Origin of the sequence: Bradyrhizobium sp. SZCCHNR1017 (assembly GCF_032381375.1) — a bacterium.
Classification (GTDB): Bacteria; Pseudomonadota; Alphaproteobacteria; order Rhizobiales; family Xanthobacteraceae; genus Bradyrhizobium.
In genome coordinates this window covers 170,866-227,753 of the sequence record NZ_JAUHIR010000006.1, presented here as the reverse complement: position 1 = coordinate 227,753, position 56,888 = coordinate 170,866, and the positions used below count along the sequence as shown (strand labels likewise).

Annotated in this window: 51 protein-coding genes and 1 pseudogene (2 of these 52 only partly in view); 33 read left to right on the top strand and 19 right to left on the bottom strand. The window is 66.2% G+C overall.

Features of this window, described 5'->3' with window-relative positions:
* Window positions 1-466, top strand: the 3' portion of a protein-coding gene (locus QW863_RS17430) for a nucleotidyl transferase AbiEii/AbiGii toxin family protein (RefSeq protein ID WP_315715130.1). The gene continues 191 nt to the left of window position 1, outside the view; only the last 466 of its 657 coding nucleotides appear in the window; the start codon falls outside the window, past its left edge; the stop codon is at window positions 464-466.
* Between the two features lie 27 nt (window positions 467-493).
* Here QW863_RS17430 and QW863_RS17425 read toward each other — a convergent pair whose 3' ends face one another.
* Window positions 494-2,215, bottom strand: coding sequence for an alpha-amylase family protein (locus QW863_RS17425; protein WP_315715131.1), 1,722 nt, complete (start codon window positions 2,213-2,215; stop codon window positions 494-496).
* 124 nt (window positions 2,216-2,339) lie between these two features.
* Here QW863_RS17425 and QW863_RS17420 point away from each other — a divergent pair, with 124 nt between their 5' ends.
* Window positions 2,340-2,822, top strand: a complete 483-nt coding sequence (locus QW863_RS17420; protein ID WP_315715132.1) for an MmcB family DNA repair protein — start codon at window positions 2,340-2,342, stop codon at window positions 2,820-2,822.
* A gap of 143 nt (window positions 2,823-2,965) precedes the next feature.
* On the opposite strand, the gene QW863_RS17415 is transcribed toward QW863_RS17420, so the two are convergent.
* The 3 genes from QW863_RS17415 to QW863_RS17405 form a co-directional block, all read right to left on the bottom strand.
* Window positions 2,966-3,226 (bottom strand): DUF1488 domain-containing protein, encoded by a 261-nt coding sequence (locus QW863_RS17415; RefSeq protein ID WP_315715133.1) that lies wholly within the window; start codon window positions 3,224-3,226, stop codon window positions 2,966-2,968.
* Window positions 3,227-3,329: 103 nt separating this feature from the next.
* Window positions 3,330-3,572 (bottom strand): hypothetical protein, encoded by a 243-nt coding sequence (locus tag QW863_RS17410; protein ID WP_315715134.1) that lies wholly within the window; start codon window positions 3,570-3,572, stop codon window positions 3,330-3,332.
* A gap of 92 nt (window positions 3,573-3,664) precedes the next feature.
* On the bottom strand, window positions 3,665-3,802 hold the full coding sequence (locus QW863_RS17405) for a hypothetical protein (RefSeq protein WP_172115158.1): 138 nt from the start codon (window positions 3,800-3,802) through the stop codon (window positions 3,665-3,667).
* Window positions 3,803-4,306: 504 nt separating this feature from the next.
* On the opposite strand from QW863_RS17405, the gene QW863_RS17400 reads away from it, so the two are divergent.
* From QW863_RS17400 to QW863_RS17390, 3 genes are all read left to right on the top strand, one after another.
* Entirely contained in the window at window positions 4,307-4,576 is a 270-nt protein-coding gene (locus tag QW863_RS17400) for a hypothetical protein (RefSeq protein ID WP_172115156.1), read from the top strand.
* Complete coding sequence (locus tag QW863_RS17395; RefSeq protein WP_315715135.1) at window positions 4,569-4,865, top strand: hypothetical protein; 297 nt, start codon at window positions 4,569-4,571, stop codon at window positions 4,863-4,865. The genes QW863_RS17400 and QW863_RS17395 overlap by 8 nt, the downstream gene beginning before the upstream one ends.
* A gap of 218 nt (window positions 4,866-5,083) precedes the next feature.
* The gene (locus QW863_RS17390; protein ID WP_315715136.1) at window positions 5,084-5,449 is read left to right on the top strand and encodes a hypothetical protein; all 366 of its coding nucleotides are present in this window, start codon (window positions 5,084-5,086) and stop codon (window positions 5,447-5,449) included.
* Window positions 5,450-5,472: 23 nt separating this feature from the next.
* Here the strand turns inward: QW863_RS17390 and QW863_RS17385 are convergent, their stop codons facing one another.
* A complete protein-coding gene (locus QW863_RS17385; protein WP_315715137.1) occupies window positions 5,473-6,027 on the bottom strand; it encodes an ActR/PrrA/RegA family redox response regulator transcription factor in 555 nt (184 codons plus the stop codon).
* Window positions 6,028-6,202: 175 nt separating this feature from the next.
* Window positions 6,203-7,558, bottom strand: coding sequence for an ActS/PrrB/RegB family redox-sensitive histidine kinase (locus tag QW863_RS17380; RefSeq protein WP_315715138.1), 1,356 nt, complete (start codon window positions 7,556-7,558; stop codon window positions 6,203-6,205).
* A 97-nt stretch (window positions 7,559-7,655) separates the two neighbouring features.
* Here QW863_RS17380 and QW863_RS17375 point away from each other — a divergent pair, with 97 nt between their 5' ends.
* The 5 genes from QW863_RS17375 (at window position 7,656) to QW863_RS17355 (ending at window position 14,737) form a co-directional block, all read left to right on the top strand.
* Complete coding sequence (locus QW863_RS17375) at window positions 7,656-8,447, top strand: ABC transporter ATP-binding protein (protein ID WP_315715139.1); 792 nt, start codon at window positions 7,656-7,658, stop codon at window positions 8,445-8,447.
* Entirely contained in the window at window positions 8,444-9,256 is an 813-nt protein-coding gene (locus QW863_RS17370; RefSeq protein ID WP_315715140.1) for an ABC transporter permease, read from the top strand. Before QW863_RS17375 ends, QW863_RS17370 begins: the two co-directional genes overlap by 4 nt.
* A gap of 123 nt (window positions 9,257-9,379) precedes the next feature.
* Window positions 9,380-10,708, top strand: coding sequence for a polyhydroxyalkanoate depolymerase (locus QW863_RS17365; RefSeq protein ID WP_315715141.1), 1,329 nt, complete (start codon window positions 9,380-9,382; stop codon window positions 10,706-10,708).
* A gap of 208 nt (window positions 10,709-10,916) precedes the next feature.
* Complete coding sequence (locus QW863_RS17360) at window positions 10,917-11,756, top strand: SprT family zinc-dependent metalloprotease (RefSeq protein WP_315715142.1); 840 nt, start codon at window positions 10,917-10,919, stop codon at window positions 11,754-11,756.
* Window positions 11,757-12,073: 317 nt separating this feature from the next.
* Window positions 12,074-14,737 carry an EAL domain-containing protein gene (locus QW863_RS17355; protein ID WP_315715143.1) on the top strand — a complete coding sequence of 888 codons (2,664 nt, stop codon included), beginning with the start codon at window positions 12,074-12,076 and terminating at the stop codon, window positions 14,735-14,737.
* 49 nt (window positions 14,738-14,786) lie between these two features.
* On the opposite strand, the gene QW863_RS17350 is transcribed toward QW863_RS17355, so the two are convergent.
* The gene (locus QW863_RS17350; protein WP_315768096.1) at window positions 14,787-16,985 is read right to left on the bottom strand and encodes a penicillin-binding protein 1A; all 2,199 of its coding nucleotides are present in this window, start codon (window positions 16,983-16,985) and stop codon (window positions 14,787-14,789) included.
* A gap of 154 nt (window positions 16,986-17,139) precedes the next feature.
* Between QW863_RS17350 and QW863_RS17345 the strand changes: the two genes are divergently transcribed.
* From QW863_RS17345 to QW863_RS17330, 4 genes are all read left to right on the top strand, one after another.
* Entirely contained in the window at window positions 17,140-17,568 is a 429-nt protein-coding gene (locus tag QW863_RS17345; protein ID WP_315768059.1) for a DUF1330 domain-containing protein, read from the top strand.
* A 258-nt stretch (window positions 17,569-17,826) separates the two neighbouring features.
* Window positions 17,827-18,141 carry a metalloregulator ArsR/SmtB family transcription factor gene (locus QW863_RS17340; protein WP_315715146.1) on the top strand — a complete coding sequence of 105 codons (315 nt, stop codon included), beginning with the start codon at window positions 17,827-17,829 and terminating at the stop codon, window positions 18,139-18,141.
* Window positions 18,138-18,497, top strand: a complete 360-nt coding sequence (locus QW863_RS17335) for a polyketide cyclase (RefSeq protein WP_315768057.1) — start codon at window positions 18,138-18,140, stop codon at window positions 18,495-18,497. The genes QW863_RS17340 and QW863_RS17335 overlap by 4 nt, the downstream gene beginning before the upstream one ends.
* A gap of 43 nt (window positions 18,498-18,540) precedes the next feature.
* The gene (locus tag QW863_RS17330; RefSeq protein WP_315715148.1) at window positions 18,541-19,158 is read left to right on the top strand and encodes an ATP-dependent Clp protease proteolytic subunit; all 618 of its coding nucleotides are present in this window, start codon (window positions 18,541-18,543) and stop codon (window positions 19,156-19,158) included.
* Between the two features lie 260 nt (window positions 19,159-19,418).
* Here QW863_RS17330 and QW863_RS17325 read toward each other — a convergent pair whose 3' ends face one another.
* The 3 genes from QW863_RS17325 to QW863_RS17315 form a co-directional block, all read right to left on the bottom strand.
* A complete protein-coding gene (locus QW863_RS17325; RefSeq protein ID WP_315768055.1) occupies window positions 19,419-20,645 on the bottom strand; it encodes an ABC transporter substrate-binding protein in 1,227 nt (408 codons plus the stop codon).
* A gap of 379 nt (window positions 20,646-21,024) precedes the next feature.
* On the bottom strand, window positions 21,025-21,390 hold the full coding sequence (locus QW863_RS17320; protein ID WP_315768053.1) for a DUF1304 domain-containing protein: 366 nt from the start codon (window positions 21,388-21,390) through the stop codon (window positions 21,025-21,027).
* Window positions 21,391-21,485: 95 nt separating this feature from the next.
* Window positions 21,486-24,281, bottom strand: coding sequence for a [protein-PII] uridylyltransferase (locus tag QW863_RS17315; RefSeq protein ID WP_315768051.1), 2,796 nt, complete (start codon window positions 24,279-24,281; stop codon window positions 21,486-21,488).
* A gap of 196 nt (window positions 24,282-24,477) precedes the next feature.
* Here QW863_RS17315 and QW863_RS17310 point away from each other — a divergent pair, with 196 nt between their 5' ends.
* Window positions 24,478-25,452, top strand: coding sequence for an aliphatic sulfonate ABC transporter substrate-binding protein (locus tag QW863_RS17310; protein WP_315768049.1), 975 nt, complete (start codon window positions 24,478-24,480; stop codon window positions 25,450-25,452).
* Window positions 25,453-25,582: 130 nt separating this feature from the next.
* Here QW863_RS17310 and QW863_RS17305 read toward each other — a convergent pair whose 3' ends face one another.
* Window positions 25,583-26,524, bottom strand: coding sequence for a transposase (locus tag QW863_RS17305; protein ID WP_315767724.1), 942 nt, complete (start codon window positions 26,522-26,524; stop codon window positions 25,583-25,585).
* 365 nt (window positions 26,525-26,889) lie between these two features.
* On the opposite strand from QW863_RS17305, the gene QW863_RS17300 reads away from it, so the two are divergent.
* The 4 genes from QW863_RS17300 to QW863_RS17285 all read left to right on the top strand — a co-directional run bounded on the left by QW863_RS17300 (window position 26,890) and on the right by QW863_RS17285 (window position 30,113).
* On the top strand, window positions 26,890-27,741 hold the full coding sequence (locus tag QW863_RS17300) for an ABC transporter permease (protein WP_315715153.1): 852 nt from the start codon (window positions 26,890-26,892) through the stop codon (window positions 27,739-27,741).
* The gene (locus QW863_RS17295; RefSeq protein ID WP_315768047.1) at window positions 27,741-28,526 is read left to right on the top strand and encodes an ABC transporter ATP-binding protein; all 786 of its coding nucleotides are present in this window, start codon (window positions 27,741-27,743) and stop codon (window positions 28,524-28,526) included. The genes QW863_RS17300 and QW863_RS17295 overlap by 1 nt, the downstream gene beginning before the upstream one ends.
* Before the next feature lie 57 nt (window positions 28,527-28,583).
* Window positions 28,584-29,093, top strand: a complete 510-nt coding sequence (locus tag QW863_RS17290) for an OsmC family protein (RefSeq protein ID WP_315715155.1) — start codon at window positions 28,584-28,586, stop codon at window positions 29,091-29,093.
* Window positions 29,094-29,312: 219 nt separating this feature from the next.
* Window positions 29,313-30,113: a hypothetical protein gene (locus QW863_RS17285; protein WP_315715156.1), complete on the top strand. Its 801-nt coding sequence runs from the start codon at window positions 29,313-29,315 to the stop codon at window positions 30,111-30,113.
* Between the two features lie 97 nt (window positions 30,114-30,210).
* On the opposite strand, the gene mutS is transcribed toward QW863_RS17285, so the two are convergent.
* Window positions 30,211-32,943, bottom strand: a complete 2,733-nt coding sequence (gene mutS, locus QW863_RS17280; RefSeq protein WP_315715157.1) for a DNA mismatch repair protein MutS — start codon at window positions 32,941-32,943, stop codon at window positions 30,211-30,213.
* Between the two features lie 554 nt (window positions 32,944-33,497).
* Between mutS and pcaF the strand changes: the two genes are divergently transcribed.
* From pcaF to QW863_RS17250, 6 genes and pseudogenes are all read left to right on the top strand, one after another.
* Window positions 33,498-34,706 (top strand): 3-oxoadipyl-CoA thiolase, encoded by a 1,209-nt coding sequence (gene pcaF / locus QW863_RS17275; protein ID WP_315715158.1) that lies wholly within the window; start codon window positions 33,498-33,500, stop codon window positions 34,704-34,706.
* 112 nt (window positions 34,707-34,818) lie between these two features.
* On the top strand, window positions 34,819-35,712 hold the full coding sequence (locus QW863_RS17270; protein WP_315715159.1) for a dioxygenase: 894 nt from the start codon (window positions 34,819-34,821) through the stop codon (window positions 35,710-35,712).
* 59 nt (window positions 35,713-35,771) lie between these two features.
* Window positions 35,772-36,837, top strand: a pseudogene (locus QW863_RS17265) (phosphotransferase).
* 249 nt (window positions 36,838-37,086) lie between these two features.
* A complete protein-coding gene (locus tag QW863_RS17260; protein WP_315715421.1) occupies window positions 37,087-38,259 on the top strand; it encodes a PspA/IM30 family protein in 1,173 nt (390 codons plus the stop codon).
* Window positions 38,260-38,281: 22 nt separating this feature from the next.
* On the top strand, window positions 38,282-38,932 hold the full coding sequence (locus QW863_RS17255; protein WP_315715160.1) for an OB-fold-containig protein: 651 nt from the start codon (window positions 38,282-38,284) through the stop codon (window positions 38,930-38,932).
* A 36-nt stretch (window positions 38,933-38,968) separates the two neighbouring features.
* Window positions 38,969-40,660 (top strand): flotillin family protein, encoded by a 1,692-nt coding sequence (locus QW863_RS17250; RefSeq protein ID WP_315715161.1) that lies wholly within the window; start codon window positions 38,969-38,971, stop codon window positions 40,658-40,660.
* A 265-nt stretch (window positions 40,661-40,925) separates the two neighbouring features.
* On the opposite strand, the gene QW863_RS17245 is transcribed toward QW863_RS17250, so the two are convergent.
* The 3 genes from QW863_RS17245 to QW863_RS17235 are packed head-to-tail and all read right to left on the bottom strand — an operon-like array spanning window position 40,926 to window position 44,116.
* The gene (locus QW863_RS17245; protein ID WP_315715162.1) at window positions 40,926-42,482 is read right to left on the bottom strand and encodes an MDR family MFS transporter; all 1,557 of its coding nucleotides are present in this window, start codon (window positions 42,480-42,482) and stop codon (window positions 40,926-40,928) included.
* A gap of 4 nt (window positions 42,483-42,486) precedes the next feature.
* Window positions 42,487-43,644, bottom strand: coding sequence for an HlyD family secretion protein (locus tag QW863_RS17240; RefSeq protein WP_315715163.1), 1,158 nt, complete (start codon window positions 43,642-43,644; stop codon window positions 42,487-42,489).
* Window positions 43,637-44,116, bottom strand: a complete 480-nt coding sequence (locus QW863_RS17235; RefSeq protein WP_315715164.1) for a MarR family transcriptional regulator — start codon at window positions 44,114-44,116, stop codon at window positions 43,637-43,639. Before QW863_RS17235 ends, QW863_RS17240 begins: the two co-directional genes overlap by 8 nt.
* A 172-nt stretch (window positions 44,117-44,288) precedes the next feature.
* Between QW863_RS17235 and QW863_RS17230 the strand changes: the two genes are divergently transcribed.
* The 4 genes from QW863_RS17230 (at window position 44,289) to QW863_RS17215 (ending at window position 48,217) form a co-directional block, all read left to right on the top strand.
* Window positions 44,289-44,780 carry a Fur family transcriptional regulator gene (locus QW863_RS17230; protein ID WP_315715165.1) on the top strand — a complete coding sequence of 164 codons (492 nt, stop codon included), beginning with the start codon at window positions 44,289-44,291 and terminating at the stop codon, window positions 44,778-44,780.
* 194 nt (window positions 44,781-44,974) lie between these two features.
* Window positions 44,975-45,928, top strand: coding sequence for a DMT family transporter (locus QW863_RS17225; protein ID WP_315715166.1), 954 nt, complete (start codon window positions 44,975-44,977; stop codon window positions 45,926-45,928).
* A gap of 13 nt (window positions 45,929-45,941) precedes the next feature.
* The gene (gene ispG, locus QW863_RS17220; protein WP_315715167.1) at window positions 45,942-47,243 is read left to right on the top strand and encodes a flavodoxin-dependent (E)-4-hydroxy-3-methylbut-2-enyl-diphosphate synthase; all 1,302 of its coding nucleotides are present in this window, start codon (window positions 45,942-45,944) and stop codon (window positions 47,241-47,243) included.
* A gap of 461 nt (window positions 47,244-47,704) precedes the next feature.
* Entirely contained in the window at window positions 47,705-48,217 is a 513-nt protein-coding gene (locus QW863_RS17215) for a GNAT family protein (RefSeq protein ID WP_315715168.1), read from the top strand.
* A 1,115-nt stretch (window positions 48,218-49,332) separates the two neighbouring features.
* Here QW863_RS17215 and QW863_RS17210 read toward each other — a convergent pair.
* Together QW863_RS17210 and QW863_RS17205 are read right to left on the bottom strand one after the other, a co-directional pair.
* Window positions 49,333-50,940, bottom strand: a complete 1,608-nt coding sequence (locus tag QW863_RS17210) for a Na+/H+ antiporter (RefSeq protein ID WP_315715169.1) — start codon at window positions 50,938-50,940, stop codon at window positions 49,333-49,335.
* Window positions 50,941-50,970: 30 nt separating this feature from the next.
* Window positions 50,971-51,345 (bottom strand): nuclear transport factor 2 family protein, encoded by a 375-nt coding sequence (locus tag QW863_RS17205; protein WP_315715170.1) that lies wholly within the window; start codon window positions 51,343-51,345, stop codon window positions 50,971-50,973.
* Between the two features lie 219 nt (window positions 51,346-51,564).
* Between QW863_RS17205 and QW863_RS17200 the strand changes: the two genes are divergently transcribed.
* Window positions 51,565-53,460, top strand: coding sequence for a caspase domain-containing protein (locus QW863_RS17200; protein WP_315715171.1), 1,896 nt, complete (start codon window positions 51,565-51,567; stop codon window positions 53,458-53,460).
* Here the strand turns inward: QW863_RS17200 and QW863_RS17195 are convergent, their stop codons facing one another.
* Together QW863_RS17195 and QW863_RS17190 are read right to left on the bottom strand one after the other, a co-directional pair.
* A complete protein-coding gene (locus QW863_RS17195) occupies window positions 53,461-54,153 on the bottom strand; it encodes a DUF1345 domain-containing protein (RefSeq protein WP_315715172.1) in 693 nt (230 codons plus the stop codon).
* A gap of 9 nt (window positions 54,154-54,162) precedes the next feature.
* Window positions 54,163-55,086 carry a farnesyl diphosphate synthase gene (locus QW863_RS17190; protein ID WP_315715173.1) on the bottom strand — a complete coding sequence of 308 codons (924 nt, stop codon included), beginning with the start codon at window positions 55,084-55,086 and terminating at the stop codon, window positions 54,163-54,165.
* A 185-nt stretch (window positions 55,087-55,271) separates the two neighbouring features.
* Between QW863_RS17190 and QW863_RS17185 the strand changes: the two genes are divergently transcribed.
* The 3 genes from QW863_RS17185 to QW863_RS17175 form a co-directional block, all read left to right on the top strand.
* On the top strand, window positions 55,272-55,943 hold the full coding sequence (locus QW863_RS17185) for a transglycosylase domain-containing protein (protein ID WP_315715422.1): 672 nt from the start codon (window positions 55,272-55,274) through the stop codon (window positions 55,941-55,943).
* A 168-nt stretch (window positions 55,944-56,111) separates the two neighbouring features.
* Window positions 56,112-56,294 carry a 50S ribosomal protein L32 gene (gene rpmF, locus QW863_RS17180; RefSeq protein WP_006610266.1) on the top strand — a complete coding sequence of 61 codons (183 nt, stop codon included), beginning with the start codon at window positions 56,112-56,114 and terminating at the stop codon, window positions 56,292-56,294.
* A 187-nt stretch (window positions 56,295-56,481) separates the two neighbouring features.
* Window positions 56,482-56,888, top strand: partial view of a hypothetical protein gene (locus tag QW863_RS17175; RefSeq protein WP_315715174.1) — the 5' portion only. 319 nt of this gene lie beyond the right edge of the window; the window shows 407 of its 726 coding nt (coding positions 1-407); the start codon lies at window positions 56,482-56,484; its stop codon lies off the right edge, out of view.

Sequence of the window (56,888 nt, the reverse complement as noted above, 5' to 3'; positions counted from 1 at the left end):
TACGTGGCAATGGCCGGGCAAATATCTGAAGCTGATTCTCCGGGACGTAGGTGAGATCGATTTCTTGAATGCGCCCACCTTTACGGATCATCCGACGTATCCGTTGAGCTTCGGCGGCCGGATTATACCGGCGGAGCGACCGGCAGAGATTGCGACGAAAAAGTTGATCTATCGTGCATCGACCTACACGGCGCGCGACACGTTCGACCTTGCCGCGGTCTATCTCTATGATCGACCGGCGCTCGGCGAGATCGCGCAATCTCCGGCAATGACCCGCGATGTCGTATCGGCCGCACACAATCGTTTAAGTCTGGCAAGATATCAGTTCCAGGCGGAAATGCGAGACCTCATCAATTTGACGGCTCGCGGAGAGAAGTTCGTCGACACCTCCTGCGAAATGGCGTTGGAGGCGTTGGTCGAAATTCAGCGCCTCGTTCACGAACGAGATGCGCAGCCGAGCGGCTGAAGCCGTTCTCCTTGAAGACGCCCGTCATCAGTTGGTCGTCGATCGCCGCCGCGTCTTCCGCCGCTTTTTCACCGGGCTCTTCGTCTCGATATCGCTTCGCCGCAGCAGATAGTCCAATCCGCCGACGCGGTACCAGCGGTAGCCGTAGGGCTCGAGCACCAGGGTGTGGCGGCCGCGGTCGTCGGCCTGGCTGTGATCCTCCGACAGCAGATTGATCAGCAGCTTCCCGCCATCGTCCGGCAGTCCGGCATCGAAGCTGATCTCCCGCGGCTTCTCGTCGAGATTGTGCACGAACAGCACCGAGTTGTTGCGCCAGTCGTAGCGCATGATCAGCACGGCCGGATCCCTGGTCGCGATCACCTCGAAATCGCCCCAGCCGACTTCCGGCACCTCCTTGCGCATGCGGATGATGCGTTCGGTCCAGTTCAGCATGGAATTCGGATCACGCCGCTGCCGGGCGGCGTTGATGTGATCATAGCCATAGGGGCCGTGATCGATCACCGGAGACGCCGGCGCGTCGCTCTTGGTGAAGCCGCCATGCGGCTCGGTCGACCATTGCATCGGGGTGCGCGCGCAATTGCGCTCGGCCAGGCTGAGATCGTCGCCCATCGCGAGCTCGTCGCCATAGCGGATCACGGGCGTGCCGGGCAAGGTGAACATCAGGCTGTAGGCGAGCTCGATGCGGCGGCGGTCGCCGCCGAGCATCGGCGCCAGCCGCCGCCGAATGCCGCGATCGTACAACTGCATGTTCTTGTCCGGGCCGAACGCCGCGAACACCGCCGCGCGCTGCGGCTTGGTCAGGCGTCCCAGATCGAGCTCGTCGTGATTGCGCAGGAACAGGCCCCATTGCGCCGAGGCCGGCCGCGCCTTTGTCTGATAAAGCGCCTCGGCCAGCGGCCGCGTGTCGGAGGCCGCCAGCGCGTAGAACAGATGCTGGTTGACGTGGAAGTTGAACATCATGTGCATGCGGTCGCCGTCGTCGCCGAAATACTCCATGTCGGTTTCCGGCAGCACGTTGGCCTCGGCCAGGATGATCGCTTCGCCCTGGCGCCATTGCAGGAATTCGCGGAAGGTCCTGAGCATGTCGTACTGCTCGACCGGCTTCCTGACATCGGCGCCCTTGGCCGCGATCACGAACGGAACCGCGTCCATGCGGAAGCCGGAGACGCCGAGCTGGATCCAGAAGCCCATGATCTTCAGGATCTCTGCCTGCACCTCCGGATTGGAGGTGTTGAGATCGGGCTGAAAGTCGTAGAAGCGGTGGAAGTACCAGCCGCCCGACTCCTTGTCGCGGGTCCAGGTCGACTTCTGCACGCCGGGAAACACCATCCCCTTGTCGGCATTGGCCGGCTTCTTGTCCGACCAGACATACCAGTCGCGATAGCGCGATTGCTTCGAGCTGCGGGCGTCGACGAACCAGGGATGCCGGTCGGAGGTGTGGTTGACGACGAGGTCGATGATCACCCGGATGCCGCGCTGCTTGCAGCCATGCGTGAACTGGACGAAATCACCGAGCGTGCCGTAGCGCGGGTCGACGCCGTAATAGTCGGCGACGTCGTAGCCGTCGTCGTGCTGCGGCGAGGGCTGGAACGGCATCAGCCAGATCGCGGTGATGCCGAGCCCGTGCAGATAGTCGAGCCGGCGCGTCAGCCCCTTGAAATCGCCGATGCCATCGCCGTCGGCGTCCATATAGGTGCCGACCGACAGACAGTAGAACACCGCGTTCTTGTACCAGAGATCGTCGATCATGGACGGCGCCTCGCTGCGCCGCCCGGCCGGCGGCCGGCTTGTTAAGCGGAAGGCCGGCGTCAGGTTCCGGTTCCCGGGTGATCGGCGGGCTTGGGCGACGCCTGGAATCGGTTATGCTGCGGCAATGGAATCGTCCGCCGCCAGGATCAGCCTCGTTCCCACCGACCGCCGCCAGTCGGAGACGGCGCTGGCGATCGCGCGCGGCACCTCGCGCCTGCTGCGCTCGCTCGGCTTTGCCACCATCAGCGAGCTGCCGCTGCCGTCGGGCCGTCGCGCCGACCTGGTGGCGCTGAACGAGCGCGGCGAGATCTGGATCGTCGAGATCAAGTCGTCGGTCGAGGATCTGCGCGCGGATCACAAATGGGAGGACTACCGTGCCCATTGCGACCGGCTGTTCTTCGCCTTCACGCAGGATCTGCCGTGCGATATCTTTCCGCAGGACACCGGCCTGATCGTCGCCGATGCCTATGGCGCCCACCTGCACTGCGAGGCGCCTGAGCACCGATTGCCGGCGCCGACGCGCAAGTTGATGACGGTACGCTTCGGGCTCGCGGCGGCGCAGCGGATCAACCGGCTGATCGACCCGCAGGGCCACGTGGACCTCTAGAGAATCCTCAAATGCGCTCCACTGGACGGGGTTTCCCCGTCTAGGTAGGTGACAGAGGCTCCGTCAGGTCGCGAGTCTCGAGATGAGAGACATCAGCATCGCTGAGAGCCGATCCGCATCACCGCCGGCCTGGCCGATCGCCGTCAGAAATTGGCGGCGACGAGATCGTAGGAGCCCCGGCTGCCGCGGACATAGAGCCGGGCGGCGGCGGCGCAGATCCGCTCGCGGTTGGAATCGAATGCGGTCAGAAAGCCCGACTCGTCGGGGCGGGCGTCGGGCTGCAGGCGTCTCAACGCACCCTCGTCGACGAAGAACGACGCTTCCATCGCGCTGTCATAGCCCCAGAACCGTACGGCACGTCGCGTGCGGTCATAGGAGCGGCTGTGATTTGGAAACTCAATCATGTGTGTGACCGATCAGGTTCGGAGGACACCGCGGTGAGGGCGGACGTCATCCAAGGGGCGTCGTTCGGCAATGGTCGCCGGCGACAAAGGGGTTGCGCGCATCTCAATCGAAAGCCGACGGCAACTCGCCGTGGCGGAAGAAGATCGTCGGCTCATCGTCATAGTCGCCCATGTCGGGATCGCCCGAGGATGAGAACGCGACGACGCCTGCCTTGCTGGACACCAGCCGTTCCGCAGTCCGGCGCGCGCTTGCTTCCGTCTTGCAGGCAATCGGCGTCTCGGCTTTCGCGCGTCCGCCCCGGCCGGCGCTGAACGCCTGAACGACATAGATCGTTTCGCGCGCCATGTTCTGTCCTTTGGACTATCGAGTACGGTCGGCCGCATCGGCACCGCATTGCGCGCGGGAGACCATCCAGACTGATGAGGACCGGAAATCCCCTAGCGCTTCTTCTTGTCACTGGAAAAATCCGGCTGCCATGCTCCGGCCTTTTGGCTCGGCGCTGCGGCAATGCTCTTGGGCTTTTCCTTCTTGGGTTTCTTGGCTTCGCGATTGCCTTTTTGCTGACCTTTGGCCATGTCGGTCTCCTCGACTCGGGTTGGAGCTGGTTCAACGCATCGGACGAGCGCCCCGTCGATCCTGCGTGCGCAGCGTCACTGCCGGTCGGCCGGGCGGCCGTCGTCCACCGGTTGCCGATGCGGGCGCCGCGGTGGTCGGATCTACGAATGCAGTGCGGCAACTGCGAGCGCGAGAAGGATCAGCAGAAGCGGCACGATAATGGGTGGAACGATCCACTCGCTCAGACGAAACTGCGGCATTGGCTACCCCTCGCGTGGTTTGCGGCGGGAGCGCTCGTGACCCTCAGTCACCGGTGAATGCCGTCGGAATGGCGGTGATCGCCATTGATACACCCTGGCCCCTGCAATAGCGAGCACCAAAGCGCAGCGACACGGTCCGATGACGCCACGCCGCTCATCACGTCGTGCTGATGAGAAAGCGGTGGCTATTGCCGGCCGCAAGGCGCATGCTTCGAAAGACTTCGAAGTCGCGACAGCGACAGCCGTTGCGAAAGGTAGGCGCAGATGAGCATCCGCTCGCGGCGCGAATTCGTCACCTTCAAACACCCGTTCCGGATCAGGAGCATCGAGCGTCTCTTGCCCGAGGGCACCTACGAGGTGGTCACGGACGAGGAACTGATCGAGGGATTGTCCTTTGCTGCCTACCGCCGGGTTGCGACAATGATGATGGTCCCGGTCGCCGGTTCGCGCTCCGCTGCCGTCGAGATGCTGTCCATCAGCTCGGTCGATCTTGCAGACGCGCAGCGTGTCGACGCGAGTGCGTCGGATGACTGACGAGCCGCTCGATCTCGACAGGCACCGCGGGATGAGCGCGCAGAAGGCCGTGGACCTCCGTCGCGCGTTGGCAGAGGCCGAAAGTCATGCGCGGGAGCTGCGCGATCGGCAGGCTGTTCTCGAGCAGCACCTGCTCGCCAACGCGGCCGAGTCGTGGCCGGAAGCCGCCGCGAAGGCGCGCTATCTCCTGAACATCTACGCCGCGAGCCTTGCGGAACAGGATACCAGGCATCGGGAGCTGATCGCTGCTGTCCTGGCCGATTTCTCCCGGCTGACGGGGGAGAGCTGACGTCGGGCCGGCGCATCGTGGCGCCTTCCAGATCCACCTGTGAATCCGCCCGCGCCCGATTCAGGACCGTTGCCAGCGCGCGACAACATCCGCTCGTCCCGGCCTCCTGGCAATTTCCCCGGCTCTGCCCGACAATTGCCCCGCATGGGGCGCAACATGCCGGAACATTTTTAAGGCTCGAGCGGTATCCAGCCCAGGGGTGCGGACAGGGACGACAGATGCGACGGGTGGTCTTGGCGTTGACACTGCTCTTCGCGACCGGAGTCCGCGCGGAGGAAATGGCGTTCTACGTCCTGGGCGTGGGCGCCGATTCCTGCGAGCGCTTCATCGCCGCCGCCGAGGAGCAGCCACCCGGCACCTACAAGGCCATCACCAGTGGCGACGGCCCCTACGTCAACGCCATCTCAAAATATCAGCAGTGGATGATGGGCTACGTGTCCGCCATCAACGCGGATCGCGGCGATGAGGGCCGGCAGATCAAGCTCGATCTGACCGAGGTCGACAGCTGGATGCGCAATTGGTGCAGCCGCAACCCGCGGCGCACCGTCTTCCATGCGTTGCAGGCGTTCGTGAAGTCGCATTGACCCGCGGCGAACAAAAAATCCGCCTATTTCGGTGCGCGCTTGGCGAGGATGCGCTGCAGGGTGCGGCGGTGCATGTTGAGCCGGCGCGCCGTTTCCGAGACGTTACGGTTGCACATCTCATAGATGCGCTGGATGTGCTCCCAGCGGACACGGTCGGCCGACATCGGATTCTGCGGCAGCTCGGATTTTTCGCTGGTGGTCGACAGCAGCGCTGCAACGACGTCATCGGCATCGGCCGGTTTGGCGAGATAGTCGACGGCGCCCATCTTCACCGCCGTCACGGCGGTGGCGATGTTGCCGTAGCCGGTCAGCACGATGGCGCGCGCTTCGGGACGCTTGCGCTTCAGCGCCGACACCACGTCGAGGCCGTTGCCGTCGCCCAGCCGGAGGTCGACCACGGCGAAGGCCGGCGCCGCCTTGCCGATCTGTGAAATACCTTCGGCGACGCTCTCGCAGGAGGTCACCGTGAAACCGCGGGTCTCCATGGCGCGCGACAGGCGCTCCAGGAACGGCTTGTCGTCCTCCACGATGAGGAGAGAGCGGTCCGGATGGTTCGTCAGTTCGGCGATGGCGCCCACGGTCATATCCTTGAGAAGAAGGCTCGATGGTTGCGAGACGATCTGGTCCATCCTCATATGGTCTGCCGAGTCGCCGCTGCCAAGATCGCGGGTTGCCGCAGTCTGCGGCGTGACGCCGCGCGGGGCCGGTGTGCTGTATGCCAGGACCGCGCCAGCGGCGGCTGCCCTGGAGGTTTCATTCCGGCTCCGCCTCGCCATCGTCGTCCTCGCTGGCCTCGAAGCGCCGCCGCGGCCAGACGATCTGGACCACGGCGCCATGGTCGGGGAAGGTGCGGTTGCTGAACGAGACCTTGGCTCCGGTTCGCTCCAGCAGGGTGCGGGCGATGAACACGCCGAGCCCGAGGCCGCCGCCCTGGTTACCTCCCGGGCCGTCCTCGGCGCTGGGCCGGCGTGACAGATAGGGCTCGCCGATCCGCTTCAGGATATCAGGCGCAAAGCCGGGGCCGTCGTCGGACACCACGATCTCGACCGTCTCGTTGTTCCACCAGGCGTTCACCTCGACGGCGTTGCGCGCGAAATCGACGGCGTTCTCCAGGATGTTGCCGACGCCATAGAGGATTGCGGGGTTGCGCGAGCCGACCGGCTCCTTGGCCGCGGTCACCGCGACGCGCACCTTGATGTCGACGCCAAAGTCGCGATGCGGTGCGACCGTCTCCTCGATCAAGGTCGACAGCTTCATCCGGTCGTACATCGACCCGATCGAGGACAGCTGGGTGATCTTGCCGAGAATGTCGCGGCAGCGCTGCGCCTGCTCGCGCAGGGTCTTGATGTCGGAGGTGACCTGGCTGTTGTCCTGCAGGGCGCGCTCCAACTCGCGCGAGATCAGCACGATGGTCGCGAGCGGCGTGCCCAGCTCGTGCGCGGCGGCCGCCGCGAGGCCGTCGAGCTGGGTGAGGTGCTGCTCGCGCGCCAGCACCAGCTCGGTCGCCGCCAACGCGTCCGACAGCTTGCGCGCCTCCTCGGTCACCTGGAACGCATAGAGGCTGGTGACCCCGATCGCGAGCGCGATCGAGAGCCAGACACCGAACAGATAGATCGGCGGGAAGATCAGCGGCTCCTCGCCTTCCCACGGCAGCGGCAGATGCATGAAGAACAAGGCGGTGGCGCAGGTGACGGCGAGCAGGCCGAGCATGATCGTCAGGCGGACGGGGAGGGCGGTCGCCGAGATCAGCACCGGGGCGAGGAACATGTAGGAGAAGGGATTCTCCAGCCCGCCGGTGAGATAGAGCAGCACCGTCAGCTCGATGATGTTGAGCGCGAGCAGGCCGCCGGCGTGGGCCGGCTCCAGCAACTGCATCGGGTTGAAGGCGATCTGCAGGCCGAGATTGAGCAGCGCCGAGATGCTGATCACCGCGAGACAGGGCACCACTGGCAGGTCGAACTCCAGGCCCTGCACCACGATGAAGATCGCGCTCAATTGACCGAGCGCGGCCAGCCAGCGCAGCCGCAGGATGGTGTCGAGCCGGACGCGCTGTCGCGGATGGCGATAGTCGGTGTCGGGCGTGTCGATGATCAGGGCGTCGTCGGTCATGACGGGAACCTAATGCCGCGCAAGCACGGCGACAAATCTGGCCCGCCGTTGGTGGCCTGTTGCGGTTTGCGGCACAATGCCTCAATGAACCCCTCCCATGACGCAAGATGACGCAGTGCCGACCCTCTCATCCGATTCCAGCTCGGTTTCCCCCGCGATTGCCGTGTCGCGGCTGACCAAGGTCTACAAGACGACGACCGCTGTCGACGGCGTCTCGTTTGCGATCCGCCGGGGCAGCATCACCGGGCTGCTCGGCGGCAACGGTGCCGGCAAGACCACGACGATTGCGATGATCATGGGGCTGGTGCAGCCGACCTCGGGCGAGGTCGCCGTGCTCGGCCACAGGATGCCGGACGAGGCTGCGGCCGTGCTGGGGCGGATGAATTTCGAGAGCCCCTATGTCGACATGCCGATGCGGCTCACGGTGCGGCAGAACCTCACCATCTTCGGCCGACTCTATGCGGTGGACCACCTCAAGGAGCGGATCGCCGAGCTCGCGGCGCAGCTCGACCTGAGCGACTTCATCGATCGCGCCAATGGCAAGCTCTCGGCCGGGCAGAAGACCCGCGTGGCGCTGGCGAAGGCGCTGATCAACGATCCCGAGCTGCTGCTGCTGGATGAGCCGACGGCCTCGCTCGATCCCGACACCGCCGACTGGGTGCGCGGCCATCTTGAGCGATACCGACAGCGCCGCGGCGCCACCATCCTGCTCGCCTCCCACAACATGCTCGAGGTCGAGCGTCTATGCGACCGCGTCATCATCATGAAGCGCGGCCGCATCGAGGACGACGACAGCCCGGCGCAGATCATGGCACGCTACAACCGCTCGACGCTTGAGGAGGTCTTTCTCGACGTCGCCCGCGGCCGCAACCGGGAGGCGGCGCAATGAACGATCTTTCGCTCCGCATCGCCCCGCACCGGATCGGCGCGATGATCCTGCGCTACTGGTATCTACTGCTGTCGTCCTGGCCGCGGCTGCTGGAGCTGATGTACTGGCCGACCTTGCAGATCATCACCTGGGGGTTTCTGCAGACCTACATCGCCGCCAATGCCGGCTTCTTCGCCCGCGCCGGCGGCACCCTGATCGGCGCGGTGATCCTGTGGGACATCCTGTTCCGCGGACAGCTCGGCTTCTCGATCTCCTTCCTGGAGGAGATGTGGGCGCGCAACATCGGCAACCTGATGATGAGTCCGCTGACCCCGATCGAATTCCTGCTGGCGCTGATGACGATGAGCCTGATCCGGCTGGCCATCGGCATCATTCCGATGACCCTGATCGCGGTCTGGTTCTTCGACTTCAACTTCTACAGCATCGGCCTGCCGCTGATCGCCTTCTTCTGCAACCTGATCTTCACCTCCTGGGCGGTCGGCATCTTCGTGTCGGGGCTGGTGCTGCGCAACGGGCTCGGCGCCGAAAGCATCGTCTGGACACTGATGTTCGCGCTGATGCCGCTGGCCTGCGTGTACTATCCCGTTCAGGTGCTGCCGCACTGGCTGCAACTGGTTGCCTGGTCCCTGCCGCCGACCTACGTGTTCGAGGGCATGCGCGCGCTGCTGGCGGATCACGTCTTCCGGTCCGACCTGATGCTGACCGCGCTCGGGCTCAATGCCGCCCTGCTGCTGGCGTCGTTTGCGGCATTCATTGCTCTCTTGCGCAGCGCACGCCGCGCCGGCTCGCTGCTGGCGGCAGGGGAATAATTACGCTTTTCCCGTGGATTTCCGGGCTTTTTCGTCGCTTTGAGGCACCTTCTCGTACACCACCGCATTGACGCATAATTGCGCATTCGGCAGTATGCTGCGCTGCAGAGAGGTTGAACGAGAATGCCGATAGGTGAGTTTGGCGGTGCACCGCCCCTGGCGTCGGAAGGCAGTCCGGTCCTGACGACGCCGATGTACTGGATGTACGAAATGGCGCACGCCTCGCTCAATCCGGCGCGCGCCGTCACCGACGCCACCAAGATCCTGTTTCAGAATCCGCTCAATCCCTGGGCCCACACCCAGATGGGCAAATCGGTCGCGGCGGCCTGCGAACTGTTCGAGCGCACCACACGCCGCTACGGCAAGCCCGAATGGGGACTCGACGAGACCGAGGTCAACGGCATCCGGACCCCGGTCGAGGTCCGCTCGATCTGGGAAAAGCCGTTCTGCAGGCTGCTCTATTTCGACCGCAAGCTGACCCGCCCCTTGCGCGCGCCGCAGCCCCGGCTGCTGATCGTGGCGCCGATGTCCGGCCATTACGCGACCCTGTTGCGCGGCACGGTGGAAGCGTTCCTGCCGACCCACGAGGTCTACATCACCGATTGGTCCGATGCGCGGATGGTCCCGCTGGCCGAAGGCCGCTTCGATCTCGACGACTACATCGACTATGTCATCGAGATGCTGCGCTTTCTCGGCACCAACATGCACGTCATGGCGGTGTGCCAGCCGGCGGTGCCGGTGCTGGCGGCGGTCTCGGTCATGGAGGCCGAGCGTGACCCGTTTGCGCCGATCTCGATGACCTTGATGGGCGGCCCCATCGACACCAGGCGCAACCCCACCGGCGTGAACAATCTCGCCCAGGAGCGCGGCATCGACTGGTTCCGCAACCACGTCATCACCAAGGTGCCGTTCCCGCATCCGGGCGTTATGCGCGACGTCTATCCGGGCTTCCTGCAGCTGAACGGCTTCATCAGCATGAATCTCGACCGCCATGTCGACGCCCACAAGGCGCTGTTCGCCAACCTGGTGAAGGGCGATGGCGATCAGGTCGACAAGCATCGCGACTTCTACGACGAGTATCTCGCCGTCATGGACCTGGCTGCGGAATATTATTTGCAGACGGTGGAGACGGTGTTCATCAAGCACGCGCTGCCGAAGGGCGAGATGACCCATCGCGGCACCCTGGTCGATCCGTCGAAGGTTACGCGTGTGGCGTTGATGACGGTCGAAGGCGAGAAGGACGATATCTCCGGTCTCGGTCAGACCGAGGCGACGCACGGACTCTGCTCGTCGATCCCGGATCACCGCCGGGTTCACTACGTGCAACCGGGTGTCGGTCACTACGGCGTGTTCAACGGCTCGCGATTCAAGTCGGAGATCGTGCCGCGCATCAACGATTTCATGTTGTCGGCAGCCGATCCGAAGTCGCTGCTCGCCATTGCGGCTGAATGAGCGAAGACGATGGTCACCGCGCATCCGAATCCGGCTGCGCGGTAACCCTTTGAAGGGACGGTCGAAACCGAAACTCAGGAGTGACTCAAGCAGTGAATGTGGCGTCGCTTCTTGAGCGATGCTTTTGAATCTGAATTCATGTTTTCGGGGGCGCGCGAGGCCCAACTGCTAGGGTGCGGAACCTTCTGAACCCCTGTATGTTGGGCAAATGATTTGTTTTTGCGCCGAGCGCTTTCCCTGGCGGTGGATATGGCAAAATCCGGGCGAGCTCTTACCCCCCGGACTGACAGAAATGGCCACTCGCGCGCTACTCTATCGGCGGCCCGCCGAACCCTCGCGTCTTCTCGTCAAGCATGGCTCGCAAATCTACTCGATTAGATTGCGGCGTCACCGTCGTGCGCGACGTTATACCCTGAGAATTCATCCGTCGGATCGCGAGGCGATCCTCACGATGCCGCCGCGCGGCACCATCATCGAGGCGAAAGACTTCGCGCAGCGTCACGGCGCCTGGATCGCAGCCCGTCTAGGACGTCTGCCGAAGGCGGCGCCGTTCCTGCCGGGCACGTTGGTGCCGCTTCGCGGCGTGCCGCACAAGATCGTGCATCGCGCGGGCGAGCGCGGCACGGTGTGGACCGAGACGCGAGACAGTGGCGAGAAGATCCTGTGCGTGGCCGGCGGGATCGAGCACACTGAACGCCGCGTGCTCGACTTCCTGAAGCGCGAGGCGCGCCGTGACCTGCAGAAGGCGGCCGACGCCTATGCCGAGCAGCTTGGCGTCAAGGTCAAGCGGCTGTCGATCCGCGACCAGTCCAGCCGCTGGGGCTCGTGCACCTCGGCCGGCTCGCTGTCGTTCTCGTGGCGCCTGATCCTGGCGCCGCCCTTCGTGCTCGATTATCTCGCCGCGCACGAGGTCGCGCATCTGATCGAGATGAACCACTCGCCGCGGTTCTGGAAGGTGTGTGGCCGGATCTGCGCCTCGGTCGAGCGCGCCAAGAAGTGGCTCGACACCTGCGGCAACGACCTGCATCGCTACGGCATCGACGATTGAGGTATCGACGACGGACCGCTCGACGATGTGAATCCCAATGGCCCGGCCTTCTGGTCCGGGCCATTTCTTCGTCGGGTTCCAATCTGCAACGATGAGCTCAGAACCCGCCTGCGGACTATCGAATTCTTAAGCCTTCTCGCCTGCAGTCGGAGGATATTGCCCAATTCGGCGGCGCTTTAACGTGGCTGTAACGCTGCGCTCGCCAGATTTACCGCAATCAAACCCAAGGTGACGTCCCAGCGAGCTGCCGGGTCGTTCGCTGCAACCAAAGCGCAGATCGTTTCTCTCGAAACGTGCAGCGCGCCTCGAATCAAACGATGCTTGCAAGCGAGTTCCAACCGGCCGCATCCACACAATTGCTCTCGGCCGCGCTCGACGGTGTTTCCGAGGCGATTCTCTTTCTCGACGCGCAGGGCCACGTCCAGCACGCCAATCGGGCGGCGTCGGTGCTGCTGCGGCGTGAGCCGGCCGCTCTGGTCGGCGTCGACCTCGAAAGTCTGGGTCTGCCCGCGGATCTGATCCCGGCGATCGCGTGCGACGAGACGACCGACGCGCGGCAGGAGGCGGACCAGTCCGACGCCCGCGAAATGACGATGCGCCATGCCGACGGCGGGTGGACCCGCCTCCGCCTGTCGCTGTGCGCGCTCCCGCCGGGCCGGGAGGATCAGCCGGTCCGTTCGCTGCTGTTCATTCGTGACGTGACCACCGAAGTCGACATGCGCGAGCGCAATGCGCTGCTGACGTCGGTCGCCGACCGGACCAACCGGGCCGTCATCGTCACCGATCGCGATCTCAACGTCCTCTACACCAACGCCGCCTTTGCCAGCCTGTTCGGCTACGCGCCTGAACAGGCGATCGGGCGCCGCGCCGAGGAGCTGCTGATCGGCCCCTGCACCGATCCCGCCATCGTCGACCGGCTGAGACAATGCCTCGAGGACGACCGTGGCATCGAAGAGGACGTGCTGGTCTACGACAAGGACGGCCGCGAGATCTGGACGACCGCCTATGTCAAGGCGCACCGGACCAAGCGGGGCAAGGTCAGATATCTGTTCGGGCTGCTCACGGACATCCGGGAGACCAAGCAGTTGCGCTCGCTGCAGCAGTTGATCATGGCGTCGCTGGCGTCCGACGTTTCGATCACGACCATCGCCGATCAGCTGTGCCGCCGGGTCGAAGAGCTCGCTCCGGACGCCGTCTGCTCGATCCTGCACGTCGATTCCGACGGGCACGTACATCCGCTCGGCGGCCCCAGCCTGCCGCCCGCTTATTCGGCCAGCCTCGACGGCGTCGCGATCGGGCCGGACGTCGGCTCCTGCGGCACCGCCGCCTATCTCTGCGAGCCGGTGCTGTCGCACGACATCGATAATGATCCGCGTTGGCAACCCTACAAGGCCGGCCCGCTCGCCGCCGGCCTGCGTGCCTGCTGGTCGTCGCCCATCAAGGGTAAGGATGGCCGCGTCATCGGCACCTTTGCCTTCTACTTCCGTGAATGCCGCGGCCCCAGTCCCTGGCACGAGCAGATCGTCGCCGCCTGCGTCCAGCTCGGTGCGCTCGCCATCGAGCGCCAGGAGGTCCGCTCGACGATCTCACAGGTCGCCTATCACGACATGCTGACGGGCCTGCCGAACCGGGCCCGCATCCCGTCGCTGATCGCCGAAGCCATCAAGGCGTGTCCGGACGGCGGACACGTCGCCGTGGCCTTCCTCGACGCCGACAATTTCAAGGACGTCAACGACACGCTGGGCCATGCCGCCGGCGACGAGTTCCTGGTCGGCTTCGCCAACCGCCTGCGAGCGCAGATCCGCCCCGGCGACATGCTGGGCCGGCTCGGCGGCGACGAGTTCGTGATCGTGCTGCAGAACCGCGATGCCCTGGAAGCCTCGCTCGCGGCGGCGCGCATCACCGCCGCGCTGGCGATGCCGCTGACGATCGGCAAGCGCCAGGTGCCGATGTCGGCGAGCATGGGACTCAGCCTCTATCCTGATAATGCCAAGGACATCGAGACCCTGATCAAGCAGGCCGACGCGGCGATGTACAAGGCCAAGCGCGGCGGCCGGGCGACCTACCGCTTCTTCAGCGCCGACATCGACAAGCTCGCCGAAGAACGGCTGATGCATTCGACCGCGCTGCGCGAGGCGATCGCCAGCGAGGCCCTGACATTGCACTATCAGCCGCAGATCCGCACCCGCGACGGCGCGATCCACGGCGTGGAAGCGCTGGCGCGCTGGCACGATCCGGTGCTCGGCGAGGTCTCGCCCGCCAAGTTCATTCCGCTCGCCGAGGAATGCGGCCTGATCGAGCAGATCGGCGTGTGGTCGATCAAGCTGGCCTGCCAGCAGATGGCGTCGTGGCGCCGCGCCGGTCTCGACATCCCCTGCATCTCGGTGAACCTGTCGCCGATCAACTTCCAGAACGTCAACCTGGCGGCGATGGTGGCGCAGATCCTGGCCGCCAACGACCTGCCGGCGAAGATGCTGATGCTGGAGATCACCGAAGGCGTCATCCTCAACGAGCGCGCCACCGTGATCGCGACCATGAACGAGCTGCGCAACATGGGCGTCGGCCTGTCGCTGGACGATTTCGGCACCGGCTATTCGAGCCTGAGCCGGCTGGCCCAGCTGCCGATCGACGAGCTGAAGATCGATCGCAGCTTCATGCGCGATTTCGAGAACGACAGCGGCACGCGGGCGATCGTGACCGCGGTCGTGCGCGTCGGCCAGAGCCTCGACGTGGCGGTGGTCGCCGAAGGTGTCGAGACCGAGCCGCAGCGCAAGCTGCTGGCCGAGCTCGGTTGCGATGCAATGCAGGGCTTCCTGTTCGCGCGGCCGATGGCCGCCAGTGCCTTCAGCCGCTGGCTGCTGGACTACAGCGCGCTGCGGGCGAGCCTGATGCTGCGGCAGATCGGGCGCAAACTGGCCCGAGCGTCCGGCGCGGCAACCGCCGAGCCGGCAGCGCGTCCCATCGCCGCAGCCGCCAGCTGAGAAGGGTGCATCCCCTCGCGGATGCGCCTCTCACCTCATCTTCGCCGGCTCAGCGCTTTCCACCGAACAAGCGATCCACCAGCCAGCCGTCGAGACCCGCGGCGGCTTCCGGTCGCGCGTTGCCGCGGCTCGGCGGCGCCGAGCGTGCGCTCGGTGCCGGCGCAGATGGCGCCGTGATCTGTGAGGCGATCTGCGCCAGGGTCGGGACCAGGCCCGAGCCCTGCGCGTTCGGCAGCGCCGCGACCGGCACGCTCTGATGCGCTGATCGCATGAAGCGGGTCCAGACCTCGACGGGCAGGCCGCCGCCGGTCGCCTTCTTGGTCGGCGAGTTGTCGTCATTGCCGAGCCAGACGCCGGTGACGAGATGCGCGGTGTAGCCGATGAACCAGGCGTCGCGGAAATCCTGGCTGGTGCCGGTCTTGCCGGCAGCGATCCAGCCCGGGATCTCCGCCTTCTTCGCGGTGCCGGAGATCAGCGTCTCCTGCATCATCTGATTCATCATCGCCGCGTTGCGCGGCTCGATCACCTGCACCGGCTGCTCGGTCTGGCGCATGTAGAGCAGCTTGCCGTCGAGCGTCCTGATCCGCGTCACCACATGCGGCGAGACGGTGAGGCCGCCATTGGAGAACGGCGCGTAGGCGCCGACCAGCTCGATCATCGACACCTCGGAGGTGCCGAGCGCGATCGACGGGTTGGGATCGAGCTTGGAGGCGATGCCGAGCCGGTGTGCGGTCCGCACCACGTTCTTCGGTCCGACCTCGAGGCCGACGCGCACCGCGACCGTGTTGAGCGACATCGCCAGCGCCTGGGTCAGCGTCACCGGGCCGAAATATTCGCGGGTGTAGTTCTCCGGCTTCCAGCCCTTCAGATCGAGCGGCGCGTCCTGGCGGACCGTGTCCGGCGTCAGGCCCTGCTCGATCGCGGTGAGATAGACGAACGGCTTGAACGCCGAGCCGGGCTGGCGTTTGGCGGTTACGGCGCGGTTGAACTGGCTGTCGGCATAGTTGCGGCCGCCGACCATGGCGCGCACGGCGCCGTCGGGGGTCATCGCCACCAGCGCGCCCTGGCTGACGTTGAACTTGACGCTCTTCGCCGCGAGCTCGTCGATGATGGCCGCTTCCGCCACGCTCTGCAGCTTCGGATCGATCGTGGTCTCCACCACGATCGACTCCTCGACTTGGCCGACGAGGTCGTCGAGCACCTCGCCGATCCAGTCGGCGACGTAGTTGATGGTGCCGGCGCCGGCCGGCTTCACCGCGACGGATGGATGCGCGATCTGGGCCTGCGCCTGGGCCTCGGTGATGAACTTGGCCTCCGCCATCGCCGCCAGCACGGTCTGGGCGCGCTTGGCCGCGCCCTCCGGGTTGCGGTTCGGCGCCAGCCGCGACGGCGACTTGACGAGACCTGCGAGCATCGCGGCTTCGCCGATCGTCACCTGCCGCGCCGACTTGCCAAAATAGCGCTGCGCCGCGGCCTCGACGCCGTAGGCGCCCGAGCCGAAATAGACCCGGTTGAGATACAGCTCGAGGATCTCGCGCTTGGAGTACTTGCGCTCCAGCCACAGCGCCAGCTCCGCCTCCTGCAGCTTGCGCGCCAGCGTGCGCTCCTGGGTCAGGAACAGGTTCTTGGCGAGCTGCTGCGTCAGGGTCGAGCCGCCCTGCGACACGCCGCGATGCAGGATGTTGGCGACGACGGCGCGGGCGATGCCGATCGGGTCGATGCCGAAATGCTGGTAGAAGCGGCGGTCCTCGATGGCGATGAACGCCTTCGGCAGATAGGGCGGCAGATCCTTCAGCGCGACGTTGGCGCCGGCCATCTCGCCGCGCTGCGCCAGCATGGTGCCGTCATAGCCCACGATCTCGATCGTCGGCGGCCGCTTGGGGATCTCCAGCGATTGGATCGGCGGCAGATGCGCGCCGGCCCAGATCACGACGCCGACCAGCGCGATCACGCCCCACAGGCCGCAGACCAGCGTCCAGTAGAACATGCGCCCGATCGACATTCCCCAGCGCGACTTGCCCCGTCTCGGCTTTGGCTTTGGTGTCGAGGCCTTCGGCTCGCGCGCCGGCACATCGTCCTCGTCGTCGGGCTCGACCGGCCTTTTCTTTGCAGTCTTTGCAACTGACTTCTTGGGCGTGTCGTCGGAGGGAATGCGATCCTTGGGGTCGAGGCGCAGATCGGCCATCGCGGCCGCAAGACCGAATCGCGGCTCCTTGCGTCCGCCGCCCTGTTTCCGTCCCCGCGCCATACGCAACCCGAGCCCGCGACCCCGCCGTCCGACCACGGTAACGTCCGGAGTTTAAGGGGCAGTTAGAAAGATCTTAACGCGCGATTAGGAGTTTCGCGCCGCTAACGCCGCGTTATGGTTAAGCCAAGGTAAACAACAACAGGCGAGGGAGTTCATGGGCCATATCGATCCCACCAAGGAGGTGTTCGCGCAGTTTCGGGAGAACGACCGCCCGGGGCCGATCCACATGCTGAACCTGGTGCGGCTGCGCAGGGAGGCAGCCTATCCCGATGGACGCAAGGTCAGCGGCGCGGAAGCCTATGCCGCCTATGGCCGCGAGAGCGGCCCGGTGTTCGAACGCGTCGGCGGCCGCATCGTCTGGCAGGGTCGTTTCGAGCTGATGCTGATCGGTCCGCAGGACGAACGTTGGGATCGCTGCTTCATCGCGGAATATCCGAGCGTGCAGGCGTTCGTCGAGATGATTAGGGATCCCGTCTATCGCGAGGCGGTGAAGCACCGCCAGGCTGCGGTCGAAGACTCGCGCCTGATCCGCCACGCCGTGCTGCCGGTGGGCAAGAACTTTGGCGAGGTGCCGGCGGGGTAGGTCTCATTGCATTTCGCGTCTCATTGCATTTGCGAGACTGGTAGTACGGTGTTGCCACACGAAAGGTACGTTCCCTCCCCCCTTGTGGGGGAGGGCTAGGGAGGGGGGTGGCCACGAAGACGGTCGCCCGGAGCTACCCCCCTCCCCAACCCTCCCCCACAAGGGGGGAGGGAGCGCGGCGGTGGACGGCGATAGGGAACGCCAACATCCACGTCGTCGACGCTTGCACGACACATAAGTTTATGCTTATGTGTCGGCATGATCGAGAGTGACATCTTCAGGGCCCTGGCTGATCCGACGCGATACGCGATCTTCGAGAAGCTGGCGAACGGCAGCATGAATGCCAGCGCGCTTCGCGAGGGTCTGACGATCAGCCAGCCGGCGATGTCCCAGCACCTCGCGGTTCTCCGAAGCGCGGGATTGGTGAGGGAAGAACGGCAGGGTCGCTTCGTCAACTATGAGGTCGATCCGGAGGGCTTGGCGCAGATCGCGCGCTGGCTGGCGAAGTACCGTGCCTACTGGCCGTCGCGGGTCGATGCGTTGAAGGCCGTGCTGAAGGACATGGACCAATGACCGATATCAAGGCTGACCTGCAGAGCGACGATCTGGTGCTCGACTACGAACTGGACGCGCCGCCGGAGAAGGTCTGGCGTGCCATCAGCATTCCTGCGCTGCGCGAGAACTGGCTGCCGCGCGGCGACCTCGCCGATGCTGCGCCAATCTCCGCGACGCCCGGCGAAGAAGTCCGCTACCGGATGCGCGACCACGAACCGCCGTACCTGGAGAGCATCGTGACGTTCCAGGTCATGCCCAATGCCGAGGGCGGCACCAGGCTCAGAATCATTCACGGGTTGGTCGCCACGACGCTGATGCGGCGGACGCCGTCGGCGGCGAACAGCAACAGGCGCAGCCTGATGCGCGCGGCCTGATCCTCCAAGTCACCGACACCTCACTGAAACCGGGAGCTCGCGCATGCGCGACACGATGCAACTCGTCCCTATGGTCATCGAGCAGTCGAGCCGGGGAGAGCGATCCTTCGACATCTATTCGCGGCTGCTGCGCGAGCGGATCGTCTTCCTCAACGGCGAGGTCAACGATACGGTCTCCGCCCTGGTCTGCGCGCAACTGCTTTTCCTCGAGGCGGAGAACCCAAAGCGGCCGATCCATCTCTACATCAATTCCCCCGGCGGCGTGATCACCAGCGGCCTGGCGATGTATGACACGATGCAATTCGTCAAAGCACCGGTGCACACGCTCTGCATGGGAACGGCGCGTTCGATGGGCTCGTTTCTTCTGATGGCGGGAGAGCCCGGCGAGCGGACGGCGCTGCCCAATGCAAGTCTTCACGTCCATCAGCCGCTCGGCGGCTTTCAGGGCCAGGCGTCCGACATCCTGATTCACGCGAGGGAGATGGAGCAGACCAAGCACCGCATGATCAGGCTCTACGCCGAGCATTGCGGGCGCAGCTATGAGGACGTCGAGCGCACCCTGGATCGCGATCACTTCATGACCGCGGACGAAGCCTTGCAGTGGGGCTTGATCGACCGCGTCGTCAAGCAACGCGACCTGGGTGACGTCATCAACGATTGATACTCCCTGGACGCGACGGCGGATCCTGCCGCAACAGCCGTCGTCACCCGCGATGCGGTCGAATGGCCGTCGGTGAGCGCACGCAGCGGCGAACGGGCGCATCCCCGTGCCGCAATGCAGAACGGGGCCGCGCCATCGCGCAGCCCCGTACCATCGATGTTGACCGCGTCATTCCGGGGCGATGCGCAGGGTCGAACCCGGACTCTCGAGATTTCCCGGTTCGTCGCTGTCGCGACGCCCTGGAACGACGTCGAGTGCAGCTAGCCCGCCGCGCCCTTGTCCTCCAGGATCGGGCCGAACAGCTCCCAGCGCTCGCCGTTGAACTTCATCATCTGCAGTTGCTTGTTGACGCGATAGTCGGTCGGCGAGGTGTTGATCTTCATTCCCGGTAGCGAGAAGTCGCCGGTTACATCCTTCAGCGACGCCGCCTGCTTCATGACGTTCTCGTGCGTCAGGTTGTCGCCGCACATCTGCAGCACGGTGACCAGGAGCTGCGCGGTCGAATAGCCGTAGGTGTTGAAGTTCGAGTTCTTGTCACCCTCGGGATAATACTTGGCCATGAAATCGAAATAGCGCTTCAGGCCCGGATCGTCCTTCCACTGCGGGTCGAGCGGATCCTTGCCGTAGTTGACGGAGATGACGCCCTTGGCAGCGTCGAGGCCCGCAGGCTGCATGACCGCGCCGACCGAGGTCGCATTGATGTCGACAATGTGCACGGGGTGCCAATCGAGCTCATGGAGCTTCTTGATCGCCTGCGCGGCTTGTTTCGGCGTCGCGGCCGAGAACAACAGGTCGGCCCCCGCCGACTTGATCTTCAGGATCTGCGAGTCGATGGTCGGATCGGAAACCTCGTAGGAGGCTTCGGACACGATCATCGTCGACGCCTTGTCGCCGAGGCCGGCCTTGATGCCGTTCAGGTAGTCCTTGCCGAGATCGTCATTCTGATAGAGCACGCCGATCTTGGCGTTGGGATGCTCCTTCAGAATATACTGGCCGTAGATGCGGCCCTCGGTGAAGTAGTTGGGATTGTACCCCATGGTCCACGGGAAGTTCTTGGGGTCCGTGAACTTGGTGGCGCCAGTGGCGGCGAACAACTGCGGTACCTTCTTGGCGTTGAGGTATTTCTGGACCGCGGCGTTGGACGGCGTGCCGATGATCTGGAAGGTCAGCAGAACTCCGTCGTCCTCGACCAGCTTGCGGACTTGCTCGACGGCCTTGGGCGGCGAATAGGCGTCGTCATACTGGATCAGCTTGATCTTGCGGCCGTTGATGCCGCCCTGCTCGTTGATCATGTTGAAATAGGCGGCCTGGGTCTTGCCGATCGAGGCATAGGCCGAGGCGGGACCCGAGAACGGCACCGTCTGGCCGACCTTGATCTCGGTATCGGAGGCGCCGGGGTCGTACTTCTTCTGGGCCGAGGCTGACGTGACGGAGAGGGTGACGGCCAAAGCGGCCGCCCCTGCAAGACGGAAATATCCCTGTCGCATGGGGTCTATCGTTCCTCCTGATTTGTTATGCGGCTGGTCTGCCCGACCGGGGCGCCATCGCTGGGAGGGAGTGTGGAGGAAGGGCTGGGCGGACGCAAGGCGAGGGGAGCACGGGTGCGGCGGTTCCGTCGATGTCGCTATGATGAGCCCAACTGGCTCAACAAGTTCGGTGTCGTCCCGGCCAAGCCCGGCGTCGCGCAGCGACGTCGGGCGCAGAGCCGGGATCCATAGCCACAGGCCGTCGTGTGGCTACGGCTCGGCGTGGCGATCCTGCCCCAAAACGCTGCCTGGGATTATGGGTCCCGGATCGGCGCCGCGACGCGCTTGTGCGCGTCACGGCTTGTCCGGGACGACACAGAGGATGGAGATACAGCCCGGCTCAGCCCGCGAGCCAAACCAGCACCAGGCCGATCGTGGCCGGCACGCTCTGGATGAACAGGATCTTGCGGCTGGCGGTGGCGGCGCCATAGAGCCCGGCGGCCAGCACGCAGAGCAGGAAGAAGATCTTGATCTGGAACGCGAAGGCCGGCGCCGGGTGCGCCAGGCCCCAGAACAGGCCGGCGGCGAGGAAGCCGTTGTAGAGGCCCTGATTGGCGCCGAGCACCTTGGTCTGCTCCGCGCGCTCCGGCGTGTTGTTGAACGCCCTCAAGCCGGCCGGTTTGGTCCAGAGAAACATCTCGAGTACCAGAATGTAGACGTGCAGCAGGCCGATCAGCCCGACGACGATGTCTGCAATCAATGCCATGGTTCGGCTCCCCCAAGCCTGCGTGGGCCGGCGCTGGTGCCAGTCCCCTCGTTCAAATCGAGCTCCCGAGCGGCTCAGGGCCGCGCGATGGTCGCTCATGCCGCCGGTTGAGCGGCCGCGTCGTCGTTCGCCAGCAGATGCAGCAGCGCGCTCTTGATCGCGGCCTGCCGGGTCGGCGCGTTGATCTGTGCGCCCAGCAGGTCGGTGACGTAGAACACGTCGCGGGCGCGTTCGCCGAAGGTGGCGACATGGGCCGAGGCGATGTTGAGGTTCAGCTTCGAAATCGCGGTGGTCAGCTCGTACAGCAGGCCGGGGCGATCGAGGCCGGAGACCTCGATGACGGTGTAGAGCTCCGACCATTGATTGTTGATGGTGACCTCCGGCTCGACCGAGAATGCCTTGTGCTGTTTGCCGCGCGTCGTCCGCCGCGCCACGGCGTCCGGCAGCCGCAGCTTGCCCTCCAGCACCTGCTCGATGGTCTCGCCGATCCGCGTCGCGCGGCGGCCTTCGTCCTCGTCGCGCTCATATTCGCGGGAGATCGCGATGGTGTCGAGCGCGCGGCCGTCGGTCGTGGTGTAGATCTGGGCATCGACGATGTTGGCCCCGGCGGAGGCGCAGGCGCCGGCGATGATCGACAGCAGCCACGGATGGTCCATCGCGAAGATCGTCAGCTCGGTCACGCCGCGCGCCGGATCGAAGCCGACATTGATCGCGAGCTTGTGGCCGGCATCCTCGCTCGATCGCACGAAGCGGGCATGGCGGATCTTGCGCGGCAGCTCGACCTTGAGCCAGTAGGCCGGATAGTGCCGGCCGATATAGGTGTTGAGCTCGTCCTCGGGCCAGTCGGTGAAGGCGTTGCGGAATTCGGCCTGCGCCGCGGTGATGCGCTTGGCGCGGTTGACCTCGGAGAAGCCGCCGGTCAGTACCGGCTCGGTCTCGTAATACAGCGTACGCAGGAGCTGCGCCTTCCAGCCGTTCCAGACGCCGGGGCCGACTCCGCGGATGTCGGCGGTGGTGAGGATGGTCAGCAGCTTCATCTGCTCGACGGACTGCACCACGGCGGCGAAATTCTCGATCGTCTTGCGGTCCGACAGGTCGCGCGACTGCGCCACCGTCGACATCGTCAGATGCTCCTCGATCAGCCAGGCGACCAGTTCGGTGTCGGCATTGTTGAAGCCGAGCCGCGGGCACAGCCGGCGCGCGATCTTGGCGCCGGCGATGGAATGGTCCTCGGGCCGCCCCTTGGCGACGTCGTGCAGCAGCACGGTGATGTAGATGACAGCGCGGTGCTCGGGCCGGATCTTGCGCATCAGGTCGGAGGCCAGGGTGAACTCGTCGATGCCGCCGCGCTCGATCTCCTGCAGGAACCCGATGCAGCGGATCAGGTGCTCGTCGACCGTGTAGTGATGATACATGTTGAACTGCATCATCGAGACGATGCGGCCGAAGGCGCGAATGAAGTGGCCGAGCACGCCGGTCTCGTTCATCCGCCGCAGCACGACCTCGGCATCGTTGGAGGTCAGGATCTCCATGAACAGCCGGTTGGCCTCGGGATCGTCGCGCAGCTCGGTGTTGATCAGGTTCAAAGAGCGCGTGACCGCGCGCATCGCGTCGGGATGGAAGGCGAGGTTGTGCTTCTGCGCCAGCCGGAAGATGCGGATCAGATTGACCGGATCGTGCTTGAAGACGTCGGGCGCGGCGAGGTTGATGCGGTTGTTGTCGACGATGAAGTCGTCGCTCTCCGGCACGCGCCGCCAGGTGGCGCCGGTGGTCAGGCGCGAGATCATCCGGCTCAGCACCGGCGCCGGCTTGGCCTGCTGGTCCTCGAGCTTGGCGCACAGGATGGCGGTGAGATTGCCGACCTCCTTGGCGACCAGGAAGTAGTGCTTCATGAAGCGCTCGACATCCTGCATGCCGGGATGGCTGGTGTAGCCCAGCCGCACCGCGATCTCGCGCTGCAGGTCGAACGACAGCCGTTCTTCCGGACGGCCGCTGACGAAATGCAGATTGCAGCGCACCGACCACAGGAAATCGGCGCAGCGCCGGAAGGTCCGGTATTCGTGGGCGTCGAACACGCCGCGCTCCACAAGCTCGGCGGTCTCGCGCACCCGGTAGACGTATTTGGCGATCCAGAACAGCGTGTGCAGGTCGCGCAGCCCGCCCTTGCCGTCCTTGACGTTGGGCTCCACCAGATAGCGTGATTGGCCGCCGCGGCGGTGCCGCTCCTCGCGCTCGGCGAGCTTGGCGGCCACGAACTCGGCTGCGGTGCCCTGCACCACCTCGCTGTCGAAGCGCGCGACCAGCTCGTCATAGAGCGGCCGGTCGCCCGCGAGATAACGCGTCTCCAGGATGGCGGTGCGGATGGTCATGTCGCCGCGCGCCTGGCGGATCGACTCGTCGACCGAGCGGGTCGCGTGGCCGACCTTCAATCCCATGTCCCACAGCGAGTACAGAATGGCTTCGGCGACCTGCTCGCCCCAGGCGGTCTGCTTGTAGGGCAGGATGAACAGGAGATCGATGTCGGACTCCGGCGCCATCAGGCCACGGCCATAGCCGCCGGTGGCGACCACCGCCATGCGCTCGGCGCCGCTCGGCACCTGCGAGCGATAGAGGTGCTGGGTGGCGGCGGCGTAGAGGATGCGAATGATCTCGTCCTGCACGAAGCAGAGCTGCTCGGCGCAGCGCCGGCCATGGCGGTCCTTCAACAGTTGCGCCTGGGCCGCCGCGCGCGCCTTGACCAGCTCGGCCTTGAGGAATTGCACCACGGCGGCGCGGAACATGTCCTCGCGTCCCGAATGCTGCGCGGCCAACGCGTCGACCGCAGCCGCGATGCCGGCGCTGTCGAAATCGGAAAGGCTATCAGGGTGGGAATGGGGGGCGACGCTGTCCATGGATGCAACCGGATATCGAACAAGGCCTGTGCTGTCACGAAACTTCCAATGCAACAATCGATCCATGCTGTCATCGGTGCTCACGGGATGATGATCGTTCTGAACGGTGCCGTCGAAAGGAAAAGCAATTCTCGCGCGCCCCTGGCATAACTCATTGAAACAACAGCAATGTTTCTTGAGGGTTGGAGGGGTGACGATGGGTGGATTGTCGAGGCGCGGATTTGCTGCGGTTGCGGCCGTGGTTCTACTGGGATGCGGCGCTGCACGCGCGGCCGAGCCGGTGAAGGAGATCCGCTTGGATTGGGCGACCTATAATCCGGTGTCGCTGGTGCTGAAGCAGAAAGGACTTCTGGAGAAGGAGTTCGCCAAGGACGGCATCAGCATCGTCTGGGTGCAATCGGCCGGCTCCAACAAGGCGCTCGAATTCCTCAACGCCGGTTCGCTCGATTTCGGCTCGACCGCCGGCTCCGCCGCGCTGGTCGCCCGGATCAACGGCAACCCGATCAAGTCGATCTACGTCTATTCGCGGCCTGAATGGACCGCGCTGGTCACGGCCAAGGATTCCAAGATTGCCTCTGTGGCTGACCTCAAGGGCAAGCGGGTCGCGGTGACCCGCGGCACCGATCCGCACATCTTCCTGGTGCGCGCGCTGCTGTCGGCTGGCCTCACCGACAAGGACATCACGCCGGTATTGCTGCAGCACGCCGACGGCAAGGCGGCGCTGATCCGCGGCGACGTCGACGCCTGGGCCGGGCTCGATCCGATGATGGCGCAGGCCGAGGTCGAGGAGGGTGCCAGGCTGTTCTACCGCAAGGCCGACGCCAACACCTGGGGCATCCTGAACGTGCGCGAGCAGTTCCTGAAGGACAATCCGGAGATCGTCCGCCGCGTGCTCGCCACCTACGAGGTCGCGCGCAAGGACGCGCTGGCCAACTACGACGACCTCAAGAAGACCTTCATCGCCGTCACGAAGCTGCCTGAGACGGTGGTCGACAAGCAGCTCAAGGAGCGCACCGAGCTGACCCATAGCCGCATCGGCGCACCCCAGCGCGAGTCGATTTTGGCCGCTGGCCTGGCTTTGCAGCAGGCCGGTGTCGTCGATGCCAAGGTGGATGTGAAGGCCACGCTGGACGCCCTGATCGACGACCAGGTCCCGTTGCCGACGAATTAGGACTTGCACGGCTCGGGCAATAGGCCGCTGCGCCAAATCGCCTATGCCAAGAGCCGGCGATCAAAAACCGGTGTCGTCCCGGACAAGCTCGCCAACGCGATGGCGTTGGCGGGCGCAGATCCGGCAACTGTTATGTTGATGGAGTGATCGCATAAGGTTTTCGGTCGCGCATCATGGCATTCAGGATGGTTAGAAGCTTCCTGGCGACGGCGATGAGGGCGAGCTTGGCGGGTTTACCGGCTTGGCGCAGACGGTTGTAAAAGATCTTGAAGCGATCGGCGCGGCGGACGGCGTTGAGGGCGGCCATGTAGAGGGCGTCGCGGACACGCTTCCGGCCGCCGCCGATCTTGCGCTTGCCACGATACGCCCCGCTATCGCGATTGAAGGGAGCCAGGCCCGCAAGAGCGGCTACCTCCTTTGGCCCGAGATGGCCGAGTTCCGGCATCTGGGTGATGAGTTGCATGCAGGCGACGGGTCCCACACCGGGCACGGAGCGCATCAGCTGTGCCTGCTCCGCAAGCACCGGCTCGGCTTTGATGAGCGCGTTGATCTCGGCCTCGATCTCGACGATCTCGTCATTGAGGACCTCGATCAGGCGGCTGATGCGTTCGGCCATGGCGCGGTCCTCGGCCTCGCTGCGGCGGTTCTTTTCCTGGGCGCGCATGGCAACCAGTTGATCCCGCCGTTTTGCAAGCCTCGCGAGGGCGCTTTGGGCAGGCGTCATGGCCTGCTCGGTGGCTGGCTGCATGGCGCGCCCAAAGGCTGCCAGCGTTCGCGCGTCGATCGGATCGGTCTTGGCGAGTTGGCCGCTGGCGCGGGCGAAATCGCGAGCTCGAGCCGGGTTGATCCGCGCAAAGCGGATGCCCGCCCGACGCAGGGCCTCGCGCAGTTCGAGGTCGTAGACACCCGTGGCCTCAAAGACCACCAGAACATCGCATCGCCAACGCGCCACCAGCTGTGTGATGGCCTGTGGCCCGTTGGCGATGCGCTCCGGCGCCCCCACGGCTTCATCAAAAATATCGAGATAGGGTTTGCAAACGTCGATTCCGACGCAACGAAAAGGTACGATCACGGTGCCTGTCCCTGTGATGCGAGGTCTGTTGGCGCAGCCTCGTGCAACTGTTCAGGTTGATAAATGGAACGGGCGGGAGACCGAGCCGGCTCACGGCGTCTAGCGCCAAGGACCCAACGGCTTCCCGCCCACCATCATCATGGCAGACTTTCCAGACACAGGGACCCATACTCCGTGACGCCTGTTGTGAGGCAAGGCTGGAGCGGCATCTCGCTTCAATACGACGGCCGCGGAGTATGGGTCCCGGCTCAAGGCCGGGACGACAGCGATTGCTGGGCGCCGTCCTTGGTCACCATGCTGATCGGCCACCACGACTATCCGCCAACGCCACGCCTTGCATTCCCGCGCGAGACACTGTTCTCACTATGACCATGACCGTCGAATTGCAGGCACCGGCTTCGGCCGCCCCGACATCCCAGACCGCTACCACGCCGCGGCTCGCACGCTTCGCGCGGCCGCTGCTGGGCCTGCTGTTGCCGCTGTCCCTGGCGATGGCCTGGGAGCTTGCGGTGTGGGCCGGCTGGTCCAACGGCCGGCTGGTGCCGCCGCCCTCGAAGGTCTTCACCACCATCGCCGAGCTCGCCCGCTCCGGCGAACTCTCCCGCCACATCACGATGACCTTGACCCGCGTCGGCATCGGCTTCGGCCTCGGCGTCGCCGCCGGCACGCTGCTCGGCGGCATCTGCGGCTATTGGGGTTTCGCGCGCCGGCTGGTCGATCCGACGATCCAGGCGCTGCGTGCGATTCCGTCGATCGCCTGGGTGCCGCTGTTCATCCTATGGCTCGGCATCTTCGAGACCTCCAAGGTGGCGCTGATCGCAGTCGGCGTGTTCTTCCCGGTCTATCTCGGCCTGACCGGTGCCATTCTTTCGGTCGACCGCAAGATCGTCGAGGTCGGCCGCGTTTTCCGCCTGTCCGGACCGGCCATGATCCGCCGCATCCTGCTGCCCGCGGTGCTGCCGGCCTATGTCGTGGCGCTGCGCGTCGGCCTCGGCCTGGGGTGGATGTTCGTCGTTGCCGCCGAGTTCATGGGCGCCTCCGAAGGGCTTGGCTACCTCCTGATCGACGGCCAGCAGCTCGGCAAGCCGGCACAGATCGTGGCGGCCATCGTCATCTTCGCGATCATCGGCAAGGTCACCGACTGGCTCCTTGAGATATCAACCGCGCCGCTGCTGCGCTGGCAGGACAGTTTCGCGCGCCAGAGCGGGGCGGCCTGATGCTGCAGCTCGCATCCGTTACCAAGGTCTATCCCAACGGTGTCCACGCGCTGGAGCGGTTCTCGGCCGGGATCCAGCTCGGCGAGATCATCGCCATCATCGGCGGCTCCGGCTGCGGCAAGTCGACGTTGTTGCGCACCATCGCCGGGCTCGACCGCGCCAGCGCCGGCACCGTGACGCTCGACGGCGAGGCGATCATTGCGCCGCATCCCAAGGTCGGCATCATCTTCCAGGAGCCGCGGCTGCTGCCGTGGCTCACGGTCGCCGACAACATTGGCTTCGGCCTGTCCGAGCTGCCGGCAGCCGAGCGTCGCGACCGTGTCGCCCGCGCGCTGCAACGTGTGGGCCTCGCCGACAAGGCCAAGGTCTGGCCGCGCGAACTGTCCGGCGGCCAGGCGCAACGCGTCGCGATCGCCCGCGCATTGGTGGCGCAGCCGGAGGTGCTCCTGCTCGACGAGCCGTTCTCTGCGCTCGATGCCTTCACCCGCAAGGATCTGCAGGATCATCTGCTCGATCTCTGGGCCGATACGCGCCCGACGCTGGTGCTCGTGACCCACGACGTCGAGGAGGCCGTGGTGCTGGCCGACCGCGTGCTGGTGATGCGGCCGCATCCGGGCCGGCTGTTCGAGGAGATCACCATCAATCTGTCGCGGCCGCGCGACCGCAACGCGTCCTTGTTCGAGCAGTTCAAGCGGCATGTCTTGACCGCGCTGGACCGCTCGCTCGACCGGACGATGCCGGACACGCAGGGCAGGCGTGAGCCCGGCGGCGGCCTGTGGTGGTGACTTTGGCGGCCCGGCCCGGTACATCTCGTCTGAAATAAATCCGGGAGAGAACGACAAATGGATGCTGCCGAGCTGCGCGCCATGCAGGCGCCGATCAAGGAACGCTACAAGGCCGACCCGTCCGCCGCCGTGATCACCTTGAAGGCCAAGGGCGAGGTCGGGCAGGAGGGGCTGACCTGCAAGCTCGAGACCGGGCGCGCGATGGCGGTGGCCGGCCTGCATCCCGGAACCGGCGGCTCGGGGCTCGAGCTGTGCTCCGGCGACATGTTGCTGGAGGCTCTGGTGGCCTGCGCCGGCGTCACCTTGAAATCGGTCGCGACCGCCGTCGAGGTGCCGCTCAAGAGCGGCCACGTGTTCGCCGAAGGCGATCTCGATTTCCGCGGCACGCTCGGCGTCGACAAGGAGGCGCCGGTCGGCTTCCAGGAAATCCGTCTGCGCTTCGAGGTCGACACCGACGCGCCGCAGGACAAGCTCGACCTCCTGCTCAAGCTCACCGAGCGCTATTGCGTGGTCTATCAGACCATCAAGAACGGCCCGAAGGTGTCTGTCAGCTTGAAGCGGGTGTAGTGCGCGGCGGCGCTGCGGCTGAGGAGACAAGCTGTTGAGGTTCGCTCGGTCTGCGCCTCCCCCGCCTGCGGGGGAGGTCGCCTCGCATCGCCGATGTGAGGCGGGTGGGGGACTTCTCTCCACACGGCACACCCCATCATCGCCACCCGAGCCGCGCCCCCACCCCAGCCCTCCCCCGCCTGCGGGGGAGGGAGCCCACCGCCTGCGCAGCATGAACTGATGTCCCTCGATCCCTCCTTCCTGCTGCTGCTGGCTCTGCGCATGGCGATCGCGGCGTCGTTCGTGGTGTCGGCGTCGATGATCGCCGAGCGCACCGGCCCCGTGATCGGCGCGCTGGTCGCGACCCTGCCGATCTCGGCCGGCCCGACCTACGTCTTCCTGGCGCTGGATCACGATGCCGCGTTCATCGCGCAGGGCGCGCTGACCAGCCTGCCGATCAATGCCGCGACGATCTTCCTCAGCCTTGCCTATGCCGTGCTGGCGCAGCGCCGCAGCGTGCTGGTGGCAAGCGCCACCGCGGTGGCGGTGTGGCTCGGTCTCGCCGCGCTGATCAAGAGCGTGCAATGGACGCTCTTGATGGGCATCGTCGCCAACATCATCACTTTCGCCATCTGCCTGCCGTTGTTGCAGCGCTATCGCCATGCCAAGATGCCGCTGATCACGCGGCGCTGGTACGACGTGCCGCTGCGCGCTTCGCTGGTGGCAACGCTCGTCGCCACCGTCACCTCGGTGTCCGGCTGGGCCGGCCCCAGCGTGTCCGGCATCCTGGCGCTGTTTCCGATCGTCTTCACCTCGATGATGCTGATCCTGCAGCCGCGCATCGGCGGGCCCGCGACGGCGGCCGTGCTGGCCAACGGCGCCTGGGGCCTGATCGGCTTCTCGCTGGCCGTGGTGGTGCTGCACCTCGGCAGCCTGCACCTCGGCGCCGCCGCCGGCCTGAGCGGCGCGCTGGCGACCTGTGTCGGCTGGAATCTCGGACTATGGTGGCTGGGGCGACGGAAGGTCGCTGCGGTCCGATAGGTCGCTCCATGTCATTGCGAGCGAAGCGAAGCAATCCAGGGCTGCGGGCGGGACTCTGGATTGCTTCGGCGCAAAGGCGCCTCGCAATGACGACCAGCTACGACTTCGGCAATTTCGCCTTCAGCGCATACAGCGCGTCGATCGCCTCGCGCGGCGTCATCTCGTCCGGATGCAGCGCTTTCACGGCGGCGATCAGCTCTTCCGCCTCCTTAGACATCGCAGGCTCCGCTGCGGCGCGCGACGGCACCGCGAACAGCGGCAGATCGTCGACCAGGGCGCGGGCGTTCTGGCCGCGGTCGGCGGCCTCCAGTTTCGCCAGCACCGATTTGGCGCGGCTGATCACGGCCGGCGGCAGGCCCGCGAGCTTCGCCACCTGGATGCCGTAGGAGCGGTCGGCGGAGCCGGGCAGCACCTCGTGCAGGAACACCACGTCGCCCTGCCATTCCTTGACGCGGACCGTGGCGTTGAACAGCCGTGGCAGCTTCGCGGCGAGCGCCGTCAGCTCGTGATAATGCGTGGCGAACAGCGTGCGGCAGCGGTTGCTCTCGTGCAGGTGCTCGATCGCCGCCCAGGCGATGGAGAGGCCGTCGAAGGTCGCGGTGCCGCGCCCGATCTCGTCGAGGATGACAAGCGCGCGCTCCCCGGCCTGGTTGAGGATCGCCGCGGTCTCGACCATCTCGACCATGAAGGTCGAGCGCCCGCGCGCCAGATCGTCGGCGGCGCCGACGCGCGAGAACAGCCGGTCGACGATGCCGATGCGGGCACGGCTCGCCGGCACGAACGAGCCGATCTGCGCCAGCAGCGCAATCAGCGCGTTCTGGCGCAGGAAGGTGGATTTGCCCGCCATGTTCGGGCCGGTGAGCAGCCAGAGCTGACCGCTCTTGTGCCCCGGCGTCGGCGACAGGTCGCAGGAATTGGCGATGAACGGCTGCCCCTCACGCTTGAGCGCCTGCTCCACCACCGGATGACGGCCGCCCTCGATGGCGAAGCCCAGCGAGCCGTCGACCTCCGGGCGCACATAATTGTCGTCGACCGCGAGCTTGGCCAGCGCAGTGGCGACATCGAGCATCGCGAAGCCGTGCGCGGCGGCGCGCAGATCGTCGCCGATCGCGAGCGCCTGTGCGCACAGCCGGTCGAAGATCTCGAGCTCGAGATTGAGCGCGCGCTCGCCGGCATTCGCAATCTTGGCCTCGATCTCGCCGAGCTCTGATGTCGTGAAGCGCACCTGGCCCGCCAGCGTCTGGCGATGGATGAAGGTCGCATTCAGTGGCGCCGACATCAATTTGTCGCCGTGCTGCGCGGTGACCTCGACGAAATAGCCGAGCACGTTGTTGTGGCGGATCTTGAGCGCCTTGACGCCGGTCTGGTCGGCGTAACGCGCCTGCATCGAGGCGACGACGAGGCGCGAGGCGTCGCGCAGATTGCGCGTCTCGTCGAGCGTCGCGTCGTAACCGGAGCGCACGAAGCCGCCGTCGCGCTTGATCAGCGGCAGCTGCTCGTCGAGCGCGCGCGCGAACTCCTCAGCGAGTGCACGCGCCGGCCGCGCCAGCGCGGACATGACCGACGCCACCTCCTGCGGCGGCTGATCGAGCGCGTTGAGCCGCGCCAGCGCCTGGTCGGCCGCAACGATACCGTCGCGCAGAGCGGCGAGATCGCGCGGACCGCCGCGGCCGACGGACAGCCGCGCCATCGCACGGGTCATGTCGGGCGCGCCGCGCAGGATCGAGCGGATGTCCTCGCGCGCGGCGCTGTCGGCGACGAAGACGTTGACGGCATCGAGCCGCCGGCCGATCTGCACCGGCTCCGTCAGCGGCGCGGCGAGCCGCTGCGCCAGCAGGCGCGAGCCGGCCGAGGTCACCGTGCAGTCGATGGCGTCGAGCAGCGAGCCGCGGCGCTCGCCGGCGAGCGTGCGCGTCAGCTCGAGATTGGCGCGGGTGGCCGGATCGATCGCCATGGTGCTGCCGGTCGCCTCGCGCGCCGGCGGCGCCAGCGGCGGGCGCTGCCCCACTTGCGTACGTTCGACATAGGTGACGCAGGCGGCCGCCGCGGTCGCTTCCAAACGCGACAGCACCGCGAGGCCGTCCATGGTGGCGACCGCGAAATAGTCGCACAGCCGCCGTTCGGCGGTGGCGCCGTCGAACACGTCGCGCGTCAGCGGCGTCACCGCGGCGAGCTCGCGCAGCACTGGCTCGAAGGTCGCATCCGAATAGAGCGCATCCGAGATGATCACCTCGTTCGGATTGATGCGCGCCAGCGTCGCGGTCAGCTCGGCGAACGCGCATTCGGTGACGATGAAGTCCGAGGTCGAGATGTCGATCCAGGCGAGTCCGAGCCGGTCGCCGCCGGACGAGCCGCGGCTGCGCGCGATCGCCAGCAGATAATTGTTGGCGCGCGCGTCGAGCAGGTTGTCTTCGGTCAAGGTGCCCGGCGTCACCACGCGCACCACGCCGCGCTTGACCACGCTCTTGTTGCCGCGCGCCCGCGCTGCGGCGGGGTCCTCCATCTGCTCGCACACGGCGACGCGGATGCCCTGCGCGATCAGCCGGTGCAGATAGTCCTCCGAGCGCTCCACCGGCACGCCGCACATCGGAATGTCCTGGCCCAGGTGCTTGCCGCGCTTGGTCAAGACGATGCCGAGCGCCTTCGACGCGACCTCGGCGTCCTCGAAGAACAGTTCGTAGAAATCGCCCATCCGATAGAACAGCATCAGCCCCGGATGCGCCGCCTTGATGTCGAGATACTGCTCCATCATCGGCGTGAGCTTGGCCGGCGCCTCGGCGGGCGCGGCGTCCTGTGGAACCGGGGCGGAGATGGGCTGCTGGATCGTCATGGCGCGGAAACTAGCCAATTTGCCCGGACGGTCCTACCGCTTTGCAGGCGATGTCCCGGTTTTCCACGATGGCAATGTCTCCCCCGATGTGGTGCCCGAGATGATCGCAGCTCTCTCCTCTCGTCATTCCGGGGCGTGCGCAGCACGAACCCGGAATCCATCGTGCGGCGGGTCGCGTGGATTGATGGATTCCGGGCTCGTCGCGCTTGCGCGCGCCGCCCCGGAATGACGGAGAGTTTGAGGCGGGGCCTGCGCTGAACCTCGGACGGTGGCCGCTTTTGCACCTCCCCCGCACGCGGGGGAGGTCGCATTGCATCGTCAGATGCGATGCGGGTGGGGGAATTCTCTCCGCACGGTACAGTCTCGCTTGGGCGGCCCCCACCCCAACCCTCCCCCGCAAGCGGGGGAGGGGGCGCACCGCTCGCGTTGAGAGAGCGTCGCATACGACAGCGCCGCGCATGCCACCCCGCGCTCCCGTCATTTGACCTGCCCCGATCGCACTCCTAAAACCGCCGTCAATTCTGACCAGAAACACGAAAGTTCGGGAGAGAGCGATGCGAGACGTCTACATTTGTGATGCGGTGCGGACCCCGATCGGCCGCTTCGGCGGCGCGCTGGCGAAAGTGCGCACCGATGATCTCGCCGCCACCCCGCTCAAGGCGCTCAAGGCCAAGCATCCGAATCTCGACTGGGCCGCGGTCGACGAGGTGTTCTTCGGCTGCGCCAACCAGGCCGGCGAGGACAACCGCAACGTCGCGCGCATGGCGCTGCTGCTCGCGGGCCTGCCGGATTCCATTCCCGGCCAGACCTTGAACCGCCTCTGCGCCTCCGGCCTCGACGCGGTCGGCGCCGCGGGCCGCGCGATCCGCGCCGGCGAGGTCGATCTGGCGATCGCCGGCGGCGTCGAATCGATGACGCGCGCGCCGTTCGTGCAGGGCAAGGCGACCGAGGCGTTCTCGCGCTCGGCCGAGATCTTCGACACCACGATCGGCTGGCGCTTCATCAATCCCTTGATGAAGCAGCAGTACGGCGTCGATTCGATGCCGGAGACCGGCGAGAACGTCGCCGAGGAATTCCAGGTCTCGCGCGCCGACCAGGACGCGTTCGCGATCCGCTCCCAGCAGCGCGCCGGAAAGGCCATCGCCTCGGGCTATTTCGCAGCCGAGATCACGCCGGTCATGGTGCCCGGCGGCAAGGCCGGCCCTGTGACGGTGGACAAGGACGAGCATCCGCGCCCCGAGACCACGCTCGAAGGTCTGGCCAAGCTGAAGCCGATCGTGCGCAATCCGGGCACGGTCACCGCCGGCAATGCGTCGGGCGTCAATGACGGCGCCGCCGCCATGATCCTCGCGTCGGAAGCCGCCGTGAAGAAGCACGGCCTCACGCCGCGCGCGCGCGTTCTCGGCCTCGCCTCGGCCGGCGTGCCGCCCCGCATCATGGGCATCGGCCCGGTGCCGGCGGTGCGCAAGCTGATGGAGCGGCTCGGCCTCAAGATCACCGATTTCGACCTGATCGAGCTGAACGAGGCGTTCGCGTCCCAGGGCATCGCCTGCCTGCGCCAGCTCGGCGTCGCCGAGGACGCCGATTTCGTCAACCCGCATGGCGGCGCCATCGCGCTCGGCCATCCCCTGGGCATGAGCGGCGCGCGCATCGCGATGACCGCGGTGCACGGCCTCGAGGTCCGCGGCGGCAAGCGTGCGCTCGCCACGATGTGCGTCGGCGTCGGCCAGGGCGTCGCACTGGCGGTCGAGAAGCTCGACTAATACTCCGCCGTCATTGCGAGCGAAGCGAAGCAATCCAGAGTCGCATGTGTAGCCCTGGATTGCTTCGTCGCTTCGCTCCTCGCAATGACGGAGAAGGCTGAGGGATCGCACCATGACCATCTCCCGCGAACAGGACGTCACGCCGGCGGTGCTGGCGGTGATGGATCGCACCGAGAACCCGCGGCTGCGCGAGATCATGGTGTCGCTGATCAAGCACCTGCACGGCTTCGTCCGCGATGTCAGGCTTACCGAGGCCGAATTTCGCGAAGCCGCCGCCATCATCGCCGAGCTCGGTCAGCGCACCAACGACAGCCACAATGAGGTCGTGCTGATGGCCGGCTCGCTCGGCGTCTCGCCGCTGGTCTGCCTGCTCAACAATGGCGATGGCGGCAACACCGAGACCGCGCAGTCGCTGCTCGGCCCGTTCTGGCGGTTGAACTCGCCGCGCACTGACAATGGCGGCTCGATCGTGCGCTCGGCGACATCAGGCCCGGCGCTGTTCGTGCACGGTCGCGTGGTCGATCCGAACGGCGCGCCGGTCGCCGGCGCCGAGGTCGACGTCTGGCACGCCTCGCCGGTCGGCTACTACGAGAACCAGGATCCCGATCAGGCCGACATGAACCTGCGCGGCAAGCTCGTGACCGATGCCGATGGCCGCTTCTGGTTTCGCTCGGTGATGATGGTCGGCTATCCCATCCCGACCGACGGGGTCGTCGGCCGGCTGCTGAAGGCGCAGGGCCGTCATCCCTATCGCCCGGCGCATCTGCATGCGCTGATCGTCAAGCCGGGATTCAAGGTCCTGATCTCGCAGGTCTACGACCCCAACGACCCGCACATCGACAGCGACGTCCAGTTCGGCGTCACGAAGGCGCTGCTCGGCAACTTCATTCGCCACGACATGCCGCACCCGACCGAGCCCGGCGTCACCACGCCCTGGTATTCGCTCGAGCACGTCTACCGGATGGAGATCGGCGACACCGTGCTGCCGCGCGCGCCGATCAAGTAGCGCTTCGGAATATCCGTGCTAGTATGGGCAAGCTGCAACCCTGAAGGGACGGCGCCCACATGTCCTCCACCGACTTGCCGTCCGTTGCCAAGCCCGCCGCGTTGACGGCGACGATGCGTGAGGCGGGTGTGCTCGAAGTCCGGCGCGGTCTCGGACGTCGCCGTGATCAGCGACCGGCCGATGCTGTTGTCGCGCATCATCCGCCTTGGCTTGTCCTATAGCGGCGCGGCCCCGGACGCGCCGAAGGCGTTGATCCTGAAAATCCCGATGCCGGCCTTCGCCAAGACGCTGTGGCGGGGCGGGCGCCACGAGGTCAATTTTTATCGCGGACTGGCGCGGCTCATGCCGACGGGCCTCGTGCCCGGCTCTTACGGCGGCGCGTGGGACGAAGCCGCGCTCACCTGGCACTTGTTGCTCGAGGATCTCACCGACACGCACCAGACGGCGACGCCATGGCCGCTGCCGCCTGCGCTGCCCCAGGCCGAGGGGATCGTGCGGGCGCTGGCGCGGCTGCATGCGGCGTGGTGGGACGATCCGCGGCTTGGCGTGTCCATCGGCAGCTTTGCGACCGCGGACGAGCGCGCCGAGCGCGGCAGCACCTTTGCCGGCCACTATCAGCGCTTCGCCGATCAGTTGGGAGACCGCCTGAGCGCGGACCGGCGCGCGGTCTACGAACGCCTGATGGCGGCGACGCCGCGGCTCTCGGAACGCTATCTGTCGCGGCGAAACCTCAGCATTGCGCATGGCGACGCGCATGTCTGGAATTTTCTGGTGCCGAAGGCCGCCGACAGCGACGACGTGCGCGCGTTTGATTTCGACCAGTGGCGGATCGGCGTGCCCGCGAACGATCTCGCCTACATGATCGCGCTGCAAATCTATCCCGACCGTCGGGCGCGGATCGAGCGGCCGTTGCTCGACAGCTATCATCAGACATTGGTCGCAGGCGGTGTGACCGGCTACGACAGGGCGGCGCTGGATCAGGACTATCGTCTCGCCGTGCTCTGGCACATCGCCCAGCCGGTCTGGCAATGGGCGATCCAGCTCCCTCCGGTGATCTGGTGGAATAATCTCGAGCGCATCTTCCTTGCGTTCGACGATCTCGGCTGCCGCGAATTGCTGGACTGACGGCGCTTCCCTCGCGACAGGGCCGCACGCGCGCGGCGAGGTCTTTGTCGCTACACGTCACTGCGGTGCATTTTGCCGGCGTCGCTACCAGCCCCCTTAACGATCACCAGAGATTGTTCGCCGGCCTTAAACCGCCGGCCAGCATCGGCGCGACATATCGGCATGGGCATGGCGTTCGACATGGTCACGGAAGGGATCGGATCGGGAGCTGGCTTGCTAAAGCACGGATATTGTGCTTTAGTGTTTCCTATGGCCGGAAGCGCCCACGATCAGGCTGTTCGCTACCGTCTGCTCCTCTCCCCCGAGGCGCGGGACGCGATCGAGGCGACCTTCGCCGACTATGCCCGGATGATGGACATGCTCGACGAGATCGCTGCTGGCAAAGGCATCGGCGCCAATCTCGTCACGCTGCACGGCCATGCCTACGACCCGATCCGCAAGGCCACGCGGCTGCCGTCGCGCCTCGTCACGCTCGGCTTGCGCGACCGTGCCGCCTATCGCGCCGCCTCGAATCCGCGGCTGCCGCTCGACGACCGTCTGGTGAATGTCAGGAATGCCGGCATGTTGTCGCTCGGCACCGCGCGCGGTCGCATCGCGATCCCGTTCGAGGTGACCGGCTACGTCGCGGGCTGGCCGCACGCGACGCCGGCGCAGCTCGTGCGAACGGACGAAGATGACTTCGAAGTCCATTTCGGCGTTACCGCAACGTCACACGCTCGTCTCAGCCCAACCGTCAGCCCACGAAAGGACCACGTCATGCTCGCCGAACACGCGCCGGCCCCCGACACGCTCCTGTCACGCGCCGGGCGCCTCATCGCCGGGATCGCCTATGGAGCGATCGAAAAGGCCGAGGACAAGAACCGGGTCGCGCTGGTCAGCCAGGCGATCCGCGAGATCGAGCAGGCCGAGCGCGAATCGCGCGAGAGCCTGTCGCATGCGCGCGCGGAGGAATATCGGCTCAATGCACGCCGCGCCGAGATCGAGCGCGAGACGACCGTGCTGGCCGAGCAGATCCGCGTCGCCATCGCCGAGCACCGCGACGATCTCGCCCGCGCCGGCATCGCCCGGCAGATGGATCTCGAAGCCCAGTTCGAGGTGCTGTCGAAGGCGATCGACGAGAATGCCGAGCGCATCGATGCGGTGCTGACGACCCTGCGTGCGATTCTGTCGAGCCTGCAGGACGCGCAGGCGCGTCTCGCCGAGCTGGAGCACAGCGAGGCGCTCGCCGACCAGCCGAAGGCCGCATCGCGCAAGGGGCCGGATGCCGGCCTCGCCAAGGCCGCGCGCGCCTCCCGCGTCATCGCCCGCGCCACCGGCGTGCCGGAAGGCATCCCGCCGTCGCCCGACATCGACGAATTGTCGAAGCTGAAGCGTGACAAGGACATCGCCGAGCGGCTGGCGCGGCTGAAATCGCAGAATTGAGCGGGCGGGGGCGCGTCGTCCCATGACCATCGTCGACCATTTCATGCAACCCGAGGTGCGGCCGTTCGCGATTGCCGCCGTGATGATCGTTCTGGTCGGCGGCGTCGAGATCGGCTCGATGCTGATCGGCCTGTCGATCAGCGAGTTGCTCGGCCAGACCGTCGATCTCGGTCACGACGGCCACAGCACCAGCGTCGGCCACGTGCTGTCCTGGATCAATGTCGGCGGCGTGCCGCTGATGATCTGCATCCTGCTCGCGCTCGGCATCTTCTCGATCACGGGCTTTCTGATCCAGGATGCCGCGCGGCTGGTGGCGGTGGCGCTGCCGCCAACGGCCGCGGGCGTGCTCGCCGCCGTCGTCACGGTGCCGCTGTTGCGGCGCTCGACGCGCTACGCGGCGCGGCTGGTGCCGCAGGATGAGAGCTATGCGGTCGGGCTGTCCGATCTCGTCGGCCGCATCGGCGAGGTGGCGGTCGGCCCGCTCGATGGCGGGCTGCCCGGCCGCGTCCGCGTCAAGGATGTCCACGGCAACTGGCACATGGTGACGGCCTCGGCCGCGCCGGATTCGCCGTCATTGCCGGTGGGCGCGTCGGTTCTCCTCGTCGACCGCAAGGATGGCCGCTTCATCGCGATCGCCGCAGCCGACGAACTCACGAACTCCAAGACACTTTAGCTCCAAGACACTTTCCTCAACCCGAAAGTAAATCCCATGTTTGATCTGGTTCTGCCTGCGTCGATCGGCGTTGTGCTGCTGGTCGTTCTCGGCACTGTCTTTGCCGTTCTCTACCATCGGTCCACCCGCGACGAGGCGTTCGTGCGCACCGGCCTGGGCGGCAAGAAGGTGGTGCTCGACGGCGGCGCCGTGGTGCTGCCGATCTTCCACTCCATCGCGCGCGTCAACCTCAAGACCTTGCGGCTCCGCGTCGAGCGCTCGAAGAAGGATTCGCTGATCACCAAGGACCGCATGCGCGTCGACATCGACGCCGAGTTCTACGTGCGCGTGAAGCCCGACGTGGATTCGATCGCACTGGCGGCGCAGACCCTCGGCGCCGTCACCAACAATGCCGAATTGCTGCGCGACCAGGTCGAGGCCAAGTTCGTCGACGGCCTGCGCTCGGTCGCGGCCACGATGGAGCTGTTGGACCTGCAGGAGAAGCGCTCGGATTTCGTCAAGCACGTCCAGGCCGCAGTCGAGGCCGACGTGCAGTCCAACGGCCTGGAGCTGGAATCGGTCTCGCTGACCAAGCTCGACCAGACCGACATCTCGTTCTTTAATGCCGAGAACTTCTTCGACGCCGAAGGCCTGACGCTGTTGAAGACGGTCACCGAGACGCGGCGCCGCGACCGCAACGCGATCGTGCGCGACAACGAGGTCGCGATCGCGCAGAAGGACCTCGAGGCGCGCCAGCTCACGCTCCAGATCGAGCGCACCAAGAAGGAGGCCGAGCTCAGCCAGGAGCGCGACATCGCCAACAAGACCGCGAGCACCCGCGCCGAGGTCGCAAGCGCGACGCAGACGGCGTGGCAGACCGAGGAGAATGCGCGCATCGAGGCGCAGCAGAAGATCGCGCAGCGCGAGGCGGAAGCCTTGAAGGTGCGCGAGACCGCGGCGATCGAAAGCAATCTCGCGATCAACCGCCGCAAGACCGACGCCGACCGCGAGATCCAGATCGCCACCCAGGACAACGACATCCAGATCGCGACCAAGAGCAAGGAAACCTCGGAGGCGCGCGCGGTGGCCAAGGCGGCCGAGGCGCTTGCGGTCTCCGCGGAGGAAAAGGTGACGACGGCGCGCGCCATCGAAATCGCCGACCGCGAACGTCAGACCGCGGTCATGGCAGCGCGGAAAGAGGCCGAGCAGCGCTCGACCGGCATTACCGTTGCCGCCGAGGCAGAAAAGCGCGCCGCGGTCGATCGCGGCGCGGCGGCCAAGACCCTGGCCGAAGCGGAGGCCGAGGCCAACAAGATCAAGGCCGTCGGCGTGCGCCAGATCGGCGAGGCGGAAGCCGCGGTCATCCTGATGAAGAACGAAGCCCAGAACAAGCTCGGCAGCAACGTGATCGATTTCGAGCTCGCCAAGCAGCGCATCGCGACCATGCCGGCCGCGCTCGGCGAGATGGTCAAGCCGATCGCCAATCTGAAGGACGTTCGCATCCTGCACACCGGCGGCGCGTTCGGCGGCAATGGCGGTGCCGGCGGCAATGTCGGCTTCGGCGAAGGCCTCGCCGGCGAACTGCTGCGCGTGCACGCGCTGAAGCCGTTGATCGACGAGATCCTGGTGCAGTCCGGCTTCAAGCCCGGCGACGATCCGGTGCAGGCGCTGGCCGGCGTGATCCTGCCGACGACCGAGGCCCAGCCCGCTGCCGCACCGGCGAAGATCGAGCCGCTGCAGAAGCCGTAGGCCAAAATGTGAAAAGGGAGGCCCCGGGGCTGGGGGCGGCGCTGGAGGAGCCACCGCCCCCGCCCGGCACATCACGAGTGGGGCGCTCATGAGGTACAGTCCCTGCGCGCAACTCATACGCAGAGAACCGAGTGGGGTGAGCAGAAGATAGCCGGAAACGCGCCGGATTGAAGTTACAAATCCATCACGTCGTGGTCACCTTTTTGCTATCCCGGCCCCACCCTGTCTCAACAGGCGCGCGCATTTTCCGTCGCGGGGGAAGCGGTCACTCCATGACGGCGTGGTCGGCCGGGGCGGACTGCGCGCGCAACGCGGTGCGCGTCGAGCCGATCATGACCGCGAGCGGGATCGAGACCAGGATGAACGTCATGACCAGCTGATAGTCGTGCGAGAATGCCAGGATCTGCGCCTGTACGGTCACCATCGCGTCGGCCATCGCGCGCCCGGCATCGGTGGACAGGTTCAGGAGGCCGGCAACATTGGGCATTTGCAGCGCGTGATTGAACGGGTTGATGTGCTCGACCAGGATCGCGTGGTTGCGCCGTGTTCCCTCGGTGAGCTGCGCGATCGCGATCGAGATGCCGATCGAGCTTGCGACATTTCGCACCAGGGTCAGCATCGAGGTTCCATCAGTCCGCAACTCGCCCGGCAAGGTCAGGAATGCCACGGTCGAAAGCGGCACGAACACGAGGCCGAAGCCGAACCCCTGCATGATGCTGATGGTGATGATCTCGGGCACGCCGGTCTGGTCGGTCCACGCCGTCATCTGGAACAGCGACACTGCGGTCAGCGCCAGGCCGACGATGATCAGCGTGCGCGCCTCGATATAGCGCAAGAGACGCCCGACCAGCATCATCGCGACGAAGGTGCCGCAGCCGCGGGTCGCGAGCAGCACGCCGGCGGTGATGATGGGATAGCCAATGACGTTCTGCAGGAACGGCGACGACAGCGCCATGGTCGAGAACAGCACGAGGCCCATCACGGTCATGAACACGCAGCCGCCGACGAAATTGCGGTCCTTGAACAGCGCGAACTGGATGAACGGCCGCTGCGTCGTCAGCGAATGCGCCAGGAAGTAATAGAAGCCGACGGCGGCGATGATGAACTCGATGATGATCTCGTTGCTCTCCAGCCAGCCCTGATCCTCGCCGCGGTCGAGCGCGATCTGCAGCGAGCCGATGCCGATGGCGAGCGCCGCGAAACCGAACCAGTCGAAGGTCAGCTCCGCGTTCGGCTTGGTCTCCTCCATGAACGCCATCAGGCCGAGCACGGTCACGGCGCCGAACGGCAGGTTGACGAAGAACACCCAATGCCAGGAATAGGTCTCGGTCAGCCAGGCGCCGAGCGACGGCCCCATGATCGGGCCGAGCATCACGCCCATGCCCCAGATCGCCATCGCCTTGGCGCGCTCATGCAGCGCGTAGGAGTCGAGCATGACCGCCTGCGACAGCGGCACCAGCGAGGCGCCGAACACGCCCTGCAGGAGGCGGAACAGCACCATCTGGGTGATGTCCTGGGCGAGCCCGCACATCACGGAGGCGATGGTGAAACCGGCCGAACAGACGATGAAGGTGCGCTTGCGGCCGAAGCGGTTGGCGATCCATCCCACCGGAGCGGTCATGATCGCGGCCGCGACGATGTAGGACGTCAGCACCCAGTTGATCTGGTCTTGCGAGGCCGACAGCGTGCCCTGCATGTAGGGCAGCGCGACGTTGGCGATGGTGGTGTCGAGCGCCTGCATGATCGTCGCCGTCATGGCGCAGATCGTCACCATGTTCCGGCGGAAGCCCGGAACTGCGGATGAGGCCGCCGGCGCGGTCATGACGCTACTCGTCCTTGTCCGCCGCGTGCGCCGATCCGAACAGCCCGGCCAGCGTGCGCTCGTGGCCGGTATCGATCGACACGTTGACGCTCATGCCGGCCTTGAGCTTCGCGACGAACCTGTCGGCCTTGTCGAAATAGATCCGGACCGGCACGCGCTGCACGACCTTGACGAAATTGCCGCTTGCATTTTGCGGCGGCAGGATCGCGAACTGCGCGCCGGTGCCCGGCGACAGCGAGCCGACCGTGCCCTTGAAACGGTGGTTGGGGAAGGCATCGACGTCGAGCTCGACCGGCTGGCCGACCGCGACATAGGTGAAGTCGCTCTCCTTCGGGTTGGCGTCGACCCAGGGATTGCTGATGTCGATCACCGAGAACACCGGCGTGCCCGCGGCCACGAAGCGGCCGAGCTGGATCTGGTCGACCTGCGTCGCGATGCCCGGCATCGGCGCGCGCAAGGTGGTGTGGTCGAGGTCGCGCTGCGCGTCGTCCAGCTTGGCCTTTGCCTGGACGTAAGGCGGGAACTGCTCCAACGGCAGATCGGGATTGCCGAGCAGCTGCGTTTTCGCGTTCGACAGCTGCTGCTTGATGTACTGCGCCTGTGCGCCGGCGGTCACCAGCGCATTCGCGGCATTGTCGAGGTCGAGCTGCGAGCCGAAATTGCTCTTGGCGAGCGTCTGCTTGCGCTCGACGTCCTTCTGCTTCAGGTCGATGCCCTGCTGGGCGAGATCGAGCATCTGGCCGTAGATCTTGATGTTGGCGGTGAGGTTGTCATAGCTGATGCGCGCCTGCTCCAGCGCCGCCTTGGCCTGGTCGACCGCCAGGCGATAGGGCACGGGGTCGATCTCGAACAGCTCGTCGCCCTTCTGCACCTGCTGGCCTTCCTTGACGACGACCTTGACGATCTTGCCGGAGATGTCTGGGGTGATGAGCACCTTCTGGGCGCCGACATAGGCGTCGTCGGTCGTCACGTAGCGGCCGCCATTGAGATACAGCACGAGGCCGCCGATGGCGGCGACGAGCGGCAGCACGACCAGCAGCAGCGTGCGACGGTAGCGGCGCAGCAATCCGGGGCGCGCCGGCTTCGCGTCGGCGGCCGCGGGCGGCGCCGCATCCGGGCTGGCCTTCTGGTCGGGGGCGAGTTTCAGGGCGGGCTCAGCCATAGCGCTGCTCCTTTCGCTGCTCGTCGCACAGCGACTGCAGGGCGTTTCTCACGTTTTCCTTGATGGCTTCGAGATGGGTCATCAGCCGCTCGGCATCACCGGCGCTGATGCCCTGGAGGGCGGTGTCGGTCAGATCGCCGCGCAGCACTGCGAGCTTCGCGAGCAGCGGGCGCGCGGCCTTCTTCAGATAGAGCCGGTTGACGCGGCGGTCGCTGTCGTCGCCGCGCCGCTCGATCAGCCCGGCCTCGGCGAGCTTGTCGATCAGCCGTGTCAGCGTGATCGGCTGCATCTCCATCTGCTCGGCGAGCTCGGACTGCTTCATCCCCTCGTAGCGCTCGACCTTCGCCAGCACGGCCCATTGCGCGCGGGTCATGCCGAAGCGCGCCGCCTCCTTGTCGGCATAGGCGCGCACCAGGCGCTGCAGCTCGCCGAGCGTAAACAGGAAGTTCACGTCCACCGACGTGCGGGTCATGGCTGATCTCGATTCCAAGAGGGGAACTAAGCTTTGGCTGTAATGAGCCTCGGATATGATAAGCAAGCTTATGAATATTTGATGGCTCTGCCGAGCGCACCCGCCCCGCCGCAGATGCATGGCTCGGCCGCGGCCTTTGGCGAGACCGGCCCGAGATGCTAGATTGTCGGCAATGACCCTCGCAAAGCCCACCTTCCCGGCGCCGGACCACGACCATGGCCGCTGCGCGGCCGATGCCCTGGACCATGCCGAGCGCATCTGCGCCCAGCGCGGCCAGAAGTTCACGCAGCAGCGCCGCCAGGTGTTGGAGGCGCTGCTGTCGAGCCACCGGCCGCTCGGCGCCTACGAGATCATCGAGGAACTTGCCAAGGTCGCCGCGCGGCCGGCGCCGATCACAGTCTATCGCGCGCTCGAGTTCCTGATGGCGAACGGCCTGGTGCACCGCATCGAGAGCCGCAACGCCTTCCTCGCCTGCGCCCATGACCACGAGCAGACCGCGCTGGTGGCGTTCCTGATCTGCGAGAGCTGCGGCGCCGTCGGCGAGGTACCGGCGGCTCCGATCGCGGAAAGCCTGAAGCTGGCCGCCGCGGCATCGGGCTTCACGCCGAAACTGTCGGTCGTCGAGATCACCGGGCTGTGCGCCCATTGCCAGAAGGCGGCGTGAGAACGCTCACTGCGGCCCAAGCTGTACACGTGTGAATGACCGTCGTATTCGAGTTTCTGCGCGAGACCGGTGCGCGCAGGGAGAGGCCAGCACCGCCGCTCTACGTCCGCATCATCTCCGACCGACCAAGACAAAGCTGACCACACCTTGATGGCGGTCCAGAAAACGAAACGCGCCAGGGAGCCAACGTCCTCGTGTCCGCAACGTCAACCTCATCCGCCGCGACCCGGCCGCTCGGCCTGGGCGCGATCGCCGTCATCCTCGTGCTGTGCCTGTCCTGGGCGTTCAACCAGATCGCTGTGAAGCTCGCGCTGCCTGAAATTCCGCCGCTGCTGCAGGCCACCTTCCGTTCGCTCGGTGCGCTGCCGGTGCTGCTGGTGTTCGCGCGGGTGCGCGGCGTGAAGATGTTCGAGCGCGACGGCACGCTGGGGCTCGGCCTGGTGGCAGGCCTGCTGTTCGGCTTGGAATTCGTGCTGATCTATCAGGGCCTGCTGCTGACCTCGGCGTCGCGCGCCATCGTGTTCCTGTATACCGCGCCGTTCTTCGTCGCGCTCGGCTCGTTCCGCTTCCTCGGCGAACGGATGGGGCCGGCGCAATGGGGCGGGCTGGCGCTCAGCTTCACCGGTGTGGCGCTGGCGATCGGCATTCCCCAGGCCGATGTCGACGGCCGCGTGCTGCTCGGCGATCTCCTGGTGGTCGGCGGCGGCCTGCTCTGGGGCGTGACCACGGTGTTCGTCAAAGGCACCCGGCTGCGCTTCATCGCGCCCGAGCGGGCATTGGGGTACCAGGTGGCGGTCTCCGTCCCGATCATGGCCCTGGCGGCGCTCATTGCCGGGGAGCGGTTGACCCAGGTTCCCAGCCCGTTCGTGATCGGCCTGATGGCCTACCAGTCGATCTGGGTGGTCGGGACCACGTTCACGATCTGGTTCGCCCTGATCAAGGCCTACTCGGCCAGCAAATTGTCGGCATTTACCTTCATCACCCCTTTATTCGGGGTGGTGGCGAGCTATTTCATCCTGCATGACGCCCTGACCCTGGCCTTTGGCCTGGCTGCCGTGCTTGTGATCGTTGGGCTTTTTCTCGTAAACCGCCCGAACCGCGTGGTCCTGGCCGCGACTGATCCATTGCTGAATGTCACCAAAACCTGATATCCGAGCGCCCATGAACAAGCCCGAGATCCTGACCGAGAACACTTCAGCGTCCGATGTCGCCGGACCCGCTCCCCGGCATCGGACCACCCGCGTCATGGTCGGCAACGTCGCCGTCGGCGGCGGCGCCCCGATCGTGGTGCAGTCGATGACCAACACCGACACCGCCGACGTCGACCAGACGGTGGCCCAGGTTGCAGCGCTGGCGCGCGCCGGGTCCGAGATGGTCCGCATCACGGTCGACCGCGAGGAGGCCGCCGCGGCCGTCCCGCAGATCCGCGAGCAGCTCGACAAGCGCGGCATCACCACGCCCCTGATCGGCGACTTCCACTATATCGGCCACAAGCTGCTGACCGACTATCCAGCCTGCGCCGAGGCGCTGGCGAAATACCGCATCAATCCCGGCAATGTCGGCTTCAAGGACAAGCGGGACACGCAGTTCTCGACCATCATCGAGCTCGCCAACAAATACGGCAAGCCGGTGCGCATCGGTGCCAATTGGGGCTCGCTCGATCAGGAGCTGCTCAGCAAGCTGATGGACGAGAACGCCGCCTCCGCGAACCCGCGCGATGCGCGCGCGGTGATGCGCGAAGCCATGGTGCAGTCGGCATTGCTGTCGGCCGCCCGGGCCCAGGAGCTCGGCATGCCGAAGGACCGCATCATCCTGTCGGCCAAGGTCTCGGCCGTGCAGGACCTGATCGCGGTCTATCAGGACCTCGCCGCACGCTCCGACTACGCCATCCATCTCGGCCTCACCGAGGCCGGCATGGGCTCGAAGGGCATCGTCGCCTCCTCGGCGGCGCTCGGCATCCTGCTGCAGCAGGGCATCGGCGACACCATCCGCATTTCGCTGACGCCCGAGCCCGGCGGCGACCGCACCCTCGAGGTGCAGGTCGCGCAGGAGCTGTTGCAGACCATGGGCTTCCGCACCTTCGTGCCGCTGGTCGCGGCCTGCCCCGGCTGCGGCCGCACCACCTCGACCACGTTCCAGGAGCTGGCGCGCTCGATCCAGGACTTCATCCGCGAGGAGATGCCGGCCTGGAAGACGCAATATCCCGGCGTCGAGGCGCTCAACGTCGCCGTCATGGGCTGCATCGTCAACGGCCCCGGCGAATCCAAGCATGCCAATATCGGCATCTCCCTGCCCGGCACTGGCGAAGCCCCGGCCGCGCCGGTCTTCGTCGACGGCAAGAAGTTCCGCACCCTGCGCGGCCCCACCATCGCGGCCGACTTCAAGGCGCTCGTCATCGACTACATCGACCAGCGCTACGGCAGCGGCGCGAAAGCGCCGGAGAACGTGACCGCGGCGGAGTAGGGCGGCACGCTGGTCCCGGCTCATCCAGCGGCGCCTCCTGTGTCGCTGGGTTGATCGCGCGGTTGCTTGCGGCGAGAAGGCCTGACCATTCGTTACTCCGTCATGCCCGGGCTTGTCCCGGCCATCCACGTCGTTCCGAGGATGCCGAGCGGCGTGGATGGCCGGGACGAGCCCGGCCATGACGATGTGGCAACAGACGGGCGCACAACTCCGATCGTCATATGCGATCGCTCTGTCGCAGGCGGGGAGCTTGAGAACGAGTCCGCAGCTAGATTTCATGTCCAATCGGCCTGCCGTGAGAGCGACAGCCGACCTGCAACCGACGGCTGCTTGTGCCGCGCGCCGCGGTCTGAAATTTTCGCGCGCGGATCGGCTGCAGCCGACGTAATCGGACGCGCCGGCGCCGCCCCACTGCCGCCCGCATGATCAGCACCTTGAGGCCTGCTGAAGAGGACGCCTCGATGACTCTCGATATCCGCGAAATGGAACTTGCCGAGACCTCGCTGGTCATCGACTACTTCTATTCGTCGAGCATCGAGCAACTCGACCTGATGGGCATCGACCCGACGCGGATGCCGACCAGGCCGGTGTGGGCCGGACTCTTCCAGACCCTGTACGAGACGCCGTTGGCTGAGCGCGCGGCGCTGCTGGTGATCTGGCGGCTCGACGGCCGCGCCATCGGCTTTTCCAGCTGCGACCGCATCGTCTACGGCAACCGCGCCCACATGCACCTGCACGTCACCGAACCGGAGCTGCGCGGCCGCGGCCTCGGCACTGCATGCGTCCGCCGCAGCATCGATTTCTATTTCGAGAGGTTGCGGCTCAAGCAGCTGTTCTGCGAGCCGCACGCCTACAACACCGCCCCCAACCGCGCGCTGCAAAAGGCCGGCTTCCGTTACCTGAAGACCTACAAGACCGTGCCGGGTCCGATGAACTACCATCAGGCGGTGACGCGCTGGATGATCGAGCGGTGAGGATGTGCGTTGCGCACGTGTCATTCGCGTGCAGCACCTGACATCGATGAAATTATGCCCGGCTCTCTCCGCGCCGTCATTCCGGGGCATTCGCGCGCAAAATGGCGAAGCCATTTTGAAGCAGCGCGAATGAGCCCGGAATCCATAACCACAGGCGGTCGTTGGTCGAAGATGGGCGCCATAGGCATCCCGCCTCCTCGTAACCGCTTGTGGCTATGGATTCCGGGCTCGCGCTCCGCGCGCTCCGGAATGACGCGTGGAGAGCGCGTGCTTCCTTCTGCGCCGGTGCAGGCGCAGCCAGCGCTGATGTGCCCGTCGCGTTACCATGTCGCACCTCCGGGCCTTGTGCCGTCGGGCAAATCAGATCGATGCTTCCGCCCGTCCCGCCTCACTCACGAGGGGCGCTTCGCGGTCGTCACGAACGTGGAGGCGGGATGCGGTGGACGCGACGTGGCGCAGCGAGCTTCAGTGCTTGCGGACGAACGTCATGGCGCGGACGGTCAAGTCGCATGGTCCTGACACCCCGATGCTGATGCCAAGCTGGCGGTGATGATCCGCTGGTGACGGGGGCAAACAAGCCCGGTCCCCGGGGAGAATGCGAAGCAGCCGTTAAAACCATCGCGCGGGGAAGGCCGGGTCTTGTCCGGCTGAACCTGTGGTACCTGCCGCCTGCATTCTTTTCGCAGACGGGCCACGGGCCTCAGTCGGGGCCCGGCCTTCCCTGCGCCCTCCGACGAGAGAGGGCGAAACTGATCAACGCTCGGACGCGAAAAGCGGGCGCGAGGATGAGGCGCCATGTTCGACAACCTCCGCTGTCGTCCCGGGCAAGCGGGCCAACGCGCATGCGTTGGTGCGGCGCCGACCTGGGATCCATTCACACCGAAGCCGATGTGAGCCACGCTGGCCCTGCGAGATGTGCGACCCACCAAGCGCTTGTGGTTATGAATCCCGGCGTTCGCCGGGATGACAGTGGTGGTTTGGGAAACGGCTCGGGCCATAGCCGTCATTGCGAGCGCAGCGAAGCAATCCAGAATCCTTGCGCGGCCCTGGATTGCTTCGCTGCGCTCGCAATGACGGCATGCATGCTGCAAGACCGCGCTCTGCAACTCACCTGCCTACAACGGCAGCTCGCCATACGACCGGTTGGCGAGGCTCGCTTCCTCCAGATCGAGATCGCGCTCGATGCGGCGGCGGGTTTCGTCGGTGATCTTGCCGTCGCGCAGCATCACATGGATGAATTTGCGTTCCGCCGTGATCAGCTCGCGGGTCAGCTCGATGCCGAGCGCGGATGCGTCGTTGTCCTCGGGCTTCAGACCTTCCGGGAGCTGGTTGGTCCGGACCTCGTGGCGCGCCCGCAGCAGCCGCACCACCTCGTCCGACAGCTCGCGATCGCTGGTCATCGTCTCCAGCGACCGCAAGGCGCCGTCGAGCGCCTCGCGCCGGGCCGCGATCTCCTGCTCATGCTCGCGCTGATGCTCGGCGCGACCCTGGTTGCCGACCCCGAGCCACTGCACGACGGCCGGCAGGGTCAGGCCGAGGCCGATCAGGGTGAAGAAGATCACGCCGAAGGCGATGAACAGGATCTGGTCGCGATAGGGAAACGCGTCGCCAGTCGACAGCGTCAGCGGAAGCGCCAGCGCGGTGGCGAGCGAGACCGTGCCGCGCACGCCGGTGAAGCCGATGATGAAGGTCTGCCGCCACGGTGGCAGCGGATCGCGCGCGCGCAGCGAACTGCTCAGGAGGCGCGGCAGGATGGTCGCCGGGAAGGTCCAGGCGAAGCGCGCGATCACGACGATGGCGAGCACCAGCGCGGTCGCGATCATGATGTCGTCGAGCGGAAAGACCTTCGACTTCTCGTAGATCAGCCGCATCTGGAAGCCGGTCAGCAGGAACAGCATGCCCTCGATGAGGTAGATCATCAGGTCCCAGAAGAAGATGCCCTGCAGGCGGGTCGCCGAGGAGATCCACAGCGGTCCGTTCCAGCTCATGTAGAGGCCGCAGGCCACCGTCGCGATCACGCCGGAGCCGCCGACATGCTCGGGGATCCAGAACGCGAGGTAGGGCGTCAGCACGGACAGGGTGATCTCGACCTGCGGGTCGCGCGCATAGTGCCGGGCGCGCAGCATCAGCCAGCCGACGCCGATGCCGAACGCGATCTCGCCGACCACGATCAGGCCGAACTCGCCGGCCGCGACCGGAAAGGAGAAGGCGCCGGTGGTGATGGCGGCCACCGCGAAGCGATAGAGGATCAGCGCGGTCGCGTCATTGGCGAGGCCCTCGCCTTCGAGAATGACCATGACCCGGCGCGGCAGGTGCAGCCGGCGGGCGATGGCGAGCGGCGCCACCACGTCGGGCGGCGCAACGATGGCGCCGAGCAGGAAGCCGAGGCTCCAGGGCAGGCCGAGAAGATAGTGGGTCGCGGTGGCCACCATGGAGGCGGTGAAGATCACGCAGCCGACCGCGAGCAGCACGATCGGCCGCAGATTGCGCTTGAACTCGCGCCAGCTCATCGCGACGCTCGACGAATAGATCAGCGGCGGCAGCACCACCAGCAGCACGAGCTCGGGCGGCAGCGCGAACGCCGGCATCGTCGGCACGAAGGCGAGCGCGATGCCGGCGAGCATCAGGAGGATCGCCGGCGCGAGATTGGCGCGTCGCGCGATCAGGGCGGTTCCCGCCAACACGGCCAGCAGGATCAGGAATATCTGAAAGTGAGCTTCCATGGCTGGGGGCTTGGCGTCGTCGCGCCGGCGTCAATCCCGGAAGTCGTAGCGGTAGGACTTCGACACGATCTGCCAGCCGTCCTTCAGTTTCATCGCCACGAGATAGTCGGTGAAATAGCGCGGCGGCAGCTGGCAGCGCACCTTGATGAAGGCCGTCTTGTCGTCCGAACGATCGATGGTGACGATGAAGTCCTCGCGCGGCTTGCCCTCAGCCTTGGCCGATGGGCGCTTGCGCACCCAGGCCAGCCAGTCCGGCACGGTCAGGATCTTGAGTTCGCCATTCTCGACCCAGCGCAGGTCCGCGGTGGGGTGGAACACGGCACCGAGCTTGTCGGCGTCGCCCTCGTAGAGCGCATCGAAATAGCCCTGAACGACGGCCTCGACGGTGGAACGGTCTGTGCTCACGGCCAACTCCCTGGGAACCTGGACAAACAAGGATCGCATTTTCGATGCAAAACGGCGCTTGGCAAGGCATGAACTGGCGCCATTGCGCCAGCGACAGACTATAATGGCCGAGGCCAGGTCGATCGGGAATAAATCTGCGTGATCCCGGTCACAAGCCCAATGGGCTGCACTCTGATAGGCAGGTCCCAGCAGGTCTCCCAGCGGTATGGGGTAGGTACGATGTCTTGGTCACTTCGATTGGGCGGTTACATCCTGGCGGGAGCGCTGCTGCTGGTCGGCCACCCCGCGCTCGCCGACAAGCGGGTGGCGCTCGTCATCGGCAATTCCGCCTATCAGAACGTGCCGCAACTGACGAACCCCGCCAATGACGGCGCGGTGATGACGGCGACCTTCAAGAGCGCGGGCTTCGATGTCGTCGATTACCGGCGCGATCTGACCGCGCGGGAGACCAGGCGGGCCTTGCGCGATTTCGCCGACGCCGCCCGCGATGCCGATATTGCGGTGGTCTACTACGCCGGCCACGGCATGGAGGTCGAAGGGGCGAACTATCTGATCCCGATCGACGCCCGGCTCGAGCGTGACACCGACGTCTATGACGAGACGCTGTCGCTCGACCGTATTCTGGTCGCCGTCGAGCCGGCGAAGAAGCTGCGCCTGGTCATTCTCGACGCCTGCCGCGACAACCCGTTCACGCGCAACATGCAGCGGACGGTGGCGACCCGCAGCCTCGGCCGCGGCCTCGCCAAGGTCGAGCCGACCAGCCCGAATACGCTGATCGCCTATTCCGCCAAGGCCGGCTCGACCGCGCAGGACGGCGACGGCAAGAACTCGCCGTTCACCCTGGCGCTGTCGCGGCACATCGCGACCCCCGGCCTCGACGTCCGCAAGGCGTTCGGCTTCGTCCGCGACGAGGTGCTGAAAGCGACCGCCAACCGCCAGGAGCCGTTCGTGTACGGCTCGCTCGGCGGCGAGGACGTGCCGCTGGTCCCTGGCGTGCCGCGCGTCGTCACGCAGATGCCGGTGACGCCGCCGCCGAGCCCGCAGGCCGACATCCGGCGCGATTACGAGCTCGCGATGCAGGTCGGCAACAAGGGCGCGCTGAACGCCTTCCTGGCGCAATATCCCGACGGATTCTACGCCAGCCTTGCCAAGTTGCAGCTCGACAAGCTCGCCGCCGAGGAGAATCGCGCCGCCGCTTCCGAAAAGGCCCGCGCCACCGAGGCCGAGCGGGCGCGGCTCGCCGCCGAGGGCGCGCGCAAGGAGACGCTCGCCAAGGCGGAGGCCGAGGCCAGGGCGGCGGAGCAGGCTCGGATTGTCGCTGAGAAGGCTAATCAGGTGGCGCAGCAGCAGGCGGCCGAAGCCGAGAAGAAGCGCGGTGAGCAGCAGCTCGCGGCGGTCGACAATCCGCGCGCGGCGACCTCGCCCGGCGCGCCCACGCCCGCAGCACCGCAGCAGGGCCAGGTCGCCTCGCTCACCCCGGCCGCGCAGCCCGCCGATCTCGCCAAGTCGGTGCAGCTCGAGCTGCGCCGCGTCGGCTGCCTCACCGAGGATGCCGATGGCGACTGGGGCTCGGCCTCGCGCCGCTCGCTGTCGCAGTTCAACCGCTATGCCGGCACCAAGCTCGATACCCAGGCCGCCTCGGCCGATGCGCTCCAGGCGATCAAGCTCAAGCAGGCGCGCGTCTGCCCGCTGGTCTGCCAGCATGGCACCAAGCCGGACGGCGACCGCTGCGCCCGCATCGTTTGCGCCGAGGGTTCGTTCGTCAACGACGACAATGAATGCGAGAAGCGGCGCGACAGGAAGCCGGTCGCCAAGCGCGATGGCAGCGACGAAGATGTGCCGTCGCGCCGCCGCGCGCGTGCGGCGCCGGATGCCGGCCTGCCGATGCCGGCTCCCGGTGCGGGCGTCGGGGTTGGGATCGGAGGTGGTGGCGGTCTCGGCGTCGGGACGGCCCCGGGCTACACCAAGCCGCAGACGCAAGCCGCCCGGCCGAAGTCGGGCGGGCAGATCTATTGCGACGCCTATCTGTGCCGCGCCGTCAGGCCCGGCTGCCGGCTGGAATATCGCGGCGGCGGCGGCCCGGCCAATAATGCCAGCGTCGAGGTGTGCAACTGATCAGGACGAGATTACGCTGGCGGCGATGTTGACCATCAGGGCGACCAGCGCGGTGTTGTAGACGAACGAGATGATGCCGTGCACGGTCGCGGTGCGGCGGATGATCTTGTCGGTGATGCCGACGTCGGAGACCTGGGCGGTCATGCCGATGATGAAGGAGAAGTAGACGAAGTCCCAGTAGTCGGCGTGCTCGTCCGTGTCGCCGCTCGGGAACTGCAGGCCGCCGGGCTTGGCGCCGCGGTAGTAGTCATGGGCGTAGTGCAGGGCGAAGGTCGCATGCACCGCGGCCCAGGACAGCGAGACGGTGAGCAGCGCCAGCGTCAGCGCCGGAGCGTCGCGCTTGGAAGCGCCGAGCTCGAGCACGATCGCGGCGATGCTGGCGAAGGCGCCGAGCGCCGTGACCAGCAGGATCACGAAACGGCCGTCGTCCTGCATGACCGCCTTGCGGCGGATGTGATGATGCTCGCTGCGCAGCATCATCGCCGCGACCAGCACGAGGTAGAGCGCGGTGAAGATGTCCCAGCTGATCAGGAGCCGCGTGATCAGCCGCAGCGCCGGCGGCAGCAGGAAGAACGCGAAGATCGCGAGGCCCAGCGATATGAAGGTGCGCGGCCGCGCATAGATGACGCGCAGCGCAGCCGGCAGCCGCGTGAAGCGGGCGAGGTCCGGATCGTCGGGATGGACTCCGCCCAATGCCTCGCCTCAGCTCTTGCGTTCGGCGACGAAGTGCGCGGCGGCCCGCAGCACGTCGCCCTTGGCGCCGAAGACCGATAGCGCGGCATCGCCGCGGGCGAGCAGGTCGCGGACGCGCTGCTTGGCGCCCTCGACGCCGAGCTGGGTGACGAAGGTGGTCTTGCCGAGCTCGGCGTCGGCACCGGCTGGCTTGCCGAGGGTGGCGGCATCGCCCTCGACGTCGAGCAGGTCGTCGGCGATCTGGAAGGCTTCGCCGAGCGCGCGGCCGTAGTCGTCGAGCGCCTGGTACTCGGCCGCCGAGGCCTGGCCGAGCAGGGCGCCGGCGATGCAGCCGAAGCGGAGCAGGGCGCCGGTCTTCATCTGCTGGACGCGGGCGACGTCGACCGGGCCACTGTCGCCGAACCGGCCCTCGCCGGCGAGGTCGAGGATCTGGCCGCCGGCCATGCCGCCGACACCGGCGCAGCGGGCCAGCGCCCGGGTCAAAGCGAGGCGGACGCCGGCATCGGGATGGATCTCGTCGCGGGTGATGATGTCGAAGGCGATGGTCAGCAGCGCGTCGCCGGCCAGGATCGCGGTGGCGTCGTCATAGACCTTGTGCAGGGTCGGACGCCCGCGCCGCAGGTCGGAATTGTCCATCGCCGGCAGATCGTCGTGGATGAGCGAGTAGCAGTGGATGCATTCGAGCGCCGCGCCGGTCAGCAGCGCGCCCTTGCGCGGGACGCCGAACACGGCGGCGCTCTCGACCACCAGGAACGGGCGTAGCCGCTTGCCGCCGTTCAGGCTCGAATAGCGCATCGACTCGATCAGCCGCTTCGGCCTGATGATCTCGTCCGCCAGCGGCGCATCGCCGAGGAGCTCGCCGAGCAGGGCTTCGGTCTCTTCCGCGGTCTTGTCCAGGCGTTGGGTGAAGTCGGTGAGGGCCGTCGCAGTCATTTAACAAGAGCTCCAGGGGCAAAATTCGCCGGACAATCGTTGATGGCGGCGACTTCGTCAATTGCCGGAGCGGTGGCGGCTTTCGGCCGCGACGGCGGAAAAAAGCAGGAAACCACATCGAGATGTCGGATAATCCCCTCCAATTGTCCGCCCCCGCGGTGGTCCCAACCGAGCGGCGCCTGCCCTTGCGTACCGTCAGAACCATCCTCGTGATCGCCGTGCTGGTGCTGCTCGTGCCCTATGCGCTGACGCCGTTCTATGCCGTGGGTCACCCCGCCTCGACCCTGATGCTGTGGCGGTCGGTGACGGGGCAGCCGGTGACGCGGCACTGGATCGACCTCTCGGCCATGTCGCCGTATTTGCCGCGCTCGGTGGTGGCCGCGGAGGATGCCAAATTCTGCAGCCATCACGGCATCGACTGGGGCGCGCTGCGCGAGGTCATGGACGATGCCGAGGACGGCGAGGTCTCGCGGGGCGGCTCGACCATCACCCAGCAGGTCGCCAAGAACCTGTTCCTGTGGCAGGGCCGCAGCTATGTTCGCAAGGCGCTGGAACTGCCGCTGGCGCTGTGGATCGACCTCGTCCTCGGCAAGCGGCGCATCCTCGAAATCTACCTCAACATCGCCGAGCTCGGTCCCAGCGGCCAGTTCGGGGTGGAGGCGGGCGCCAATTACGCGTTCAACCGCTCGGCAGCTGGCTTAGGGCCGCGCGAGGCGGCGCTGATGGCCTCGATCCTGCCGAACCCCGTCCGGCGCAGCGCCCGGGCCCCGGGGCCGGGTGTGCGGCGGCTGTCGGCGACCTACATGGTGCGGGCCCAGGCCTCCAGCCTGCAGGCCTGCTGGGGGGAGCGGCGGTGAGGTCCGAGCGGGCGCAATTTTGGCCAAAAATGCCTCGGAGAGCCCTAGCCATGCCGCACCCCTTCCTCTATAAGCGCGGCCTTGATCGGCATCCGGGCTCGCCAGCTTCATGGCTGCAGCCGTCCTTTGCGGACGATGCCTTGCAAAAATACCCTAGAGGATACCGATATGGCCGTCCCCAGAAGAAAAACTTCGCCGTCGCGCCGCGGCATGCGCCGCTCGGCTGACGCCATCAAGAAGCCGACCTATGTCGAGGACAAGGATTCCGGCGAGCTGCGTCGTCCGCACCACCTGGACCTGAAGACCGGCATGTACAAGGGCCGCCAGGTCCTGAAGAAGAAAGACGCCTGATTGTCCGCGCGGGCCGCTTTCCAAGCTGCCCGAATTCGGCCATCGATGGGGTTGAAAGCGGTCCCGTGCGACGTGATTCGCCGGGACCGTTGCGTATCTGTGCCGCGTGATCCCGTCTCGCTGTCTCATCTTCGCACCGATTGACTTTGCGCCGGGCCGCCGCCCGCGCCATCCAAGGCTTCAACCGATGTCCATGGTCGGTTTCCCGCTGCTGCTGATCCCGCTGGCGATCTACAACATGATCGTCTTCCTGATGCCGGGGGTCGCGTTCAGCGAGACGCTGCTGCGCCTTCAGCTTCCGTCCGGCGAGGTCTGGACGATCTCGCTCGGCGACATGCTGCTGGCCCTGGGCGTGCTGCTGCTGCTGCTCGAAATCATCAAGGCGGCGAAGCCGAACGGGAAATATCTGACCGATCATCTGCTGTCGCTGCTGGTCTTCGGCGGCGCCGCGGCGGAATTCGCGATGTGGCAGAAGTTCGGGAATTCGACCTTCCTGCTGCTGACCCTGCTGGCGATGGTCGATTTCTTCGGCGGAGTCTCGCTGCGCACCAAGCGCGCCGCCCGCTCAGTCGTCGCAGCTCCCGCTTCCATGCC

Coding starts and splice junctions, on each gene's coding strand:
- QW863_RS17425 (WP_315715131.1), bottom strand. CDS start 2,215: ATGATCGACGATCTCTGGTACAAGAACGCGGTGTTCTACTGTCTGTCG.
- QW863_RS17420 (WP_315715132.1), top strand. CDS start 2,340: ATGGAATCGTCCGCCGCCAGGATCAGCCTCGTTCCCACCGACCGCCGC.
- QW863_RS17415 (WP_315715133.1), bottom strand. CDS start 3,226: ATGATTGAGTTTCCAAATCACAGCCGCTCCTATGACCGCACGCGACGT.
- QW863_RS17410 (WP_315715134.1), bottom strand. CDS start 3,572: ATGGCGCGCGAAACGATCTATGTCGTTCAGGCGTTCAGCGCCGGCCGG.
- QW863_RS17405 (WP_172115158.1), bottom strand. CDS start 3,802: ATGGCCAAAGGTCAGCAAAAAGGCAATCGCGAAGCCAAGAAACCCAAG.
- QW863_RS17400 (WP_172115156.1), top strand. CDS start 4,307: ATGAGCATCCGCTCGCGGCGCGAATTCGTCACCTTCAAACACCCGTTC.
- QW863_RS17395 (WP_315715135.1), top strand. CDS start 4,569: ATGACTGACGAGCCGCTCGATCTCGACAGGCACCGCGGGATGAGCGCG.
- QW863_RS17390 (WP_315715136.1), top strand. CDS start 5,084: ATGCGACGGGTGGTCTTGGCGTTGACACTGCTCTTCGCGACCGGAGTC.
- QW863_RS17380 (WP_315715138.1), bottom strand. CDS start 7,558: ATGACCGACGACGCCCTGATCATCGACACGCCCGACACCGACTATCGC.
- QW863_RS17375 (WP_315715139.1), top strand. CDS start 7,656: ATGACGCAAGATGACGCAGTGCCGACCCTCTCATCCGATTCCAGCTCG.
- QW863_RS17370 (WP_315715140.1), top strand. CDS start 8,444: ATGAACGATCTTTCGCTCCGCATCGCCCCGCACCGGATCGGCGCGATG.
- QW863_RS17365 (WP_315715141.1), top strand. CDS start 9,380: ATGCCGATAGGTGAGTTTGGCGGTGCACCGCCCCTGGCGTCGGAAGGC.
- QW863_RS17360 (WP_315715142.1), top strand. CDS start 10,917: ATGATTTGTTTTTGCGCCGAGCGCTTTCCCTGGCGGTGGATATGGCAA.
- QW863_RS17355 (WP_315715143.1), top strand. CDS start 12,074: ATGCTTGCAAGCGAGTTCCAACCGGCCGCATCCACACAATTGCTCTCG.
- QW863_RS17350 (WP_315768096.1), bottom strand. CDS start 16,985: ATGGCGCGGGGACGGAAACAGGGCGGCGGACGCAAGGAGCCGCGATTC.
- QW863_RS17345 (WP_315768059.1), top strand. CDS start 17,140: ATGGGCCATATCGATCCCACCAAGGAGGTGTTCGCGCAGTTTCGGGAG.
- QW863_RS17340 (WP_315715146.1), top strand. CDS start 17,827: ATGATCGAGAGTGACATCTTCAGGGCCCTGGCTGATCCGACGCGATAC.
- QW863_RS17335 (WP_315768057.1), top strand. CDS start 18,138: ATGACCGATATCAAGGCTGACCTGCAGAGCGACGATCTGGTGCTCGAC.
- QW863_RS17330 (WP_315715148.1), top strand. CDS start 18,541: ATGCGCGACACGATGCAACTCGTCCCTATGGTCATCGAGCAGTCGAGC.
- QW863_RS17325 (WP_315768055.1), bottom strand. CDS start 20,645: ATGCGACAGGGATATTTCCGTCTTGCAGGGGCGGCCGCTTTGGCCGTC.
- QW863_RS17320 (WP_315768053.1), bottom strand. CDS start 21,390: ATGGCATTGATTGCAGACATCGTCGTCGGGCTGATCGGCCTGCTGCAC.
- QW863_RS17315 (WP_315768051.1), bottom strand. CDS start 24,281: ATGGACAGCGTCGCCCCCCATTCCCACCCTGATAGCCTTTCCGATTTC.
- QW863_RS17310 (WP_315768049.1), top strand. CDS start 24,478: ATGGGTGGATTGTCGAGGCGCGGATTTGCTGCGGTTGCGGCCGTGGTT.
- QW863_RS17300 (WP_315715153.1), top strand. CDS start 26,890: ATGACCATGACCGTCGAATTGCAGGCACCGGCTTCGGCCGCCCCGACA.
- QW863_RS17295 (WP_315768047.1), top strand. CDS start 27,741: ATGCTGCAGCTCGCATCCGTTACCAAGGTCTATCCCAACGGTGTCCAC.
- QW863_RS17290 (WP_315715155.1), top strand. CDS start 28,584: ATGGATGCTGCCGAGCTGCGCGCCATGCAGGCGCCGATCAAGGAACGC.
- QW863_RS17285 (WP_315715156.1), top strand. CDS start 29,313: ATGTCCCTCGATCCCTCCTTCCTGCTGCTGCTGGCTCTGCGCATGGCG.
- mutS (WP_315715157.1), bottom strand. CDS start 32,943: ATGACGATCCAGCAGCCCATCTCCGCCCCGGTTCCACAGGACGCCGCG.
- pcaF (WP_315715158.1), top strand. CDS start 33,498: ATGCGAGACGTCTACATTTGTGATGCGGTGCGGACCCCGATCGGCCGC.
- QW863_RS17270 (WP_315715159.1), top strand. CDS start 34,819: ATGACCATCTCCCGCGAACAGGACGTCACGCCGGCGGTGCTGGCGGTG.
- QW863_RS17260 (WP_315715421.1), top strand. CDS start 37,087: ATGGCCGGAAGCGCCCACGATCAGGCTGTTCGCTACCGTCTGCTCCTC.
- QW863_RS17255 (WP_315715160.1), top strand. CDS start 38,282: ATGACCATCGTCGACCATTTCATGCAACCCGAGGTGCGGCCGTTCGCG.
- QW863_RS17250 (WP_315715161.1), top strand. CDS start 38,969: ATGTTTGATCTGGTTCTGCCTGCGTCGATCGGCGTTGTGCTGCTGGTC.
- QW863_RS17245 (WP_315715162.1), bottom strand. CDS start 42,482: ATGACCGCGCCGGCGGCCTCATCCGCAGTTCCGGGCTTCCGCCGGAAC.
- QW863_RS17240 (WP_315715163.1), bottom strand. CDS start 43,644: ATGGCTGAGCCCGCCCTGAAACTCGCCCCCGACCAGAAGGCCAGCCCG.
- QW863_RS17235 (WP_315715164.1), bottom strand. CDS start 44,116: ATGACCCGCACGTCGGTGGACGTGAACTTCCTGTTTACGCTCGGCGAG.
- QW863_RS17230 (WP_315715165.1), top strand. CDS start 44,289: ATGACCCTCGCAAAGCCCACCTTCCCGGCGCCGGACCACGACCATGGC.
- ispG (WP_315715167.1), top strand. CDS start 45,942: ATGAACAAGCCCGAGATCCTGACCGAGAACACTTCAGCGTCCGATGTC.
- QW863_RS17215 (WP_315715168.1), top strand. CDS start 47,705: ATGACTCTCGATATCCGCGAAATGGAACTTGCCGAGACCTCGCTGGTC.
- QW863_RS17210 (WP_315715169.1), bottom strand. CDS start 50,940: ATGGAAGCTCACTTTCAGATATTCCTGATCCTGCTGGCCGTGTTGGCG.
- QW863_RS17200 (WP_315715171.1), top strand. CDS start 51,565: ATGTCTTGGTCACTTCGATTGGGCGGTTACATCCTGGCGGGAGCGCTG.
- QW863_RS17190 (WP_315715173.1), bottom strand. CDS start 55,086: ATGACTGCGACGGCCCTCACCGACTTCACCCAACGCCTGGACAAGACC.
- rpmF (WP_006610266.1), top strand. CDS start 56,112: ATGGCCGTCCCCAGAAGAAAAACTTCGCCGTCGCGCCGCGGCATGCGC.